This window comes from Aeromicrobium sp. Root236 (assembly GCF_001428805.1).
In the GTDB taxonomy this organism is placed as follows: Bacteria; Actinomycetota; Actinomycetes; order Propionibacteriales; family Nocardioidaceae; genus Aeromicrobium.
Genome location: NZ_LMIS01000001.1, coordinates 3,514,034 through 3,569,248, shown reverse-complemented (window position 1 = coordinate 3,569,248; position 55,215 = coordinate 3,514,034). Strand labels below are relative to the sequence as shown.

Annotated in this window: 55 protein-coding genes (2 of these 55 only partly in view); 23 read left to right on the top strand and 32 right to left on the bottom strand. The window is 69.9% G+C overall.

Annotated features, from left to right (window positions below; all coding sequences use genetic code 11):
• The 4 genes from ASE12_RS17930 to ASE12_RS17915 form a co-directional block, all read left to right on the top strand.
• On the top strand, positions 1-1,230 hold the 3' portion of the coding sequence (locus ASE12_RS17930) for a glycosyltransferase family 39 protein (RefSeq protein ID WP_056403808.1). 792 nt of this gene lie to the left of the window's left edge; only the last 1,230 of its 2,022 coding nucleotides appear in the window; its start codon lies beyond the left edge, outside the window; the stop codon is at positions 1,228-1,230.
• 26 nt (positions 1,231-1,256) lie between these two features.
• Complete coding sequence (locus ASE12_RS17925) at positions 1,257-2,450, top strand: glycosyltransferase (RefSeq protein ID WP_056404950.1); 1,194 nt, start codon at positions 1,257-1,259, stop codon at positions 2,448-2,450.
• A gap of 121 nt (positions 2,451-2,571) precedes the next feature.
• Positions 2,572-3,312, top strand: a complete 741-nt coding sequence (locus tag ASE12_RS17920; protein ID WP_056404948.1) for a PspA/IM30 family protein — start codon at positions 2,572-2,574, stop codon at positions 3,310-3,312.
• Positions 3,309-3,794 (top strand): DUF2505 domain-containing protein, encoded by a 486-nt coding sequence (locus ASE12_RS17915; protein ID WP_056403805.1) that lies wholly within the window; start codon positions 3,309-3,311, stop codon positions 3,792-3,794. Before ASE12_RS17920 ends, ASE12_RS17915 begins: the two co-directional genes overlap by 4 nt.
• Before the next feature lie 9 nt (positions 3,795-3,803).
• Here ASE12_RS17915 and ASE12_RS17910 read toward each other — a convergent pair whose 3' ends face one another.
• The 4 genes from ASE12_RS17910 to ASE12_RS17895 are packed head-to-tail and all read right to left on the bottom strand — an operon-like array spanning position 3,804 to position 7,364.
• Positions 3,804-4,112, bottom strand: coding sequence for a hypothetical protein (locus ASE12_RS17910; RefSeq protein ID WP_157413048.1), 309 nt, complete (start codon positions 4,110-4,112; stop codon positions 3,804-3,806).
• Complete coding sequence (locus tag ASE12_RS17905) at positions 4,109-5,512, bottom strand: wax ester/triacylglycerol synthase family O-acyltransferase (protein ID WP_082582375.1); 1,404 nt, start codon at positions 5,510-5,512, stop codon at positions 4,109-4,111. The genes ASE12_RS17910 and ASE12_RS17905 overlap by 4 nt, the downstream gene beginning before the upstream one ends.
• A 41-nt stretch (positions 5,513-5,553) precedes the next feature.
• On the bottom strand, positions 5,554-6,702 hold the full coding sequence (locus ASE12_RS17900; RefSeq protein ID WP_056403797.1) for a hypothetical protein: 1,149 nt from the start codon (positions 6,700-6,702) through the stop codon (positions 5,554-5,556).
• A complete protein-coding gene (locus ASE12_RS17895) occupies positions 6,702-7,364 on the bottom strand; it encodes a hypothetical protein (RefSeq protein ID WP_157413047.1) in 663 nt (220 codons plus the stop codon). The genes ASE12_RS17900 and ASE12_RS17895 overlap by 1 nt, the downstream gene beginning before the upstream one ends.
• A gap of 109 nt (positions 7,365-7,473) precedes the next feature.
• On the opposite strand from ASE12_RS17895, the gene ASE12_RS17890 reads away from it, so the two are divergent.
• On the top strand, positions 7,474-7,716 hold the full coding sequence (locus tag ASE12_RS17890) for a helix-turn-helix domain-containing protein (RefSeq protein ID WP_056403791.1): 243 nt from the start codon (positions 7,474-7,476) through the stop codon (positions 7,714-7,716).
• On the opposite strand, the gene ASE12_RS17885 is transcribed toward ASE12_RS17890, so the two are convergent.
• Positions 7,700-8,203 (bottom strand): hypothetical protein, encoded by a 504-nt coding sequence (locus tag ASE12_RS17885; RefSeq protein WP_056403788.1) that lies wholly within the window; start codon positions 8,201-8,203, stop codon positions 7,700-7,702. The genes ASE12_RS17890 and ASE12_RS17885 overlap by 17 nt on opposite strands.
• Before the next feature lie 136 nt (positions 8,204-8,339).
• Here ASE12_RS17885 and ASE12_RS20420 point away from each other — a divergent pair, with 136 nt between their 5' ends.
• The gene (locus tag ASE12_RS20420; protein WP_056403785.1) at positions 8,340-8,933 is read left to right on the top strand and encodes a LysM peptidoglycan-binding domain-containing protein; all 594 of its coding nucleotides are present in this window, start codon (positions 8,340-8,342) and stop codon (positions 8,931-8,933) included.
• Positions 8,930-9,412: an Rv3235 family protein gene (locus ASE12_RS17875; RefSeq protein ID WP_056403782.1), complete on the top strand. Its 483-nt coding sequence runs from the start codon at positions 8,930-8,932 to the stop codon at positions 9,410-9,412. Before ASE12_RS20420 ends, ASE12_RS17875 begins: the two co-directional genes overlap by 4 nt.
• Positions 9,413-9,454: 42 nt before the next feature.
• Here ASE12_RS17875 and secA read toward each other — a convergent pair whose 3' ends face one another.
• The 9 genes from secA to ahcY all read right to left on the bottom strand — a co-directional run bounded on the left by secA (position 9,455) and on the right by ahcY (position 21,199).
• On the bottom strand, positions 9,455-12,163 hold the full coding sequence (gene secA, locus ASE12_RS17870; RefSeq protein ID WP_200955133.1) for a preprotein translocase subunit SecA: 2,709 nt from the start codon (positions 12,161-12,163) through the stop codon (positions 9,455-9,457).
• 79 nt (positions 12,164-12,242) lie between these two features.
• On the bottom strand, positions 12,243-13,454 hold the full coding sequence (locus ASE12_RS17865; protein ID WP_056403776.1) for a winged helix-turn-helix domain-containing protein: 1,212 nt from the start codon (positions 13,452-13,454) through the stop codon (positions 12,243-12,245).
• Positions 13,455-13,484: 30 nt separating this feature from the next.
• Positions 13,485-14,147 (bottom strand): response regulator transcription factor, encoded by a 663-nt coding sequence (locus tag ASE12_RS17860; RefSeq protein ID WP_056403773.1) that lies wholly within the window; start codon positions 14,145-14,147, stop codon positions 13,485-13,487.
• Positions 14,148-14,187: 40 nt separating this feature from the next.
• A complete protein-coding gene (gene hpf / locus ASE12_RS17855) occupies positions 14,188-14,817 on the bottom strand; it encodes a ribosome hibernation-promoting factor, HPF/YfiA family (RefSeq protein WP_056403772.1) in 630 nt (209 codons plus the stop codon).
• A gap of 107 nt (positions 14,818-14,924) precedes the next feature.
• A complete protein-coding gene (locus ASE12_RS17850) occupies positions 14,925-15,632 on the bottom strand; it encodes a ComF family protein (RefSeq protein ID WP_082582374.1) in 708 nt (235 codons plus the stop codon).
• A 60-nt stretch (positions 15,633-15,692) separates the two neighbouring features.
• Entirely contained in the window at positions 15,693-17,444 is a 1,752-nt protein-coding gene (locus tag ASE12_RS17845) for an LpqB family beta-propeller domain-containing protein (RefSeq protein WP_082582373.1), read from the bottom strand.
• Complete coding sequence (gene mtrB, locus ASE12_RS17840; protein WP_056403762.1) at positions 17,441-18,970, bottom strand: MtrAB system histidine kinase MtrB; 1,530 nt, start codon at positions 18,968-18,970, stop codon at positions 17,441-17,443. The genes ASE12_RS17845 and mtrB overlap by 4 nt, the downstream gene beginning before the upstream one ends.
• Positions 18,971-18,998: 28 nt before the next feature.
• Positions 18,999-19,697 carry an MtrAB system response regulator MtrA gene (gene mtrA / locus ASE12_RS17835; protein ID WP_056403760.1) on the bottom strand — a complete coding sequence of 233 codons (699 nt, stop codon included), beginning with the start codon at positions 19,695-19,697 and terminating at the stop codon, positions 18,999-19,001.
• A 74-nt stretch (positions 19,698-19,771) separates the two neighbouring features.
• Entirely contained in the window at positions 19,772-21,199 is a 1,428-nt protein-coding gene (ahcY, locus tag ASE12_RS17830) for an adenosylhomocysteinase (protein ID WP_056403757.1), read from the bottom strand.
• Positions 21,200-21,365: 166 nt separating this feature from the next.
• On the opposite strand from ahcY, the gene ASE12_RS17825 reads away from it, so the two are divergent.
• Together ASE12_RS17825 and mctP are read left to right on the top strand one after the other, a co-directional pair.
• On the top strand, positions 21,366-21,626 hold the full coding sequence (locus tag ASE12_RS17825) for a DUF3311 domain-containing protein (RefSeq protein WP_056403754.1): 261 nt from the start codon (positions 21,366-21,368) through the stop codon (positions 21,624-21,626).
• A complete protein-coding gene (gene mctP, locus ASE12_RS17820; RefSeq protein ID WP_056403750.1) occupies positions 21,623-23,290 on the top strand; it encodes a monocarboxylate uptake permease MctP in 1,668 nt (555 codons plus the stop codon). The genes ASE12_RS17825 and mctP overlap by 4 nt, the downstream gene beginning before the upstream one ends.
• Positions 23,291-23,363: 73 nt before the next feature.
• Here the strand turns inward: mctP and ASE12_RS17815 are convergent, their stop codons facing one another.
• The 4 genes from ASE12_RS17815 to ASE12_RS17805 are packed head-to-tail and all read right to left on the bottom strand — an operon-like array spanning position 23,364 to position 26,200.
• Positions 23,364-24,344, bottom strand: a complete 981-nt coding sequence (locus tag ASE12_RS17815; RefSeq protein ID WP_056403747.1) for a cation diffusion facilitator family transporter — start codon at positions 24,342-24,344, stop codon at positions 23,364-23,366.
• Positions 24,345-24,347: 3 nt separating this feature from the next.
• Positions 24,348-24,515: a Trm112 family protein gene (locus tag ASE12_RS19885; RefSeq protein WP_082582372.1), complete on the bottom strand. Its 168-nt coding sequence runs from the start codon at positions 24,513-24,515 to the stop codon at positions 24,348-24,350.
• A gap of 9 nt (positions 24,516-24,524) precedes the next feature.
• On the bottom strand, positions 24,525-25,883 hold the full coding sequence (locus ASE12_RS17810; protein ID WP_056403744.1) for a phosphomannomutase/phosphoglucomutase: 1,359 nt from the start codon (positions 25,881-25,883) through the stop codon (positions 24,525-24,527).
• Positions 25,880-26,200 (bottom strand): DUF3499 domain-containing protein, encoded by a 321-nt coding sequence (locus ASE12_RS17805; protein ID WP_369797254.1) that lies wholly within the window; start codon positions 26,198-26,200, stop codon positions 25,880-25,882. Before ASE12_RS17805 ends, ASE12_RS17810 begins: the two co-directional genes overlap by 4 nt.
• Positions 26,201-26,257: 57 nt before the next feature.
• Between ASE12_RS17805 and ASE12_RS17800 the strand changes: the two genes are divergently transcribed.
• Entirely contained in the window at positions 26,258-26,704 is a 447-nt protein-coding gene (locus ASE12_RS17800) for a metallopeptidase family protein (protein ID WP_056403738.1), read from the top strand.
• Here the strand turns inward: ASE12_RS17800 and ASE12_RS17795 are convergent.
• The 3 genes from ASE12_RS17795 to ASE12_RS19880 all read right to left on the bottom strand — a co-directional run bounded on the left by ASE12_RS17795 (position 26,701) and on the right by ASE12_RS19880 (position 31,408).
• A complete protein-coding gene (locus ASE12_RS17795) occupies positions 26,701-28,041 on the bottom strand; it encodes a DUF5719 family protein (RefSeq protein ID WP_056403736.1) in 1,341 nt (446 codons plus the stop codon). The two genes, ASE12_RS17800 and ASE12_RS17795, sit on opposite strands and share 4 nt — an antisense overlap.
• Positions 28,042-28,117: 76 nt before the next feature.
• Positions 28,118-30,916 (bottom strand): glycosyltransferase family 2 protein, encoded by a 2,799-nt coding sequence (locus ASE12_RS17790; protein ID WP_162255521.1) that lies wholly within the window; start codon positions 30,914-30,916, stop codon positions 28,118-28,120.
• A 237-nt stretch (positions 30,917-31,153) separates the two neighbouring features.
• Positions 31,154-31,408, bottom strand: a complete 255-nt coding sequence (locus tag ASE12_RS19880; protein WP_056212467.1) for a WhiB family transcriptional regulator — start codon at positions 31,406-31,408, stop codon at positions 31,154-31,156.
• A 93-nt stretch (positions 31,409-31,501) separates the two neighbouring features.
• Here ASE12_RS19880 and ASE12_RS17780 point away from each other — a divergent pair, with 93 nt between their 5' ends.
• The 4 genes from ASE12_RS17780 (at position 31,502) to ASE12_RS17765 (ending at position 34,723) form a co-directional block, all read left to right on the top strand.
• Positions 31,502-32,296: a 2-phospho-L-lactate transferase CofD family protein gene (locus ASE12_RS17780; protein ID WP_162255520.1), complete on the top strand. Its 795-nt coding sequence runs from the start codon at positions 31,502-31,504 to the stop codon at positions 32,294-32,296.
• The gene (locus ASE12_RS17775) at positions 32,293-32,958 is read left to right on the top strand and encodes a TIGR03089 family protein (RefSeq protein ID WP_056403725.1); all 666 of its coding nucleotides are present in this window, start codon (positions 32,293-32,295) and stop codon (positions 32,956-32,958) included. The genes ASE12_RS17780 and ASE12_RS17775 overlap by 4 nt, the downstream gene beginning before the upstream one ends.
• Before the next feature lie 81 nt (positions 32,959-33,039).
• Positions 33,040-33,939: an ABC transporter permease gene (locus tag ASE12_RS17770; RefSeq protein WP_056403722.1), complete on the top strand. Its 900-nt coding sequence runs from the start codon at positions 33,040-33,042 to the stop codon at positions 33,937-33,939.
• Positions 33,929-34,723 carry an ABC transporter ATP-binding protein gene (locus ASE12_RS17765; RefSeq protein WP_082582370.1) on the top strand — a complete coding sequence of 265 codons (795 nt, stop codon included), beginning with the start codon at positions 33,929-33,931 and terminating at the stop codon, positions 34,721-34,723. Before ASE12_RS17770 ends, ASE12_RS17765 begins: the two co-directional genes overlap by 11 nt.
• Positions 34,724-34,759: 36 nt before the next feature.
• Here the strand turns inward: ASE12_RS17765 and ASE12_RS17760 are convergent, their stop codons facing one another.
• Positions 34,760-36,163 carry an LCP family protein gene (locus ASE12_RS17760; RefSeq protein WP_056403716.1) on the bottom strand — a complete coding sequence of 468 codons (1,404 nt, stop codon included), beginning with the start codon at positions 36,161-36,163 and terminating at the stop codon, positions 34,760-34,762.
• A 109-nt stretch (positions 36,164-36,272) separates the two neighbouring features.
• Positions 36,273-37,682, bottom strand: a complete 1,410-nt coding sequence (locus ASE12_RS17755) for an LCP family protein (protein ID WP_235508940.1) — start codon at positions 37,680-37,682, stop codon at positions 36,273-36,275.
• Between the two features lie 180 nt (positions 37,683-37,862).
• Between ASE12_RS17755 and ASE12_RS17750 the strand changes: the two genes are divergently transcribed.
• Genes ASE12_RS17750 through ASE12_RS17740 form a run of 3 tightly spaced genes read left to right on the top strand, consistent with a single transcriptional unit; the run spans position 37,863 to position 40,778 of the window.
• Positions 37,863-38,981: an LCP family protein gene (locus tag ASE12_RS17750; protein ID WP_056404947.1), complete on the top strand. Its 1,119-nt coding sequence runs from the start codon at positions 37,863-37,865 to the stop codon at positions 38,979-38,981.
• Between the two features lie 24 nt (positions 38,982-39,005).
• Positions 39,006-39,950 (top strand): 2,3,4,5-tetrahydropyridine-2,6-dicarboxylate N-succinyltransferase, encoded by a 945-nt coding sequence (dapD, locus tag ASE12_RS17745; protein ID WP_056403710.1) that lies wholly within the window; start codon positions 39,006-39,008, stop codon positions 39,948-39,950.
• A gap of 21 nt (positions 39,951-39,971) precedes the next feature.
• Positions 39,972-40,778, top strand: a complete 807-nt coding sequence (locus ASE12_RS17740) for a hypothetical protein (protein WP_082582369.1) — start codon at positions 39,972-39,974, stop codon at positions 40,776-40,778.
• Positions 40,779-40,859: 81 nt separating this feature from the next.
• Here ASE12_RS17740 and dapC read toward each other — a convergent pair whose 3' ends face one another.
• Both dapC and fdxA read right to left on the bottom strand, forming a co-directional pair.
• Complete coding sequence (gene dapC, locus ASE12_RS17735) at positions 40,860-41,966, bottom strand: succinyldiaminopimelate transaminase (protein WP_056403703.1); 1,107 nt, start codon at positions 41,964-41,966, stop codon at positions 40,860-40,862.
• Entirely contained in the window at positions 41,963-42,286 is a 324-nt protein-coding gene (gene fdxA, locus ASE12_RS17730) for a ferredoxin (protein ID WP_056404945.1), read from the bottom strand. Before fdxA ends, dapC begins: the two co-directional genes overlap by 4 nt.
• Positions 42,287-42,380: 94 nt before the next feature.
• Between fdxA and ASE12_RS17725 the strand changes: the two genes are divergently transcribed.
• Together ASE12_RS17725 and ASE12_RS17720 are read left to right on the top strand one after the other, a co-directional pair.
• Entirely contained in the window at positions 42,381-43,349 is a 969-nt protein-coding gene (locus tag ASE12_RS17725; protein ID WP_162255519.1) for an N-acetyltransferase, read from the top strand.
• A gap of 42 nt (positions 43,350-43,391) precedes the next feature.
• Positions 43,392-44,225 (top strand): hypothetical protein, encoded by an 834-nt coding sequence (locus ASE12_RS17720; protein ID WP_056403697.1) that lies wholly within the window; start codon positions 43,392-43,394, stop codon positions 44,223-44,225.
• A gap of 3 nt (positions 44,226-44,228) precedes the next feature.
• Here the strand turns inward: ASE12_RS17720 and ASE12_RS17715 are convergent, their stop codons facing one another.
• The 4 genes from ASE12_RS17715 to mshB are packed head-to-tail and all read right to left on the bottom strand — an operon-like array spanning position 44,229 to position 48,101.
• Positions 44,229-46,331: a VanW family protein gene (locus ASE12_RS17715; RefSeq protein ID WP_056403695.1), complete on the bottom strand. Its 2,103-nt coding sequence runs from the start codon at positions 46,329-46,331 to the stop codon at positions 44,229-44,231.
• Positions 46,328-46,861, bottom strand: a complete 534-nt coding sequence (locus ASE12_RS17710; protein WP_056403692.1) for a flavin reductase family protein — start codon at positions 46,859-46,861, stop codon at positions 46,328-46,330. Before ASE12_RS17710 ends, ASE12_RS17715 begins: the two co-directional genes overlap by 4 nt.
• Complete coding sequence (locus ASE12_RS17705; protein WP_056403689.1) at positions 46,858-47,193, bottom strand: hypothetical protein; 336 nt, start codon at positions 47,191-47,193, stop codon at positions 46,858-46,860. The genes ASE12_RS17710 and ASE12_RS17705 overlap by 4 nt, the downstream gene beginning before the upstream one ends.
• A gap of 2 nt (positions 47,194-47,195) precedes the next feature.
• Positions 47,196-48,101: an N-acetyl-1-D-myo-inositol-2-amino-2-deoxy-alpha-D-glucopyranoside deacetylase gene (gene mshB, locus ASE12_RS17700; RefSeq protein ID WP_056403688.1), complete on the bottom strand. Its 906-nt coding sequence runs from the start codon at positions 48,099-48,101 to the stop codon at positions 47,196-47,198.
• 70 nt (positions 48,102-48,171) lie between these two features.
• Between mshB and ASE12_RS17695 the strand changes: the two genes are divergently transcribed.
• Positions 48,172-50,253 (top strand): S9 family peptidase, encoded by a 2,082-nt coding sequence (locus ASE12_RS17695; protein ID WP_056403684.1) that lies wholly within the window; start codon positions 48,172-48,174, stop codon positions 50,251-50,253.
• Between the two features lie 6 nt (positions 50,254-50,259).
• Here the strand turns inward: ASE12_RS17695 and ASE12_RS17690 are convergent, their stop codons facing one another.
• Complete coding sequence (locus tag ASE12_RS17690; protein ID WP_056403682.1) at positions 50,260-50,526, bottom strand: hypothetical protein; 267 nt, start codon at positions 50,524-50,526, stop codon at positions 50,260-50,262.
• 128 nt (positions 50,527-50,654) lie between these two features.
• Between ASE12_RS17690 and ASE12_RS17685 the strand changes: the two genes are divergently transcribed.
• From ASE12_RS17685 to ASE12_RS17675, 3 genes are all read left to right on the top strand, one after another.
• Positions 50,655-52,226 (top strand): ABC-F family ATP-binding cassette domain-containing protein, encoded by a 1,572-nt coding sequence (locus ASE12_RS17685; protein ID WP_056403678.1) that lies wholly within the window; start codon positions 50,655-50,657, stop codon positions 52,224-52,226.
• Positions 52,227-52,247: 21 nt separating this feature from the next.
• Positions 52,248-53,489: an FAD-binding protein gene (locus ASE12_RS17680; RefSeq protein ID WP_056403675.1), complete on the top strand. Its 1,242-nt coding sequence runs from the start codon at positions 52,248-52,250 to the stop codon at positions 53,487-53,489.
• 65 nt (positions 53,490-53,554) lie between these two features.
• Positions 53,555-54,337 (top strand): YqjF family protein, encoded by a 783-nt coding sequence (locus tag ASE12_RS17675; protein WP_056403671.1) that lies wholly within the window; start codon positions 53,555-53,557, stop codon positions 54,335-54,337.
• A 26-nt stretch (positions 54,338-54,363) separates the two neighbouring features.
• Here the strand turns inward: ASE12_RS17675 and ASE12_RS17670 are convergent, their stop codons facing one another.
• Positions 54,364-54,783, bottom strand: coding sequence for a cupin domain-containing protein (locus ASE12_RS17670; RefSeq protein WP_056403668.1), 420 nt, complete (start codon positions 54,781-54,783; stop codon positions 54,364-54,366).
• A protein-coding gene (locus tag ASE12_RS17665) for a phosphotransferase (RefSeq protein ID WP_235508939.1) crosses the window boundary here: on the bottom strand, positions 54,780-55,215 show its 3' portion. Its footprint extends 323 nt past the window's final position; only the last 436 of its 759 coding nucleotides appear in the window; its start codon lies off the right edge, out of view; the stop codon is at positions 54,780-54,782. Before ASE12_RS17665 ends, ASE12_RS17670 begins: the two co-directional genes overlap by 4 nt.

Genomic DNA, 55,215 nt, shown 5'->3' with positions numbered 1-55,215 from the left:
ATCGTCGAGCTGTGGCCCGCGTCGAGCCGGCCCTACATCGGTGGCTCGCAGAACAACTCGATCCTCGAGCTCACGCTCGGCTACAACGGCTTCGGCCGGCTCAACGGCAACGAGGTCGGCTCGGTCGGCGGCGGCGGTGGCAACGGCGGCGGCAACTGGGGCGCGACGGGGTTGTTCCGGCTGTTCAGCTCCGAGATCGGCGGGCAGATCGCCTGGCTGCTCCCGGCGGCCCTCGCGAGCCTGGCGCTCGGCGTGTGGTTCCGCCGCAAGGCCGGCCGGACCGATCGACAGCTCAGCGGACTCATCGTGTGGGGCGGCTGGCTGCTCGTGACCGGGCTGACCTTCAGCTTCATGGCCGGCATCTTCCACGCCTACTACACCGTCGCGCTGGCGCCGGCGATCGCTGCGCTCATCGGCATCGGCGCCGGCATCCTCTGGGAGCACCGCGACTCCGTCATCGCTCCCCTCGGCGCCGCGTTCGTCCTCGCGCTGACCGCGTCGATGAGCTATGCGCTGCTCGACCGAGCCGACGGCTTCGTCCCGTGGCTCAAGTACGCCGTGGTGGTCGCCGGCGTCGGCTCGGCCCTGCTGATCGTGCTGCACCGGCTGCTCTCGCGCCGCGTCATGCTCGCCGTCGGCGCGGCCGCGGTCATCACGATGCTCGCCGGCCCCACCGCGTACGCCGTGGACACCGCGTCGACGCCGCACACCGGCTCGATCCCCAGCGCCGGACCCAGCACGGGTGGCGGCATGGGTGGCGGACCCGGCGGCGGGGGCCGTCGGATGGGCCAGCCGCCGACGCAGAACGGCACGCGGCAGGGACCCGGCGGGACCACCGGCACCACCGGCCGGGCAGGCGGCGCCGGCGGCCTGCTCAACGGCTCGACGTCGACCAGCGCGATCAACGCGCTGCTGAGGACCGACGCGGGCTCCTACACCTGGGTCGCCGCGGCGATCGGCTCCAACACGGCGTCGGGCTACCAGCTCGCGACCGAGCTGCCGGTCATGGCCATCGGCGGGTTCAACGGCTCGGACCCGAGCCCGACGCTCGCCGAGTTCAAGCAGTACGTCGCCGACGGCGAGATCCACTACTTCATCGGTGGCGGGGGCGGCGAGATGAACGCCGGCGGCAGCACCAGCAGCGAGATCACCAGCTGGGTGTCGGAGAACTTCACCGCCACGACCGTCGACGGCGTCACGCTCTACGACCTCTCGGCAGGCATCCAGTGACCGCCGCCACCACGTACGCCGAGCCCATGCCAGTCGCCACTGTCGTCCTGGACATCGTGATCCCGGTCTACAACGAGGAGCGCACCCTGGTGCGATCGGTCGAGACCGTCCGCGAGCACCTGCGCACGCTGCCGTACGAGTCGCGGGTGACGATCGCCGACAACGCGAGCACCGACGCGACGGGGTTGCTGGCCCACCAGCTGGCGCACCGCTACGAGGACGTGTCGGTCGTGTCGCTGGCGCGGAAAGGACGCGGCCGGGCGCTCAAGGAGGCCTGGTCACGGTCGGACGCCGAGGTGCTCGTCTACATGGACGTCGACCTGTCGACCGACCTCAATGCGCTGCTGCCGCTGGTCGCTCCCCTGCTGTCAGGGCACTCCGACCTCGCGATCGGCTCCCGCTTGGCGCGCACCGCGCGGACGACTCGCGGGCCGAAGCGCGAGCTGATCTCCCGGACGTACAACGTGATGCTCCGCGGGGCGCTGCGGGCGCGCTTCTCCGACGCCCAGTGCGGCTTCAAGGCGATCCGGCGCGACGTGGCCGAGCAGCTGCTGCCGCTGATCGAGGACGACGAGTGGTTCTTCGACACCGAGCTGCTGATCGTCGCCGAGCGGGCCGGGCTGCGCATCCACGAGGTCCCGGTCGACTGGGTCGACGACCCCGACAGCCGCGTCGACATCGTCCGCACCGCGGCGGCCGACCTGCGCGGCATGGGCCGGCTCGGCTGGGCGCTGCTGCGTGGACGCGTGCCGTTGGCGGAGGTCGCCGGCACCCTCGGGCGTACGACCGCCCGCAGCGCCGGCGGCCGGCTCAGCGCCCAGATGGTCGTGTTCGCGCTGGTCGGGATCCTGTCGACCCTCGCGTACGGCGTCCTGTACGTCGGGCTGCGGGGACGGCTCGGCGCCCAGGAGGCGAACGCCCTCGCGCTCGCCGCGACCGCGATCGCCAACACGGCCGCGAACCGGCGGTTCACGTTCGGCTTCCGCGGGCCGGAGGGCGCGCTGCGGCACCAGCTCCAGGGCCTGCTCGTGTTCGCGTGCGGCCTCGGGGTCACGAGCGGCGCGCTGTGGACCTTGCGCGCCGTACGAGGCGAGGGCCATCCGCTCGTCGAGGTCGTGCTGCTCACCGCGGCCAACCTGTTCGTGACCGCCATGCGCTTCGTCCTGATGCGGCAGTGGATCTTCCGCGGCGGCAGGCAAGGGCCCGAAACCGCAGGCTGAGCGGTGCCCGGCGCCGGATCCGGTTGTCTCGGTCACCGCGATGCAGCAAGATCGACGTGTGCGGCAACCCTGTGCCCGATCGTCGCACCCCACAGGCAGCATCTGACAGAGAGTGATGACCATGGCTCAGAAACAGACCATCCTGGGGCGCATCGGCCAGCTGACGCGCGCCAACATCAACGCCCTCCTCGACAAGGCCGAGGACCCGGAGAAGATGCTCGACCAGCTCGTGCGGGACTACACCAACTCGATCGCCGAGGCCGAGGACGCCGTGGCCCAGACCATCGGCAACCTGCGCCTCGCCGAGGCGGACCACGCCGAGGACGTCGCCGCGGCCAAGGAGTGGGGCCAGAAGGCGCTCGCCGCGTCGCAGAAGGCGGACTCGCTGCGCGCGTCCGGCCAGGCGGCCGAGGCCGACAAGTTCGACCAGCTCGCCAAGATCGCGCTCTCCAAGCAGATCGGCTTCGAGACCGAGGCCACGCAGGCCGAGCCCATGATCGCCTCGCAGAACGAGACCGTCGAGAAGCTCAAGACCGGGCTGATCGGCATGAAGGCCAAGCTCGGCGAGCTGCAGACCAAGCGCGACCAGCTCGTCGCCCGCGCCAAGACCGCCGAGGCACAGGCCAAGGTGCAGGACGCCGTCAAGTCGATCGACGTGCTCGACCCCACCAGCGAGCTGGGCCGGTTCGAGGACAAGGTCCGTCGCTCCGAGGCGCAGGTCGCCGGCCAGGCCGAGCTCAACGCCGCGACGGCCGACCCATGGGACGAGCTCGAGGCGTCGTCCACCGACGCCGAGGTCGAGGCTCGCCTGGCCGAGCTCAAGGGCGTCGGCACCGCCGCACCCCAGGCGGTGACCGAATGAAGCTCACCGAGTCCTTCAGCTACGAGGGCGCCGACGTCGCGACGGTCTACGGGCTGATCACCGACCAGGCGTTCCGCACCGAGTCGTGCGCCAACCAGGGCGCCCACGAGTACGAGGTCACGGTCGAGGAGTCCGGCGACGGCGCGACCGTCACGGTCATCCGTACGCAGGACGCCGATCTGCCCGACTTCGTCAAGAAGCTGACCGGCAGCACCGTCAAGGTCAAGCAGACCGAGGTGTGGAGCGGCCCCGACGCGAGCGGCAACCGTACGGCCGACGTCAAGGTCAGCATCATCGGCCAGCCCGCCGAGATGACCGGCAAGGCCAAGCTCGTCGCCGACGGCGCCGCCACCTCGTTCAGCCTCGACGGCGACGTCAAGGTGTCGATCCCGTTCATCGGCAAGAAGATCGAGCCCGAGGTCGCCAAGGCCATCCGGTCCTCGCTGCGCGAAGAGGTCGAGTACGGCCAGACCAAGCTCTAGACGAGGTCGCTACGACGCCGTGTCCGGCCCCGCAAGGGTGCTGAGCACGGCGTCGATCTCTTGTGTGGCGTACCACGCGAGGTCGCCCGTGCCGTCGACGTCGAGGTGGAACGACACCACGTCGTCGAGGGTGACCGGGCCATCGGGGTCGTCCAGCTCGGCGGCGGCCACCGCGGCGCCGTTCTCGGACGCCTCCTCGAGCGCGGCGAGCTCGTCCTCCTCGTCCTCCGACGCGGCGACGAACGCCGGTGCGGTGATCGAGGCGCCACCGGCCAGGGCCGTCAGGTCGTCCGGGCCCACCGCCAGGTAGACCCTCATGACTTGGCCGGCCGCTGGCGTCCGCGGGGAGCGCGGGACCGGCGCCCCTCGACGGACTCGACGAGCTCGAGCAGCGCGTCCTCGATGCATTGCGCCAGGACGTCGACGTCCGGCACTGCCTCGCGATCGGCGACGATGCCGAAGAACACCTTGCTGTTGTAGGACGTCACGCCGATCGACACCGCGCGACGGCCGCTCAGGGGGATGCACGGGTAGACCTCGCTCACCGCCTCCCCCGCCATGTAGACGGGGTCCTGGGGACCCGGCACGTTGGTGATGACGATCTGGTGGCCACGGCCCGCCTCGGCGTCAGCGACCCGCGCGCCGACGGCGTGGAACGTCGAGGTCGCGAAGCCCGGCAGGTTGGCCAGCTTGTTGGCCGCGACCGCGGATCCGGTCTCGCGGTGGTCCTTGAGCGCGTACGACACCTGGTGTAGCCGCACGACGGGGTTGGACTCGCCGACCGGCAACGACAGCAGGTGGCCGCGCACCTTGGACCCCAACGACGTGGGCAGGCCGTCCTCGGCGACGACCGACATCGGCACCATGGCGCGGAAGCTGGTCTTGGCGGTCACCGGCTCGGCACGGGTCAGCATCCAGCCCCGGATGCCGCCGGCGATCACCGCGAGGATGACGTCGTTGACCGTGCCGCCGTGCTCCTCGCGTACGCGCCGGAAGTCGTCGAGCTTGGCGGCCAGGGAGGCGAACCGGCGATGCCGCGACAGGTCGGTCGACAGGACGCTGTGCGGCGGCTGGCCGTCGACGCCGACGACCGGCAGCCGGCGCGCGATCCGGCCGAGGTTGAGCTCGGCGACACGCAGTGCCTCGCCGGGGTGGCGCAGGTTGCGGTTGAGCGTGCCGACCACGAGCTCGGCGGCGTTGGGCTCGGGGCGCGGGTTCCACTCCTCGTAGGGGATGTCGCGGTCGTGCGCCGTCTCCTCGAGCAGGACCTGCGCCAGGTCGACGGTCTCGGATCCGTCGACGAGCGCCTGGTGCGCCTTGAACAGCAGCGCGACGCGCCCCTCGGACAGCCCCTCGATGAGGTAGAGCTCCCACAGCGGCCGGTCGAGGTCGAGCCGACGGGCGATCAGCCGACCGACGAGCTCGTGCAGCGCCGCGGCGGTGCCGGGCCGCGGAAGCGCCGAACGGCGTACGTGCAGGGAGATGTCGAAGTTCTCGTCGTCGAGCCAGACGGGTGTGCCCAGCGAGGCCGGGACCGTGCGCGGCACCTGGCGGTAGCGGGGCACGATGTCGATGCGCTCGTTGATGACGTGGATCAGGCGGTCGTAGTCGAGGGGGTGCTCACCGGGCTCGAGGATCGCCAACGAGGCGATCTGACGCGGCACGGTCGGGCTGTCCTGCTGCAGGAACATCGCATCCAGCGGGCTCAACCGTTGCATGACTCTCCTCAGGGACGTCCTGCAGAGAAGTTACCACCGGGTCATGGGGTGGCAGACGAGAGTAGGGCCGGTGTTCCGACCTGTGACACGAGCGTGCGCGCCAGCACCTCGATCCGGGTCACGAAGGGCGACGACGGCGCCACCTCGCGCGGCGCGCGCCCGCTCACGGCGGCGAGGTCGAGGCCCGACTGGTCGAACGGGAGATGGGCCGCCGGCACGACCCCGGTGAGCCGCCGCAGCGTCGCGTCGATCTCGCGCTCACGCCAGCCCAGCGACGTACGCGTCATGTTGACCACCAGCGTCGGGACCCGGCCCGGCACCGCTTCGGCGAGGTCGTGGAGACCCCGCACGAGTCGGGCCAGCCCCACGGGATCGGGGCGTCCCACGGCCACGATCGCGTCGGCCTGGTCGAGGACCTGGAGGGTTGTCTGGTTGCGGTTGGCCGAGTGACCTGTGCCCGTCTCGAGAGAGAACCCGCAGTCGACGACCACCAGCTCGGTGATCGACTGCAAGCGGGACAGGACGAGCTCGAACGCGCCGGTGCGTACCTGGGGCCACATGTCCGCGCGCGGCAGGCCGGTGAGCAGGCGGAGGTGGTCGTCGATCCCCAGCAGGTGGTCGGCCACCTCGACGGCCCGGCCGGCGTTGGCCGCGCGACATGCGGCGACGAGGCCACTCACGTCGTCGAGCACCGACAGCATCTGGCCGAGGGAGCCGCCGTAGGTGTCGGCGTCGACCAGCGCGGTGTCGGTGCCGTGGGCGGCCGTCGCCGAGGCCAGCCCCAGCGCCACGGTGCTGCGACCCGGCGCGCCGGCCGGGCCCCACACGGCGATCAGCGGGGCCCGCTCCTCCTGCGGTGCGTGGCGCGGTGCGGGTGCGTCGCGAGCCACGACGTCGAGGGCGCCCAGCCGCAGCATCCGCTCGATGCCCAACGACCGGCAGCGACCCTCGTCCGAGTCGACGGCTGCGACGCGTACGCCGGCGTGCTCCAGGCGATAGACCGTGTCGGCGTCGAGCCCCGGCAGGTCGGCGGTGACCAGCGCGGCGGCCGCCAGATCGGTGTCGGCGATCGCCAGCAGGTCGGCGACATCGACGCACCGCCGCACGAGGCGAAGCGTGCCCGACGCCTCGATCTCGCGGATCGCCGCGGCCTCCCACGGCGCCTCGCCCGCGGCCAGGACGACGTCCATCACGAGACCCTGACGAGGGTCACGTGGCCGGCGGCCACGGTGCTGACGACCGAACCGCGCAGCTGTGACTTGTCGACGTCCACGAGGACCGTCTGCGCCAGGGAGCCGCTCCGAGCGGCTGCGTCGTCGCCGGACTCGATGACGCGCACGGACTCGAGCACCAGCGCGGCCTTGCCCGCCGGCTCGTCGCCGGGTCCTGGCCCGACCCACACGTCGACGAGGTCACCACGGTCGAGGTCGGCCGGCGCCGCCCCGTCCGCCACGCTGAGCGGCAGCTGGCTGCGGGTCGTGGCCGACCGGCGTACGAGCGAGCCCTTGTCGACGAGTGAGCCGGCCGAGACCCCATGGGCCCACACCAGGTCGTCGAGCGGAGCGGCGAACTCCTCGTCCGTACGCAGGTAGTTGCCCTTGGTCGCCGACGACAGCCGCACGCGGGTCACCTCGAGCGAGTCACGGCTGACCGGGTCGCCCGGAGCGACGGTGGCCTTGACCGACCAGTACTCCACGGTGTCGTCGCTGGCCGCCGCGAGCCGTGCGCCCAGGATGGTCGCCCCCAGCACGAGCAGCAGCCCGAGAAGGAGCCGTGGGTCGCGCCACGGTCGGATGCGCAGTCGCTGCGCCGTTGTCCTGCCTGATCCCCCAGGCCCCCGCCAGTTCGTCATGCAACGGTTGTACAGACTCAGCCTCCGTTCGTCCATACCGAGGTCAGGTTGTCCACAGATGTCGCGAACCCGGGGAGACTCTGACACCGCGTCGTGGGAAACTGAGGGCATGCCACCCACCAGCCCGCGGTTCCTCACGCTGGCCGACGTCGCGGAGGTCCTCAACGTCACGGTGCGCCAGGTCTACGCGCTCGTCCGTTCCGGCGACCTGCGAGGCATCCAGATCGGTGGACGTGGCCAGTGGCGCATCGAGAACGACCAGCTCGAGGACTACATCGCCCGGCAGTACGCCCGCGCCGAGGTGCCCGACGACACCCACGTCCCGGCCGACGACGTCACGTCCGACCGCTGACCACCGCGATCGCGTCCAGCGGCAGCACCTGATCACGGCCTGACCCGGCCCTCAGGCGTACGAAGTCACGGCCCGCCACCACGACCGAGCCGTCGCGCACGGAGCCGTCGACCAGGCGCACGCGGATCTCCTCGCCGGTCTCCCGGAGGGCCCTGAAGACCTGGCCCCAGCCCAGGGCCTCCCCCACTGCTGTCGTCGCGTCAGCCCGACGCTCGGCCTCGTGCACGGCCATCACCGCCGCGACGCTCACGACGTGGTCCATGGCATCGCCGCGCAGGTGCACCAGCCGCTCGTTGACGAGTGTCACCTCGCCCTCGACGCGATCGGCCCCGCGTACGGCCAGGACGACCCGGCCGCCGAGCAGGTCCCGCCAGGAGGTCTGCGCCCAGTCGCCGTCGCGCAGCTCGTCGACGAGGGCGTCGCGCTCGTCGAGCTCGAGATCGCCCGCCTGCGCCTCGAGATCCTCGAACAACCGCTCCCACCGCATGCCGAAACGCTATCCCAGCGACACCCAGCCCGGACAGTGTGCACACCTCTGTACACAGATGTTGACAGACGCTCTCAAACGGTCTTGTGTGTAATCAAACATCATCAAATGACATGAATGCCGATCGGGGGGTCGCATGCTGCTGTCTCGTGCCGGGTGGGCGCTCACCGCGCTCGCCGCCGTCAGCGTCACGTTGCTGGCGCCGGGCGCCGGCCGTGCCGTGGCCGACCTGCGAGGCGACAGCTTCCCGGATGCCCTGCTCGCCCTCGGCTGCCTCGTGCAGCTCGCGTTGTCGTCCTGGGTGCTCCTCGCTGCCGGTCTTGTGCTCCTACGCGTCCCGGCTCCGCTCCTCCGCGCGATCACCCCGCGCCTGCTCCGCCGCGCGCTGCTCGCGGGCACGGTGGGTGCCCTCGCAGTGGCTCCCGTGCAGGCCGACCGCGCCGTCGCGCCGGCCCGTCCGCAGCACGACCTGACCGGTCTGCAGCTTCCTGACCGGCCCGTCGGGTCCGTACCCGCAACCGCTGGGGCAGCGCCCGCCGTCGTCGTACGGCCGGGCGACACGCTCTGGGCGATCGCCGCCCGGTCCCTGCCTGCCGGCGCCACCGATGCCGAGATCGCGCGCGCCTGCGCACGGTGGCACGCGGCCAACCGGGACGTCATCGGCGACGACCCCGACCTGATCTTCCCCAAGCAACGCCTCGTTCCGCCGCTCGGGAAGGACCCCACATGAAGACCGCCACCGCCCTGCTCGTACCGTCACTGCGCCCGTCGTTCGACGGACCGGTCGAACCGGCACCCGGCCAGATCCCGCTGCCGTTCCCGGGGCTGAGCCCCGTGCTGCCGGTGCCGGTCGAGCGCGGCGACGCGGCGCCGATGCGCCAACGCGCTGCCCGGTTCATGCAGGCCCTGGTCGAGGTCCTGTCGGGCGAGCGAGCGGTGCGGCAGATGGCCGCGTGGATGGCGCCCGACGTCTACGACCAGCTGACGAGCCGCCTGACCGCCCACGCCCGCGTACCTCTGAGGGCACGCTCCGGACACGGCGCCCGCATCGTCTCGGTGCACGTGGCAATGGTCCACGACGGCGCCGCCGAGATCGCCGGCCGCATGGTGCACCGCGGTCGCTCGAGGGCCCTCGCCGTACGCCTCGAGCTGCAGACCACCCATCGCGGCGACCAGGTCTGGAAGTGCACCGCCCTCACCTGGGCGTAGCTTCGCTCGGCCTCGGTCACCCGAGGCCGAGCTCCGCGGGTCCTAGCGGTTGTTCTTGCGCGACTTCCGCTGCTGCTTGGCCTTCTGGCGGGCCTTGTTCTTGGCGTTGGCCTGGCGGCGCGCCTCGGACTCCGGCGTGTCCTCGTCGGCAGTCTCGCCGCGAACCTCTGCGACGCCGTCCTCGCTGGGCGCGGAGTAGGACAGGGCCTGCGGCTTCTTGTCCGCGGCCAGACCCTTGGCGGTCAGCTGCGGCTCAGCCTCGGCGGCCTGCTCGACCTGGACGTCGAGGTTGAAGAGGAATCCGACGGACTCCTCCGCGATGCCCTCCATCATGGCGTTGAACAGGTCGAAGCCCTCGCGCTGGTACTCCACGAGCGGGTCGCGCTGGGAGTACGCCCGCAGGCCGATGCCCTCGCGCAGGTAGTCCATCTCGTAGAGGTGCTCACGCCACTTGCGGTCGAGGACGCTCAGGACGACGCGACGCTCGAGCTCGCGCATGACCTCGGAGCCGAGGTCCTCCTCGCGCTTGGCGTAGGCCGCCAACGCGTCCTCGGCGATGACCTCCTGCAGGTACTCGCGGGACAGGCCCTCACGGCCGCCGACCTCGGCCTCGACACCTTCGACGGTCACGCCGATCGGGAAGAGCGTGCCGAGCGCGGTCCACAGCTGGTCGAGCTCCCACTCCTCGGGGAATCCCTCGGTGGCGCCGTGGACGTAGGCGCCGGTGACCTCGCCGATCATCGAGGTGACCCACTCGTGCATGTCCTCGCCCTCGAGCACGCGACGGCGCTCGGCGTAGATGACCTCACGCTGGCGGCTCATGACGTCGTCGTACTTGAGGATGTTCTTGCGGGTGTCGAAGTTCTGCGCCTCGACCTGGGCCTGCGCCGAGGCGATGGCACCCGTGACGCGCTTGTTCTCGATCGGCACGTCGTCGGGGATCTTCATGGTCTGCAGGACCCAGTTGACCCAGTCGGCCTTGAACAGGCGCATGAGGTCGTCCTCGAGCGAGAGGTAGAACCGGGTCTCGCCGGGGTCGCCCTGACGGCCGGAACGACCGCGCAGCTGGTTGTCGATGCGGCGCGACTCGTGGCGCTCCGTGCCGATGACGGCAAGGCCACCGACGGCGGCGACCTCGTCGTGCTCGGCCGCGACCTGCTCCTCCATCTGCTTGAGCGTCTGGGGCCACGCGGCCTCGTACGCCTCGGAGTCCTCGAGCGGGTCGAGGCCCTTCTTGCGCAGTGCCTGGTCGGCGAGGAACTCGACGCTGCCGCCGAGCATGATGTCGGTGCCGCGGCCCGCCATGTTGGTGGCGACCGTGACGGCGCCCTTGTGGCCGGCCATCGCGACGATCGCGGCCTCGCGGTCGTGCTGCTTGGCGTTGAGCACCTCGTGCGGGACGCCACGCTTCTTGAGCTGCTTGGAGAGCCGCTCGCTCTTCTCGACGCTGGTCGTGCCGACCAGGATCGGCTGGCCGTTGGAGTGGCGCTCGACGATGTCCTCCACGACGGCGTCGAACTTCGCCTGCTCGGTGCGGTAGACGAGGTCGGGCTGGTCGGCGCGGGCGACCGGCTTGTTGGTCGGGATCGGGACGACGCCGAGCTTGTAGATCTTGTCGAACTCCGACGCCTCGGTCAGGGCCGTACCGGTCATGCCGCTGAGCTTGTCGTAGAGGCGGAAGTAGTTCTGCAGCGTGATCGTGGCGAGGGTCTGGTACTCCTCGCGGATGCGGACGCCCTCCTTGGCCTCGATCGCCTGGTGCAGGCCCTCGTTGTAGCGGCGTCCGTCAAGGATGCGGCCGGTGTGCTCGTCGACGATCAGGACCTCGCCCTCCATGACGACGTAGTCCTTGTCGTTCTTGAACAGCTCCTTGGCCTTGATCGCGTTGTTGAGGAAGCTGATCAGCGGCGTGTTGACCGCGTCGTAGAGGTTGTCGATGCCGAGCTGGTCCTCGACCCGGTCGATGCCCTCCTCGGTCACGGCGATCGTGCGCTTCTTCTCGTCGACCTCGTAGTGCTCGTCGATCGTCATGGCGCCGACGATCTTGGCGAACTCGGCGTACCACTTGACCTCTTCCTCGGTGGGGCCCGAGATGATCAGCGGTGTGCGGGCCTCGTCGATGAGGATCGAGTCGACCTCGTCGACGACGGCGAAGTTGTGCCCGCGCTGGACGCAGTCGGCGATGTCGTCGGCCATGTTGTCGCGCAGGTAGTCGAAGCCGAACTCGTTGTTGGTGCCGTACGTGATGTCGGCGGCGTAGGCCTCGCGGCGCTCGTTGGGGGTCATCGACGGCAGGATCATGCCGACACTGAGGCCGAGGAAGTGGTGCACGCGACCCATCCACTCGGCGTGGTACTTGGCGAGGTAGTCGTTGACCGTGACGACGTGGACGCCCTTGCCGCTCAACGCGTTGAGGTAGGCCGGCAGCGTCGAGACCAGGGTCTTGCCCTCACCGGTCTTCATCTCGGCGATGTTGCCGAGATGCAGTGCTGCGCCACCCATGATCTGGACGTCGAAGTGCCGCTGGCCCAGCACGCGCAGGGCGGCCTCGCGCACGGTCGCGAACGCCTCGGGCATGAGGTCGTCGAGTGTCGAGCCCTCCGCGAGGCGGGTGCGGAACTCCTCGGTCATGCCGCGGAGCTCGTCATCGCTCATGGCGTGGAACTCGTCCTCGAGGGCGTTGACCTGCTTGGCGACCGCCTGGAGCTGCTTGAGGATCTTGCCTTCGCCCATGCGAAGGATCTTGTCGATGACCTTGGGCACTTAGATGCACTTCCTGATACGCCAGAGTCCGCGATGGCTGGAACTCCAGAAAAGTTTGAGAGCCTGTTCAGTCTAGGTGACGAGCAAGCGACTTCGTGAGTTCCCCAGCCAGATCGCCCTTGGCGGGAGGCGTCACGGTCTCGAGGCCGAGCCAGCCGGCCATGAGGCGCAGCTCGGCGGCCAGCTCGTCGGCCGTCTCCGCGGGCGCGTGTGACTCCGCCCAGGCGCCGTGCACCACCAGGGCGGCGGCCTGGCGATCGGCCTTGAGGTCGACCCGCGCGACCAGCCGGTCGCCGAGCAGGAACGGCAGCACGTAGTAGCCGTGGACCCGCTTCTCGGCGGGGACGTAGATCTCGATGCGATAGCGGAAGTCGAACAGCTGCTCGGTGCGCGTGCGCTCGAACACCAGCGGGTCGAACGGGCTCAACAGCGCCCGCGCCGCGACCTTGCGTGGGCGCGCGGCGTCGCGGTGCAGGTAGGCCGGGCGCTTCCAACCGGTGATCGTGGTGGGGACGAGCTCGCCGGTCGCGACCAGGTCGTCTATCGCGGCCTTGGTCGGCTCGGGCGCCATGCGGAAGTAGTCACGCAGGCACTGCGCCGTGCCGACACCCAGGGCCTGCGCGGCGTGGCTCACCAGCACCCGGTGCGCCTGCCGGCTGTCGAGGGGGTCGGCGTCGAGCTGCGCCTGCGGGATGACGCGCTCCGGCAGGTCGTAGACCCGCTCGAACGCGGAGTTGCGCCGCGCGGCCGTGACCTGCCCCTTGTAGAAGAGGTATTCGAGCGCCATCTTGACCTCGGACCAGTTCCAGCCCCAGTTGTCCTTGTCGCGCGGTGCGTCGTGCTCGATCTCGCGGGCGGTCAACGAGCCCTTGGCACGCACCTCCTCGAGCACCCACGCCACGAACTCCGGCTTCTCCTGGCTGATCCGCGCCATGTTGCCCCACATGCGTGCGCCGGACTCCATGCGGAACTGGAACGCCTGCCAGAGGTTGACGTCGACGAGCGCGGCCTCGTGCGCCCAGTACTCGAACAGCCGCCGCGGGCGACGGGACGCGGCCCGGTGCAGGAGCTCACGGTCGTAGGGCCCCAGCCGCGAGAACAGCGGCATGTAGTGGGCCCGGACCAGCACGTTGACCGAGTCGATCTGGAAGAACCCGAGCCGCTCGATGACCCGGTTGAGGTGCCGGGAGGCGATCTGGCCGTCGAGCCCGGGCCGGGGACGCGTGAAGCCCTGGGCGCCCAGCGCGATCCGCCGAGCCTGCGTCGTCGTCAGGTTCATGAAGCCCGATGCTGGTCTAAACGTCTGACATTAAGGGATGTCGTCGACGAGCTTGCTGCGCACGGCGTACATCGCAGCTTCCATGCGCGACTTCATCTGCAGTTTCTCCAGGATGTTGCGGATGTGGTTCTTGACCGTGTTCTCGCTGATGAACAGCTCTTCGGCGATCTCACGGTTGCTGCGGCCACGGGCGACGTGGCGCAGGACGCCGAGCTCGCGGGGCGTGAGGTTGGTCGTCGGCGCGGGGCTCTTGGACATGTGGACGAACTCGTCGAGCAGCTTGGTCGCCATGCTGGGGCTGATCAGCGACTGGCCCGAGGCGACGAGGCGTACGGCCTCGGCAACCTGCTCGTAGGTCGAGCCGTCCTTGAGCAGGTAGCCGGAGGCTCCGCTGCGGATCGACTCGTAGAGGTCGGACTCGTCGTCGCTCGCCGTGAGCATGATGATGCCCGTGGTCGGGGAGATCTCCTTGATCGCCGCGCACACCTCGACGCCGCTGCGCCCGGGCATGCGTACGTCGAGCAGCACGATGTCGTAGGGGTTCTCGGCCACCATCTCGAGGGCCTTGTCACCGTCGTCGACTTCTTCGAGCTCGAGGGCGTCGTCAGCGCCGAGCACCATCTTGACTCCGCGCCGGAAGAGCTCCTGGTCATCGACCAGGAGCACTCGAATGCTGTCGCCCCGAGAACTCACACGTCGATCATGCCACGGGTTGGGCCAAGCGGCCCACCTATCACTGCTCTGTGACGTCTAGATGAATGACCCCGTAGTCATATCCCTTGCGCAGGTAGACCACGCTCGGGCGCATCGAGTCCTTCTCAAGGAACAGGTAGAAGTCATGGCCGACGAGCTCCATCTCGTACATCGCCTGGTCGAGAGTCATCGGCGGCGCCTGGTGCGTCTTCTCGCGCACCACGATCGGGCAGTCGCCCTCGGCGGCGATGGGCGCGGACTGTCCGGTGGGCAGGTCGTCGTCGGGCTCGGCGCTCTGCAGACCGTCGAGCGGCAGCTCTGCGGCGGCCGACGACAACGACGTCGGGGCGTGCCGTCCGTGGTGGATGCGGCTGCGGTCGACCGAGCGGCGCAGACGCGACTCGAGCTTGTCGATCGCGGCGTCGAGGGCCGAGTGCTGGTCGGTGGAGGCGGCCTCGGCGCGGACCGCCGGGCCCCGGGAGCGCAGTGTCATCTCGACCTTGGCGGCGGTGTCCTGCTGGCGGGGGTTCTTCTCGTGCGTGACCTCGACCTCGACGCGACTGATCTTCTGGCGGGAGTCGTACTTCTCGAGCCGGGAGAGCTTTTCCTCCACGTGCTCACGGAAACGCTCGGAGATCTCGCTGTTGCGACCGTTGACGACAATTTCCATGGGGACTCCCTTGTCTCGGTGTCGCGCCCTAACCATCAGCGCAGTCTTCATGCCATACCTGTGACGTTAGACCGCCCTCCAAGGAATCACCAGAGCAGCCGACAAGTTCATCCCCGATGCTCAGGAACGCCCACTGGAATGCGAGGGGTCGCGGCGACGACCGCGATGCCGAAGGGCCGATGTCCGGCTGTTGTCAGCACCCGTACGGCCTCGGAGACCGTGGCCCCGGTCGTCAGGATGTCGTCGACGACGATCACGTCGCGGCCCGGCAGTGCCCGGTCGGTGCGCAGCCGGAACGCCCCGCGCAGGTTGCGCGCCCGAGCCGCGGCGTCGAGTCCGACCTGGTCGGCGGTCGCCCGCGCCGGTGCCAGCGCCTGGGACACCCTGGCCTCGACCCCGACCTGCCGCAGCAGGCGTGCGGCCGACCGGGCGAGCTCGTCGACGAGGTCGCATCCGCGCTCCCGCTTGCTGCGCCGCGACGTCGGCACGGGCACCAGCACGACCGGACGGCCACGCGCGTGCTCCACGACAGAAGCCGCGAGGAGGTGGTCGAGCACCGCGGTCAGCCGGGTGTTGCCCGTCTCCTTCCAGGCGACCAGCACGCGCCGCAGCACGTCGGCGTTGGCGCCCGCGGCGACGGGAGTCACCCGGGTGGGTAGGCGGAGCCCGCGCGGGCAGGGTCTCGGCCACGTGACCTCAGGCACCGGTCGAATCGCCCCACCGCACGCGCGGCACAGCGTCAGGGCCGGGCGGCCGCATCCGGCGCACTGCGCACCGAGCAACAGGTCGGCAGCCGGGACCAGGAGCTCGCGCATCCCTCGAGCATCACGCGTCGGGGTGGCGGTACGCGCCTGGCTCAGCGCGAGCTGTGGACGTCAGCGCCCGTACGTCAGGCCTGTGACCTTGAGGTTGGGCAGCAGCTGCCACGACCCGCCGGGTGCGACGAACCACAAGCGGCCGCGGGCGTCCGTCGCGTAGCGGTTGGCGGTGGTGCCGCCGCCGACGGCCAGGGCATTCGCGCCGACGTCGGGCAGCAGGACGCCGCCGCGGGACAGGCCACCGGACGTCGCGGATCCGTCGATCGCCGTGGAGTAGACCTGCCGGCCGGACTGGCTCTCGGCGAGATAGCTGAGCTCGGTGGCGGACGACCAGGACGCCGATCGCGGCGACGCTGCCGGTGTGTAGACGGTCGACGGGGAGCCGAGGCCCAGGATGCGGTCCTTGGCGTCGCGCCGGACCGAGCCGACCCTGACCGAGCTGCCGACGACGTCACGCACCGTGACGGCGTAGCGCGAGCCGTCGGGCGACAGCGCGAACGTCGTGACGTCGAGGCCGGCGAGCCGGCCCGTGACGAGCGTGCGGATCCCGTCCCCGTCGACGATGCGCACGCGCGTGGTGTCGCCGGGTCGGTCGACCAGCCACACGTTGCCGTCGCTGTCCCACTGCGGCGTGATGAGCCGGGAGCCGGCGAACGTACGCGCATCGGTGCCCTTGCGGTCCGTGACGCGCACGAGGTTGCGGCCCGCCAGCACCCCGGCGACGCCGTCGTCGGACACGCCGATCGCGACGGCACCGCGGGCGTCGCGGCCCCACGCCCCGCTGAGCCGCTTGACGGCGTCGTCGTCGATCTGCACCACGTGGTCGTCGCTGAGCGCGTACGCCCGGCCGCGGGCGATGCTCGGGCCGTAGCCACCCCACGAGCCGATGTCCTGGGTCGTGCCGCCGTTGCTCGAGAGCACCGTCGCGGCGCCCGCGAGGCGTACGGCGGTGATGTCGCGGACCTGCCGCAGGGTCCACACGATCTGCGCCGACAGATGGTCCTGTACCGACTCGCTCAGCACCGAGAAGTCGGCGCTGAACTGCACGTCGGCGACACCGTCGTCGGACACCGGCACGGACGGCCGCAGCGAGTCCAGCGGTGGGACGTACGTGCGCGAGACGCCTGCGATCGAGGCCGCCGGCCCGCGAGCGAGGCTCGTGACCAGCGCGGTGGCGAGCTGGTCGCCCACCACCAGGTGGACCGGGTCGGGCACGAGCCGGCGACCGGGGCGGTCGAAGTTGTAGAGGTTGAACGGCCGGAAGTAGTCGTCGAAGAACTTCCTGCTGAGGAGCAACCCGGCCTGCGGGTTGGCGATCCGCCACTCGCTGTCGACCCGCTCGAGACGGAAGGACAGCACCGAGGGACGCGCGCTGCGGGCGTAGTGACCCTGCTGGTCGAGCCGCGCGTCCTCGAACAGCCGCGTGCCGACCTCGACCGGGTTGCGGGTCTTGTCCGTCGTCTCCCCGTCCTCGCCCGCGGCCAGCTTGGGCTCGGAGACCGTGACGGAGGAGTAGACCCGCACGCCTGCTGACGGGCTCCACTGCCTGGCCGCCGCGGGAGTGAGGAACGCCGTCGCGATGCCGGAGGACGCGGGGTAGGCCAGCATCGCGTCGAGGTAGCCCCGCACGATCTGCTCGGGCGAGGCGCCTTCGGCCGGCCGGGCCGGTGAGTAGCGCACGGTGCTCTCGCCGAGGCCCCCGTCGTCGGCGACCTTGGTGACGGGGCCAGACGAGGGGATGCCGGCGCACGCGGACACGGCGAGCAGGGCACCCACCGCGATGGCAGCCCTCAGGCGGGTCGGCATCATGCGAACACCGACTGGATGGCGGGGAACTTGGCGGTGCCCTCGGGCTTGGGGATCGTCAGGACGAACTCGCTGCCCTCGCCCGGCCGGCCCCAGGCCTGCAGCGTCCCGCCGTGCAGCGCGGCGTCCTCGCGGGAGATCGCGAGCCCCAGCCCGGTGCCACCTTGCGTACGAGCGGGGTCGGCGCGCCAGAAGCGGTCGAACACCCGGAGGTTCTCGTCACCCGACAGCCCGACGCCGAAGTCGCGCACCGCGAGCGACACGCAGCTCTCATTCTGCGACACCTCGATCTCGATGCGCGGGGAGCCGCTGTACTTCGCGGCGTTGGTCAAGAGGTTGCGGACGATCCGGTCGATGCGCCGGATGTCGGCCTCCACGATGGCCGGTTGGTCGACGCCGATCAGCGTCACCTCGATGCCCTTGCGGGCGAGCGTCGGGTCATCCGCGGAGCTCCGAGCGACCTGGCTGAGGTCGATCGTGTCGAGCTCGAGCTTGGCCGCGCCGGCGTCGAACCGGCTCAGGTCCAGCAGGTCGGACAGCAGGGACTCGAACCGGTCGAGCTCACCCTTGAGCAGCTCGGCCGAGCGCGCGGTCTGCGGGTCGAACCGTTCGCGCGCGTCGTAGAGCACCTCGCTGGCCATCTGGACCGTCGTGAGCGGGGTGCGCAGCTCGTGCGACACGTCGGACACGAAGCGCTGCTGCAGGCGCGACAGGTTCTCGAGCCGCCGGATCTGGCTCTGGAGGCTCGCCGCCATCTGGTTGAACGACGAGCTCAGGCGGGCGATGTCGTCCTCGCCGCTGACGTGCATGCGCTGCTCGAGGTTGCCGCTGGCGTAGCGCTCCGCGATCCGGCGGGCGAGGCGCACGGGATCGAGCACCTGCCGCGACACCAGCCAGGCGACACCGCCGACCATCAGGACCATCGCCAGTCCGCCCAGCAGGAGCGCGCGCCGCACGAGGTCGAGGGTCTCCTGCTGGTCCTCCATCGAGAACAGGTAGAACAACGCGTACGTGTCGCCGGTCCCGGGCGCGCGCAGCTGGCTGCCGACGACCACGGACGGGCTCGTGTCGGACGAGCCCAGGAGCGCCAGGTCGCTGTAGCGCCAGTAGGTCCCCGGCTTGGACCGCACGGCCTTGTCGAGGTCGGCCGGCAGCGAGCCTTCCTCGATGGCGGCCGACGAACGTACGGGCACCTCTCCCGTGCCGGTCAGCAGAGGACCTTCGAGCACCAGCTCGTACGTACGCTTGGCGCCCCGCGAGCTCGTGAGCGAGTCGACCATCTGGGTGAGGGCCTGCGACTGGGTCGCCGGTTCGGTCTCGACCGAGGCGTCGAGCTGCGTCTGGGCGTAGTCGAAGCCCGAGCGGGCCTCGGAGATCGCGGCGACCCGTCGGCTGTCGGCAAGCCCGCCGGCGACGTCCCGCAGCAGGGCCCAGCCGGTCAGCGAGATCACCAGCGCGCTGAGCACGATCGTGCTCGTCACGACCCGGGCCTGGATCGACCGGCGCCAGATGCGGGCCAGACGCCGCATCAGGCGCCGCCGGACAGGCGTTGCCGCGTCATGCGGGCGGCGTGATCGCCTGGTAGCCGACGCCGCGCACGGTGCGGATGATCTGCGGGTTCTCGGCGTCGTCCTCGATCTTGGACCGGAGGCGCGTCATGTGGACGTTGACGAGCTTGGTGTCGCCCGGGTGGTGATAGCCCCAGACCTTCTGCAGCAGGGTCTCGCGCGTGAAGACCTGCGCCGGATCGCTCAGCAGGCAGGCCAGCAGGTCGAACTCGAGCGGCGTGAGCTCGAGCGGCTCGCCCTTGCGGGTCACGGTGTGGCCGGCCGGGTCGAGCACGATGTCGCCGAACACGAGCGGCTCGGCCAGCTGGTCGGAGCGGCGGAGGCGCGCCCGGATGCGCGCGACGAGCTCGGTGTTCTTGAACGGCTTGGTGATGTAGTCGTCGGCGCCGGCCTCGAGCCCGGCGACGACGTCGGGCGTGTCGGACTTGGCGGTCAGCATGATGATCGGCACGGCCGACTTCTCGCGGATCTGGCGGCACACGCTCATGCCGTCGAGGCCCGGGAGCATCAGGTCGAGCAGCACGACGTCGGGCTTGAACTGCCCGAACGCGGCCATCACCCGGTCACCCGAGCGGCACACCGCGGCCGTCAGGCCCTCACCCTCGAGAACGATCGTGAGCATCTCGGCGAGCGAGGCATCGTCATCGACGACGAGCACGCGATCACGCTTCGTGCGTCGATAGCTCATAACAACCCATGATACGGAGGCTGGAACAGCAGCGGGCGCCAGATGCGAACACCTGGCGCCCGGAGCTGTGTGACTCAGTAGCGGTAGTGGTCCGACTTGTAGGGACCGGCGACGTCGACGCCGAGGTAGGCGGCCTGCTCCTTCGTGAGCTCGGTCAGCTCGACACCGAGTGCGTCGAGGTGCAGGCGGGCGACCTCCTCGTCGAGGTGCTTGGGCAGGACGTGGACGCCCAGCTCGTACTGGCTGGCCTTGGAGTAGAGCTCGATCTGCGCCAGGACCTGGTTGGTGAACGAGTTCGACATGACGAACGACGGGTGACCCGTGGCGTTGCCGAGGTTGAGCAGGCGGCCCTCGGACAGCACGATGAGCTTCTTGCCGTCGGGGAAGATCCACTGGTGGACCTGGGGCTTGATCTCGTCCTTGACGATGCCGGGGATCTTGGCCAGGCCGGCCATGTTGATCTCGTTGTCGAAGTGGCCGATGTTGCCGACGATGGCCTGGTGCTTCATCTTCTCGAAGTGCTCGACCCGGATGATGTCGAAGTTGCCCGTCGTGGTGATGAAGATGTCAGCGGTCTCGACGACCGACTCGAGGCGCTTGACCTCGTAGCCGTCCATCGCGGCCTGCAGCGCGCAGATCGGGTCGATCTCGGTGACGATGACGCGGGCGCCCTGACCGCGCAGCGACTCAGCGGAGCCCTTGCCGACGTCGCCGTAGCCACAGACGACGGCGACCTTGCCGCCGATCATGACGTCGGTGGCGCGGTTGAGGCCGTCGATCAGCGAGTGGCGGCAGCCGTACTTGTTGTCGAACTTGCTCTTGGTGACCGAGTCGTTGACGTTGATCGCCGGGAAGAGCAGCGTGCCCTCACGGAAGCGGTCGTAGAGGCGCAGGACACCGGTGGTGGTCTCCTCGGAGACGCCCTTGATGTCCTTGGCGATGTTGGTCCAGTGCTGCGGCTTGGCGGCCACCGAACGGGCCAGCACACGCAGCACCTCCTTGAACTCCTCGTTGTCGGTGCTGTCCTGCGACGGCACGGAGCCAGCCTTCTCGTACTCGACGCCGAGGTGCAGCAGCATCGTGATGTCGCCACCGTCGTCGAGCAGGACGTTGGGGCCGCCTTCGGCGAAGTCGAAGACCTTCTCGGCCTCGTCCCAGTACTCGGCCAGCGTCTCGCCCTTCCAGGCGAAGACCGGGGTGCCCTTGGGGTCCTCGGGCGTGCCGTCACGACCGACGACGACCGCAGCGGCCGCGTGGTCCTGGGTCGAGAAGATGTTGCACGTCGCCCAGCGGACGTCGGCGCCGAGATCCACGAGGGTCTCGATCAGCACCGCCGTCTGGATCGTCATGTGCAGGGAGCCGGCGATGCGGGCTCCGGCGAGCGGCTTGTCCTTGCCATAGCGCTCGCGCATGGCCATGAGTCCCGGCATCTCGTGCTCGGCGAGGTCGATTTCCTTGCGACCGTACTCCGCGAGGGACAGGTCAGCGACGTTGTAATCCATGGTCGACAGCGTACCGGCGGGTAGTCGTCCGCACCGAATCGGCGGGTACATGTGAGGGACCCGACACGTCGGCCGACCCCCACTTCCGCCCGCGCGCACCCGGGCGTACGGTGTCTCCGGGACTGTGACGGGGGTCACTGGTCCGACCGATCGTGGGGGTCAAGACATGCCACAACACACACCGCCGGGCAAGGGTCCACTGATCGGGGCGGGGGTGGCGCTGGCGATCGCCATCGTCGTCCCGCTGCTCGTCTGGACGTACGCCAAGGCCGACCCCGAGCTGTGGGGCATCCCGTTCTTCTTCTGGTACCAGTTCGTGCTGGTCATCGGGTCCGTCGTGCTGACGTCGATCGCCTACCGGCTGGTCATCGGGCATGAGCGGCAGCGCCGTCTCGCCGAAGGACGCACGAACGGGGACGCGCGATGAACGACGTCGACCCGGTCGCACTGTCCGTCTTCCTGTTCTTCTTCCTCCTCGTCACGGTCCTGGGCTTCCTCGCCGCCCGCTGGCGCAAGGCCGAGACGCTCGACAACCTCGACGAGTGGGGCCTCGGTGGTCGCAGCTTCGGCACGTTCGTCGCGTGGTTCCTGATCGGCGGCGACATCTACACCGCCTACACGTTCATCGCGGTGCCCGCGCTGCTGTACGCCGGCAACGCCACGGGCTTCTTCGCGGTGCCCTACACGATCGTGCTCTACCCGATCATCTTCATCTTCCTGCCCCGTCTGTGGTCGGTCTCGCACCGCCGGTCGTACGTGACGCCGGCCGACTTCGTGCAGGGCCGGTTCGACTCGCGGGCACTGTCGCTGGCGATCGCGTTCACCGGGATCCTCGCGACGCTGCCCTACATCGCCCTGCAGCTGGTGGGCATCCAGGCGGTGCTCGACGTCATCGGTTTCGGCGGCGAGGGCGACAACTGGTTCAAGAAGGACCTGCCGCTGTTCATCGCGTTCGCCCTGCTGGCCGCCTACACGTACTCGTCAGGTCTGCGGGCGCCGGCGCTGATCGCGTTCGTCAAGGACACGCTGATCTACCTCGTCATCATCGTCGCGGTGATCTACCTGCCGACGCAGCTCGGCGGCTGGAGCGGGATCTTCGACTCGGCGAGCAAGGCGTTCGGGTCGTTCAACAAGGACAGCGCCGACACGATCGCCAGCGGCGGGGCGGCACCCAAGGGACTGATCCCCGGCATCGGCGCCTCCCAGTGGGCGTACGCATCGCTGTCGCTCGGCTCCGCCCTGGCGCTGTTCATGTATCCGCACTCGGTGACCGCCGTGCTGTCGACCAAGAACCGCAACATCATCCGGCGCAACGCCGCGCTCCTCCCGGCGTACTCGTTCCTGCTGGGCCTGCTGGCACTGCTGGGCATCGCCGCGGTGGCCGCCGGCATCAAGGTCGACAACGCGCAGCTCGCGATCCCGCAGCTGTTCGAGCAGGAGTTCTCGCCGTGGTTCGCCGGTCTCGCGTTCGCCGCGATCGTGATCGGTGCGTTCGTGCCGGCCGCGATCATGTCGATCGCCGCGGCCAACCTGTGGACCCGCAACATCTACAAGGCGTTCATCAATCCGGGAGCGACGGACGCGCAGGAGGCCAAGCAGAGCAAGCTGGCGAGCCTGCTGGTGAAGTTCGGCGCGCTGCTGTTCGTCCTGGCGCTGCCCAAGGACTTCGCGATCAACCTGCAGCTGCTCGGCGGCATCTGGATCCTGCAGACGCTGCCGGCGATCGTCATCGGCCTCTACACGAGGTGGTTCCACCGCTACGCGCTGCTCGCGGGCTGGGCGATCGGCATGGCGTGGGGCACGATCGCGGCCTACAACAAGCCCTCCGTCGGCAAGCCCGACTCGCACTTCGGCGGGTCTGTCGGGCCGCTCGAGGTGTTCGGCATCGACATCAGCGACAACCTCATCTACTTCGGGCTGACGGCGCTCGTCCTCAACCTGCTCGTCGCGGTGATCGGCACGTTCGTCTGCCGGGCGCTCGACGTGGATGCGGGCACGGACGACACGCACCCGACGGACTACCTGGCCGACGCCGGGGACCCCGAGGTCGTCGACCGCCTCGACCCGCTGTCCACCCCGCCGGTGGACTAGCGTCTCCGAGATGTGGATTCGGCTGCACCACGCGCCGCGTGATCGTGGTGCAGCAGGATCCACATCTCGGGGACTAGTGGCTCGGGGCTGCGGGTGCTTCGGGGCGGGCGTCGGGAACGTGGTCGGCTCGGTAGACATCGGGCTCGACGTAGACCTGCTGCGCCATCGGCTCCGCGGCGCGTACGTTGCGCTCCGCGGCGTCGATGACCTCCGCGATGCCCGCACCGGTCGCATCCGCCTCAATGCCGATCTTGACCGCGACGAGCAGCTCCTCGGGCGCGATGTGCAGCGTCTTCATGTGGATGATCTGCGTGACGCCGGGCGTCGACTCGATCGCGCTGCGCATCCTGCCGATCGCGTCCTTGCCGGCCGACTCACCGATCAACAGGCTCTTGACCTCGATCGCCAGGATCACCGCGACGACGATCAGCAGCACGCCGATGAAGCCGGTGCCGACGACGTCGAAGCAGGCGTTGTCAGTGATCAGCGACAGGCTCACGGCCAGGAACGCGGCGACGAGGCCGACGAGGGCGGCGAAGTCCTCGAGGAGGATGACCGGGAGCTCCGGCGACTTGGCGCGGCGGATGAACGACCACCAGCTCTGGTCGCCGCGCACCTTGTTGCCCTCGACGATCGCGGTGCGGAACGACAGCGACTCGAGCACGATCGCGATGCCCAGCACGACGAGCGGGACGAGGCGCCACTTGCTGTCGAGGCCGGCGTCGTGACCCTCGTGGATCTCGTGCCACTTGTGGTACGCCTCGTAGAGCGCGAACAGGCCGCCGACGCTGAACAGCACGATCGACACGACGAACGCGTAGATGTAGCGCTCGCGGCCGAAGCCGAACGGGTGCTCCTCGGTGGCCTCACGCTGTGACCGCTTGCCGCCGACCAGCAGCAGGACCTGGTTGCCCGAGTCGGCCAGCGAGTGGATCGACTCGGCCAGCATCGAGGAGAACCCCGTCAGCAGGAATGCGATGAACTTGGTGATCGCGATCCCGGTGTTGGCCAGGAGCGCAGCGATGACCGCCTTGTTGCCGCCTTCGGTCGACATCCCTCAGATGCTCCGCGCCTCGTCGACGAGCATCACGGGGATGTCGCGGCGGACGGGGTAGGCCAGGGCGCAGGCGCTGCAGACGAGCTCGCTGGCCTCGTCGTCGACCGCCAGGGTGGCCCGGCACTGCGGGCAGACCAGGATCTCGAGCAGGGCGGGTTCAAGATTCATGCGAGCAGCCTAGCGACGTATCACCGCGAGGACCTCATCGCGCACACGCGCCATGGTCTCCTCGTCGTCGCCCTCGACGTTGAGCCGCAGCAGGGGCTCGGTGTTGGACGCCCGCACGTTGAACCACCAACGGTCCCCCGTGATGGTCAGCCCGTCGAGGGTGTCCTGCGGGAGCTCCGCATACGTCGTGGAGAGCTCCTCGAGGATCGCCGGTCCGTCGTCGACGGTGCTGTTGATCTCGCCCGAGGCGACGTAGCGCTCGTACTGCGCCATGAGCGCCGACACCGTGCCGTCGGTCTCGGCGAGCGCGGCCATCACGTGCAGCGCCGCGATCATGCCGGAGTCGGCGAGGAAGAAGTCCTTGAAGTAGAAGTGCCCGGAGTGCTCGCCACCGAAGACCGCACCGGTGCGCGCCATCTCGGCCTTGATCAGGGAGTGGCCGACCGGCGTGCGTACGGCCGTGCCGCCGTTCTCGGCGATGATCTCCGGCACCGCCTTGGACGTGATGACGTTGTGCAGGATCGTCGCTCCGGGCGTGGTCAGCAGAGCACGCGAGGCGATCAACGCGGTGATCGCCGACGGGGAGACGACGTCGCCGCGCTCGTCGATGACGAAGCAACGGTCGGCGTCACCGTCGAACGCCAGGCCGATGTCGGCGCCGGTCTTGCGCACCGTCGCCTGCAGGTCGACCAGGGTGCTGTGGTCGAGCGGGTTGGCGTCGTGGTTGGGGAACGTGCCGTCGAGCTCGAAGTACATCGGCGTCAGCTCGACGTTGAGCGTCGCGAACACCGACGGCACGGTGTGCCCGGCCATGCCGTTGCCGGCGTCGGCGACGACCTTGAGGCGCCGCCTGTCGGGGATCGGGACGATCTCGTGGAGGTAAGCGGCGTAGCGGCTGAGCGCGTCGAGCTCCTCGTACGTCCCGATCGGCTCCGGCAGCTCGGTGCGGGCGAGGAGCTCGGTGGCCTGCTCGGCGATCGCGGAGAGCCCGGTGTCGTAGCCGATCGGCTTGGCGCCCGCGCGGCACAGCTTGATGCCGTTGTACTCCGCCGGGTTGTGGCTCGCCGTGATCATGGCGCCGGGCAGGTCGAGGTCGCCGGACGCGAAGTAGAGCAGGTCGGTCGACGCCAGGCCGATGCCGATGACGTTGCCACCCTGGGCGCGTACGCCGTCGGAGAACGCCGCCACGAGCAGCGGCGACGTGTCGCGCATGTCGTGGCCGATCACGGCGGTGCCACCTCCGGCGACGCCGGTCTCGAGCGCGAACGCCTCGCCGAGGGCGCGGGTCAGGGCAGGGTCGAGCTGTTCGGGCGAGCGGCCGCGTACGTCGTACGCCTTGACCACCTCCGCCAGACGGGGGTCGATCAAGAGTCGGGCCTCACGAGTCGAAGGGCTGGGGGTCCATCAGGTTGAGGTGTCGGCGGCCGGCCGGCCTCGCGCACGGCGTCGGCCAGGGCGAGCAGGTCGTCGCGCGTCGGCTCGGCCGCGGCCGGGTCGGGTGCGAGGCGCAGCACGTTCCAGCCCTGGGGCGCCGACATGCGCTGCGAGTGCTCGGCGCAGAGGTCGTACGTGTGCGGCTCGGCGTAGGTCGCCAGCGGACCCAGCACGGCCGTCTGGTCCGCATAGACATAGGTCAGCGTCGCCACTGCCGTCTGGGAGCACGCAGATCGCGTGCATCGTCTCACCGCACCCACGAGGTGAGGTTATCCCTGACTCCGAAGCGCGCGCGTTAGGCTCACCGCATGGATCACTTCGGCGGCGCCGTCAGCGGCCCCCGACCCGGCCGGATGCGCGACCGGCGCGGCCGCGGACCGCGCGGTCCCATGGCGCTGCCCGGCCCGCTCTCGCCGCGCAGCGTGCCGGTGCACCGACCCGCGAGAGCGTCGTTCGACCTGCTCGTCGGTGACATCCTCGCCGCCCTCGAGCCCCACTTCGCGGTCGAGCCGGACCACGTCGACGTCGTCGTCGAGGAGGCACCCTTGCTGCCTCCGGAGTGGACCGACGACGTGCCGCTCAGCATCGTCGCGCCCGGCCCCGAAGGCTCTCGCGTCGTGCTGTTCCGCATCCCGATCGCCCAGCGCTGCTCCGGCAACGAGGACCTCGAGGACCTCGTCTGGACGGTCGTCCTCGACCGGCTTGCCGAGGTCTGGCACATGTCGCCGGACGACCTCGACCCGCGACCGCGCTAGGAGACCGGGCGGACCTGCGGGCTCAGCACGGTGACCGGCGCGGGGGTCAGCGCCAGCGAGCTGATGCCGTCGCCCTTGACGTACGTCGCGGCGGCGACGACCTTGCCGTGCGGGGTCACCACGAAGTAGGCCGCGTCGGGCGCCTCGAGCTTGACCCAGGTCGTGGTGCCGGCCTTGATCGCCACGTCGCTGGAGGCGAGCGGCCGCATCGACGCGTCGTACGCCTGGACCTTCGCGGTGGCGGCTCGCCCCGGCGCGGTCAGCAGCAGGCGCGGCGCCGCGATCTTGGGACCGACCTCGACGGGCACGATCGCCGGTCCCGACAGTGCGGGGACCGCCTCGGCGTATGCGTAGTCCTTGGCGGTGGGCGCCATGCGCACGGTCGCCGAGATCGGCTCGTCCGACGTCAGCCGCAGCGCCTGGGCGCCGCCGCCGGTCGACTTGGGCATCGTGATCGACCGCGTGCTGCCGGGCCGCACCTTGATCTGCTCAAGGCCCGAGGGGGCGAACGTGTTCTTGGCCCCGATGACCTTGACCGTCACGCGTGCCGTCGCGTCACCGGGATTGAGCAGCATCAACGTCCGGCCGTTGGCGCCCTGCACGAGTCCCCCGATGACCTGGCTGCGGCGCGGCGACAGCGTCGCGGAGACCGGCTCGGTGCCGCTGAACACCGTCGTCGCGCTGTCGTTGACGACGGCCGAGAGCGAGCCGCGACGACGGTGCACGTGCATCGCGAGCTCCGGCTCCCCCGCCGCCAGGTCGTCCAGGCGGATCCGACGCACGGACGACGGCTTGACGACGATGCCCTCGGACCCGACGGCGTCGATCTTGCCCTTGGGTCCCCACAGGCTCAGGTCGACGGCGGCCGGGGTGTCCGCGAGGTTGGTCAGGATCAGCGTCGAGAAGTGTTTGCCGCCCGAGCCCAGGCCGAGCAGCCAGGCATCGTCGACGACGCCCGGGCAGGAGCCGACGACGAGTCCGCCGCCGCCCTTCTTGGGAGCGGTGCCGGCGAAGAAGCCCACCGGCCCGGAGGCGCGGCCGCGCTGCTGCACCATCACACCGGGGCCGTCGACCACGGACGTACGCCAGGTGGCTGCGTCCTCGAGGTCGGCGTCGCGGTCGCGGCTCGGGAACACGTTGGCCTTCGCGCCGCTGCCCGCACGGATCTGGCCGGACGCCACCGTGATGACCGACCCGGCCGGGCACGCGTAGGACGCCTCAGCGACGGTCACGCGGGAAGGCGCACGAGCCGAATCCGACGGCGACGGCGCGACGAGCGCGAGCACGACGAGGGCCACTGCCGCGAACGGCAGCACGAGGATGCGCAGATCCTTCATGCCGTCACCTCCGACAAGAACCCACGATATGGAGGCGCCGGCATGAGTTCTGTCTTGTTCGCTCGCTGGCGCTCGCTCATGCGGACACCTCCGCGTCTTCCTGGTCGTCGAGCGGCTCGGGGGCGGCGCGCCGGCGTACGGGGGCGGTCAGCACGATCGCCACCAACCAGGCGAGCGCCTGCAGGAGGCCGAGCCCACGGTGCCACCACGCCACGTGTGCGGCATCATTCTTGGGCTGCGGGGCGAGGGTCCACACCCGCGATCCGGGCTGGTCGCTGCCGGCGGGTGACAGCCGGGGGGCGGCATCGATCCTGCGACTCACCTCCGGGTCGGCGCTGGGCGCGTAGATCGAGTCGATGCCGAGCTCGCCGAGTGCGTCGACGTCGGCCGTCGTGCCCTGCGCGAGGATCCGCCTGACGACGGCGGTGAGCCGGCTCGCGTCGGACGACGACGCGGTGACGGCCTCCTGGCCGAGGAACGGCCCGTCGCCGGCGACGACGCGGTAGTCGACTCCGCCGTCGATGCTGCCGGTCAGGATCAACGTGTCGCCCGGACGCTCGGCCAGGAAGACCGGCACGACGTCGGCGCGGCCGTCGTCGATGGGGTCGGCGTCACCGCGGGCGACCCACCAGCCGAGCGTGCCCACGGGGAGCACCAGCGCGACCACGATCGCGGCCGTCAGGGCAGGTCGGGGCCACGACAGCGCGGCAGGCACGGCCAGCAGCACCGCGGTGAGCAGGCCACCGATCCAGACCACGGCCGGGATGCCGACCCAGGGCGTGATGTCGGCGGGTCCGGCATGGGTCGAGTACGTCAGCAGCGTCCCGGCGAGCGCGGCACCCAGGCCGAGCAGCGCGACGAGCCACGAGAGCAGGACTCCCGTGCGCGTACGACGGGGCACCAGCGCCACGAGTGCCAGCACGAGCACGCCGACCGTGAGCCACTCGGGGGCCGCACCGGGACCGCCGGCACGACCGAGGACGACCTCGCGGACGGTCGCCGAACCGGGCAGCGGGTAGCCGGCTTCCCACCACATCCGCCAGGGACGAAGCGCCCTCTGGGCGAGCCAGGGTCCGAGCAGCAGGAGCGGCACCACGGCCGCCACGACGAGCTGGCCGCGGACCCAGCGCCCTTCGGCGTACCAGAGGATCAGGAGGCCGCCGAGGCTCATCGGCAGGACGATCGGGGCGAACGCAGATGCGAACGCCACCCAGATGCCGAGCCGCAGCGCGAGCTGCCAGCCGGGCTTCTCCGCGAGCTGCCATGCGGTGTTGGCGATGATCGGCAGGACGACGAGGGCGACGACGGTGCCGAGCCGGCCCTGGCTCACCGCGCCGGTCGCCGCGACGCACAAGGCGTACGAGATCGCCCACACCATGCGGGGCACGCGGTGCGAGCTGATCTGGCGACCGAACCGGTGCGCCGTCAGAGCGGCCAGCGGGACCGCGAACACCATGGCGATCGTGACGACGAGACCCGGGTGGAACCAGAAGGGGGTCGAGAGCGCGGCCAGCAGCAGCGCGAAGATCGGGGGCAGCGTGTCGCTCGGCAGCCCGACGTCATGGCGGGAGCCGAAGACCAGGTCCCACCAGCCCGCCGACGAGCCGGGGGCGGGCAGCAGGGCGCCGCCGTGCAGGCCGCCACCGAACAGGCCGCGGCCCGCGATGACCGAGAGCACGATCAGCACGAGGACCGTGGCGAGCCACGGCCGGCGCTGGAGCATCGAGGGTCCGTCGTCGAGGTTCTCGGCCTCGTCGGGCGCCTGGTCGAGCGTCGTGGACCGGCGACCGACCGACTCGACCGCCTCCGGCTTGATGAGGGCGGTGGCGGTGTCGCGCACCATGTCGAAGCCGTGCTGGTACGGCAGCCAGAACGGCGCGAGCAGGTGCCGGATCGCGCGGTGCGGCCGCCTGGCGGTGGCGCGCCGGCGGCGGCGCGCCTTGATGAGCTTGAACGGATGCGTGTACGCCGAACGCAGAGCGAGCAGCTCGTCGCTGGCAGCCTCGGGGTCCTTGCCGATCAGCAGCCCGATGACCCGCAGCAGCGATCCGAAGAACAGCCGGAGGTACTGCCACAGGAAGCGCGGCATCGGGGTGTTGGCCAGCAAGGTGTAGATCGCCGCCCGGCGCTCCTCCCAGTGCGGCACGTCCCCTGCTGTGCGGGTACGCGTGCCGCGGCGGCTCGACTCGGCGTGGAACAGCACCGCGGTCGGCGCGGTCCGCGTGCGGTAGCCGGCGCGGGCGATCCGCCAGCCGAGGTCGACGTCGTCGTAGTAGAGAGGGAGGTTGGGGTCCAGGCCGTTCAGCTCGTCCCACACGTCACGGCGGATCAGCATGCCGGCGGTGTTGACCGCCAGCACGTCGCGCGGACGGTCGTGCTGGCCCGCGTCGGGCTCGCCGGTCTCCAAGCCGGTCTCGCGGGACCCGGTCGCGGTGATCGTCAGGCCGACCTCGAGCAGGCGGCGCAGCGACGGCCACTCCCGGATCTTGGGTCCGACGGCGGCGATGTCGGGTGCCGAGGTCGCGGTGTCGAGCAGGCCCGACAGCGTGCCCGGGAGCACGGAGGAGTCGTCGTGCAGCAGCCAGATCCAGTCCGTACGAGGCATGGACTCCAGCCCGAGGCGTACGGCCTCACCGAAGCCGGTGCCCGACGGGGCGTAGGTGATGCGCTCGGCGCCGAACGAGTCGCGCAGCAGGTCGGCGCTGCCGTCGGTCGAGCTGACGTCGACGACCCGCCACGTCGTGGGCGCGTAGAACATGTGCGCGAACGAGGCGAGGACCTTGGGGAGCCAGGTGGCGCCGTTGTGGGCCACGAGAATCGCGCCGACAGTGGGCGGATCATCGAGCCAATGGCGCGTCGTGCTGGTCTCGTCCACGTAGAGCGACTTTAGGGCATGCCACCCAGCCACGCCCCGGCTCCCATGTCCCCGCATCCCGCCCGGCGGCGTTCTCGTCCTTCGCAGCACAACCCCGGTGCGCCTCAGTCCGCCCCCTCACGCGCGAAGCGCGTTGGGGGTGCCCCCAGGCCTTGCCGACCGGGCGCGGATGCCATGGTCGCTCATCGAGGCGTGACTGAGCGGCACGCCCTAGTGGACGAGCCGAAAGCGAGGTGTCTAAGCCCGCTTCTTCAGCTTGCGACGTTCACGCTCGGACAGACCGCCCCAGATGCCGAACCGCTCATCATGTGCCAGGGCGTACTCGAGGCACTCTCCACGGACGTCGCACGTCAGGCACACTCGCTTGGCCTCACGTGTGGATCCGCCCTTCTCAGGGAAGAACGCCTCGGGGTCCGTCTGAGCGCAAAGGGCGCGCTCTTGCCACATGAGTTCTTCATCGAGCTCTTGCGGCAGACCCAGATCGAATGACATACATGGAATTACAGTCCTGTCACCTGTCACAAGTCAAGCCGAATGGCAAGATTCACGAAATCCCCGGCGTGTCGCCCCCGTGCAGGACGCCCGATGAGGCAAGACAGAATGGCCCGCATGCGCATCCTGCTCGTCGTCGGCGCTGACGGCGCACCCTTCGCCCGCGAGCTCGGCGGCCTCCTCGGCCCCGATGACGAGCTCACCGTCGTGGCTCCGACCGTACGTGGGCACGTCTCGGCGGGCCTGCAGGCGAGCCCCGACCTGGACGGCCTGCTCTCGCCGTCCGGCGTCGCCACGTACGCCGTCGCCGACGCGCTCGAGGCGGTCGGCTACACGCCACCGTGGCAGCGGGCCAGCGACCAGGCTGTGGCGGCGCGGCTGGTCCGCACCGAGCTCGTCCTGACCGGGACCGCCCTGACGGACGCGACGATCGCCGCCGGCATCCGTGCCGCGCTCCCCTACCGGTTGCTGCCGATGTGCGAGGAGCGGGCCGAGTTCCGGGTCGTGGTCGGTGCGGAGGAGCCGCGGGCGATCCCGGTCGACGAGTACCTCGCCGACCCCGCGGCCCATGACCCGACGCAGCTGCTCCTGGTCGCCGACCAGATCTCGGTGTCCACCGCCGTCTCGTCGGCCCTGCAGGACTGCGACGTCCTCGTGCTCGGGCCCTCGAGCCGCACGCTGGCCGTCGACCCGGTCCTGCGTACGCCCGGGTTCCGCGACCTCGTGCCCGGCGACCTGCCCGTCCTGGTCGTCGAGCACGACGACACGGCTCCACCTCAGCTCGTACGCGTTGCCGGTCTGCCGGAGGCCGATCCCGGCCGCCCGGAACCGGCACCCGCGGACGCCGCCGCCGTGCTCGAGCTGGCTCACAAGGTCGTGGCCGCATGAGGACGCTTGACCAGCTGCTCCGCGTCGCAGCCGATCCTGGTCAGCCGCTCGTCACCTACTACGACATGGCCACCGGTGAACGGGTCGAGCTCAGCACGACGACGACCGCGAACTGGGTCGCCAAGAGCAGCAACTTCCTGGTCGACGACCTCGACGCAGGGCCGGGCACCCGCATCCGCATCGGGTTGCCGAGCCACTGGCTGACGACGGTCTGGATCCTGTCGGCATGGAACGTGGGCGCGATGATCGCCGACCGGGCCGCCGACATCGGTCTGAGCGGTCCCGATCTCGTCGCCGACGAGCCCCACCGGGTCGCCGCCTCGCTCCGGCCCCTCGGCGGTCGGTTCCCGCAACCGCCCGAGGGCTTCCTCGACCTGGGTGCGGAGGTGCCGGGCCACGGCGACCACTTCGTGGCACTCGATCCCCCCGAGCCGTCGACGGTGGCGCTCGACCTCGAGGGAGCGACGAGCACGCACGCCGAGCTCCTCGCGTCGGTCATCCCCGATGCTGCCCGCCGGCTGGTCGAGCCGGGCGGCATCCGGCGCGACGCCGAGCTGATCACCGCCGCCTGCCTCGGCGGCGGCTCCCTCGTGATCGTGGCGTCTGCCACACCCGAACAGATCTCACGCGTGGCCGAGCAGGAGGGCGCCGAGAGCAGGTAGGTCGATCCACTACACTCGACGATGCCTCGACGGCAGACGTCAGGCACCCCCGAATGCCTGAACAGTAGGGACATCACACGGATGACAACCGCCGAGGACGCGGCGCGCCTGGGCCTCGACAGGGTCGGTGGCCGACCGCCGCTCCGCGACTACGTCGCTGAGGTCTGGAAGAGACGCTTCTTCATCTACTCGATGGCTCGCTACAAGATCGAGTCCGAGAACCAGCAGAACTCGCTCGGCATGTTGTGGGTCGTGCTCAAGCCGTTGCTCAACGCCTTGGTCTACGGGCTGATCTTCGGCCTGCTGCTGCCCAGCAGCACCCGGCCCGACCACTTCGTCGAGTTCCTGATCATCGGCGTGTTCATCTTCGAGTTCTTCGCGCAGTCGTGGAGCAACGGCGGCAAGTCGATCGTGACCAACGCGGCCCTGGTCCAGAGCCTCGCGTTCCCGCGACTGGTGCTCCCGCTGGCCGCCGTGACCCAGCGCTTCCTGCAGTTCATGCCGACCGTCGCGATCATGCTGACGTTCCTGGTGATCAGCGGCGGCTTCGGCGCGATCGACCTGCACTGGCTGTTCATCCTCCCGATCTTCGCGCTGTTCTTCATGTTCAACTGCGGGCTGGCCATGATCACCGCACGCCTGGCGGTCCACTGGCGCGACCTCAACAACTTCATCCCGTTCCTGACCCGCTTCTTCTTCTACACGACCGGGATCTTCTTCAGCGTCGAGAAGCGGTTCGGCCCCAAGCCCGCCACGTCGTCACACCCGGCCACCGACGGCCACCCGATCGTCATGCGGATCTCGGACTTCCAGCCGATCCACGAGTTCCTCAGCCTGGCCCGCTCGGCCCTGCTGCAGGGCCCCGGGTACGGCATGAACCTGCACTACTGGGCCTACGCCACCGCGTGGTCGTTCGGCATCTTCGCGTTCGGGGTCTGGTTCTTCTGGCGCGCTGAGGAAAGGTACGGCCGTGTCGACTGAACCCGTGACCCCCGACCCCACCGCCGCACCCGACCACGACCGCAAGCCCGTCGTGATCGTCGACGACGTGCACGTGGAGTACAAGGTCTTCGCGACCGGCAAGCGCCCCACCGCCGCCGACCGGCGCAAGCTCAACCTCGGGCGTACCAAGCAGATGCGCACGGTGCACGCGCTCAAGGGCGTCTCGTTCACGGCGTACGAGCAGGACAGCATCGGGGTCATCGGCACCAACGGCTCCGGCAAGTCGACGCTCATGCGCGCGATCGTCGGGCTCACCCCGGCGAGCCGCGGCGCGATCTACGCCTCGTCACGACCGAGCCTCCTGGGTGTCGGCGCGGCGCTGATGAAGGACCTGTCGGGCGAGCGCAACATCGTCCTCGGCGGTCTGGCCATGGGCTTCACGAAGGAAGAGATCCGCGCCAGCTACGACGAGATCGTGTCGTTCTCGGGCCTCGAGAAGTTCATCGACCTGCCGATGCGGGCCTACTCGTCCGGCATGACGGCGCGCCTCAAGTTCGCCCTGGCCAGCGTGCAGACCCACGAGATCCTCATCGTCGACGAGGCGCTGGCGGTCGGCGACCGCAAGTTCCGGGCCCGCAGCGAGGCGCGCATCCGCGAGATCCGTGACAACGCCGGCACGGTGTTCCTCGTCAGCCACTCGATGCAGTCGATCCGCGACACCTGCAGCCGAGTCATCTGGCTCGACCAGGGCACGTTGGTGATGGACGGCGACCCGGACGAGGTCATCGAGGCCTACAACGAGGCCCAAGACCGCGACATGTGAGGGTCTCCCGACCACAAGCCGGACGAGCCGCGCGCCCTAGCAGGAGGCCTTGAGGTCGTCGGACTGGTTGGCGGCGGCGCCCGACGTGTCCTTGGTCTTCTTGGGCGGCGCCACGGTCGACTCCGACTTGTCGATCGTCTTCTGGATCGCCGCCTGGATCGCCGGGAAGTCGGGCGTCACGGTGTTGAACCGCGGCGGGACGACCGAGACGGTGCGGATCTTCTGGCCACGCGCCTTGAGCGCGAGGTCGGCAAACTGACCGAGCTCCTTGGCCGGGATGTTGGTGCTGAGCAGCTCCTTGCCCGACTTGGCGATCTTGGTGGCGTTGAGCAGCACCGTCTGGGGGCTGAGCTGGCTGACCATCGCGGCCATCAGGCACTTCTGCCGGCCCATGCGCACGTAGTCGTCGGACTGCACGCGACTGCGGGCGTACCACAGGGCCTGCTGGCCGTTGAGCTTCTGCTTGCCCGGCTCGATGTAGGTGTTCTTCCAGGCGTCGTCGTGACCGAACATCGCGATGCGGCTCTTGACGTCCATCGTCACGCCGCCGACGGCGTTGACCAGACCCTTGAACCCGTTGAGGTTGATCATCACGTAGTAGTTGATCTTGAGGTTCGTGACGCCCTGGATCGCGTCGATCGTCGCGTCGAGCCCTGGATCCTTGCTGTGCGGATAGAGGTCCCTGCGGTTCTGCGCGTCGGTGTGCACGGCGTTGAGCAGGCACGTCGGCCCGCAGTTGTAGCCGTTGGGATAGACCTTGAGCATCGGCGAGCCCTTGGAGAACGGCACGTTCTGCAGGTTGCGGGGCAGCGAGACGAGCACGACCTTGCCGGTGTCGGCGTCGATGCTGGCGACCGTCATGGAGTCGGGCCGGATGCCGGTGCGGTCGGCGCGGGCGTCGGAGCCCAGCAGCAGGATGTTGTAGCGACCCTTGAGCGGCTCGGACGTCTTGGTGGCCTTGAACACGACCTTGACGGTGTCGCGCGAGACCTTGATGAGCTGCGAGGCGTACGCGGTCGAGCCGGCGACGCCGCCGATGATGGCGAGGTTGAGGACCGTGATGAGCGCGGCCCGCATGAAGTTGAGCCGGAACGGTGACGCCAGCCGCCACGCGTCGACGAACAGGATGACCCAGAGCACCGCCACGGCCACGATGCCGGCCCTCGCCAGCAGCAGGACATCGGTGTCGGTGAACCAGCTCAGCACCTGCGCGCGGTCGGTGCGGTACTTCCAGTAGAGATAGCCACCACCACCGAGGGCGGCCAGCCACATCGTGACGGCGAACCAGCCGACCACCCGCTTGCCCACCGCGATGTGCCCGGATCCGGGCACGACCACGGTCATGAAGCACAGCAGCAGCGCGCGACGGAACCGGACGCGCGGCGAGTCCAGGTGATTGTCCCGGTAGCCGCGGCCCAAGAGACTCGCGCGATGCGACATGAGATCCCTTACGGTGTGGCCGACGAAGCATCCATTATCACTGACGTCCAGCCCATCCGTGACATCGCGTCAGTGATCTCAGCGACAACTCAGGTCGGCCCGGCCTCGGTCAGCAGGCTGCGCCGAGGTCCGAGCTCTGGTTGGCCATGCGCGGGTCCTTCGCGTCGTCGCTCAGCTTGGGGACCGACAGCTTCGCCTTGGTGATGCCGCTGGGCACCGACGAACGCCCCTCGGCCTTGTCGATCGCCCGGTCGATGAGCCGGCGGACCTTCTTGAAGTCGGGGTTGCCCGTGTAGATCACCGGCGGCACGAGCGAGACGGTCGAGACCTTCTGGGTCTTGGCCTTCAGCGCGAGGTCGACGAACACGTCGAGGTCGGACTTGGGGATGTTGGTCGTCAGCAGCGCCTTGCTGGAGCTGGCGATCTTCTCGACGTTGAACAGCACCTTCTGCGGGCTGAGCTGGTGCAGCATCGCGTTCATGACGCACTTCTGCCGGCCCATGCGCGAGAAGTCGTCGTTCTGCACTCGGCTGCGGGAGTACCACAGGGCCTGGTCGCCGGTCAGCTTCTGCTCGCCGGCCTCGATCCAGCCGCGGATCGGCGAGCCGATGCCGCCGATCGCGGTGCGCTGCTGGACGTTCACGCGTACGCCGCCGACGGCGTTGACGAGCTTGGAGAACCCGTGCATGTTGACCATCGCGTAGTAGTTGAGCTTGAGGCCCGTGATCTCCTCGACGGCGCCCATCGTCGCCTTGAGGCCGGGGTTCTTCTCCTTGAACAGCGACGCGTGGTCGTTGGCCCAGGTGTTGATCGCGTTGAGGTACTGGCCCTCGCCGTTGAAGCCGTTCGGGAACGCCTTCGCCATGACGGAGCCCTTGGGGAACGGCACGTTCTGCAGGTTGCGCGGAAGGCCGACCAGCACGGTGCGGCCGGTCTCCTTGTCGATGCTCGCGACGGTCAGCGAGTCGGGCCGCAGGCCGCTGCGCTCGGGACCGGAGTCGCCGCCGAGGAGCAGCACGTTGTAGCGCCCGTCCTGCGGCTTGGAGACCTGGTGCGCGACGAAGACGCTGTCGACGAACGAGGTCTGCACCGCGACCAGGTGCGCCGCGAAGAACAGCGCCCCGGCCGTCGCGAAGCACAGGACGCTGTTGATGCCGGCCATCCAGAGCCGGTGCTTGCGACGCAGCTCGAGGGGACGGCCCAGGCGCCAGGCGTCGACGATCAGGGCAACCCAGGCGACCGCGCCGGCGATCAGGATCCAGCGGCCGACCGGCAGGAGCGGCGACTCGATCGCGAGGGAGAACAGCTGCTTGCGCGAGTTGAGCGCCAGGAACAGCAGCACCGCCCCGACGAGCAGGAAGCCGAGCCACACGCGCACGGCGATGCGGCCGATGCGCTTGTTGCCCATGACGAGCTGGGCGGACCCGGGCATGACGAGGGTCATCGCCGTGAGGGTCAGGGCGCGGCGGAACTGGATGCGAGCAGAGGTGTCGGCCGGGCGGGCATACGACCCACCCATCACACTCGAGCGAACGTCAGACATGGTGTCCTCACGTGGGGAAGAGGCTGAGGCGATTCTCAGTATCCACACAAACTCTCGAGTTGAGGTTGAGGGCGCGCCGGGGAGCACCGGGATTTTCGCCGGTGGCGCTCGAGCGGCTGCCGGGAGCGTGAGCCGAGGTCAGGTACGGTCGTGCTCATGTCAGATCAGCGCCCGGACGGCGAGTACGGGTGGTTGTACGGCGAGGACAAGCCGACCCGCCCCGTGCCTCGGGAGACCGCCTCCGACCTTCCTCCGCCCAACCTGCCACCCCCCGGGCGCCGCGTCACTGACGAGCCTCCGAGCGGACCCGGGAAGCCCAAGAAGCGCCGCAACGGCCGGCGGATCTTCGGCATCCTCGTGCTCGCGTGGATCGTCTTCCTCATCGCCGTCCCCTGGTGGGCCTGGGGCCAGATCGAGAAGGTCGACGCCTCCCCCGCCTCGGGCCGCCCGGCCGACCAGCCCGGCACGACCTACCTCCTCGTCGGCTCCGACAGCCGCCGCGGGCTGACCAAGGCCGAGCAGAAGGAGCTCGCGACCGGTGGCGACACGGGCGGCCGCGGCCGTACCGACACGATCATGCTGCTCCACACCGGCAGCGGGCCCAGCGTCCTGATGTCGCTCCCCCGCGACTCGCTCGTCGACATCCCCGGCTACGGCCGGACCAAGATCAACGCCGCGTACGCCTATGGCGGCCCCAAGCTGCTGGTACGCACGATCGAGAAGAACACCGGGATCCGCGTCGACGACTACATCGAGGTCGGCTTCGGCGGTCTCGTCAAGGTCGTGGACTCCCTCGGCGGGGTCGAGATCTGCCCCAAGCAGCGCCTCAAGGACAAGGACTCGGGTCTCGACGTCCAGAAGGGCTGCCAGACCGTCGACGGCAGGGTCGCGCTCGCCTACTCGCGCAACCGGCACTCGTACGCCACGCAGGACATCCAGCGGGTGCAGAGCCAGCGCGAGGTGCTCGGCTCGATCGCCGACAAGGCCAAGTCACCGTGGACCGTCATCAACCCGTTCCGCTACGTCAGCGTCGCCAAAGGCGCGTCGGGCTCCCTGCGCATCGGCGACGACGTCAGTCCTCTCGCGCTGTTCAAGTTCGCCCTCGCCCTGTCGGCCTCGATGGGCGGCGGCGGGCTCAACTGCACCGTGCCGTTGCGGGACTTCGCGGTCACCTGGGACCCCGAGAGGGCGCCCAAGATGTTCGACTACATCAAGAAGGACCGCACCGACCAGATCGGCAGCCTGTGCACCAAGGACGGCCTGCCCAAGTCCTAGTGGCCCCCAGATAGGTTTGAGGGCATGACTTCTGCGGATCATCCCGGCGCGTACGCCTACGGCGTCGCCACGCTGACCCTCGACGGCACGGTCCTCGACGTCTGGTATCCCGAGCCCCGGCTCGGCGCAGCACCTGACGGCGATCCCGAGCCCGCCGAGCTGACCGCGCTGGCCGGCCAGGACGCGATCCGTGAGGTGCACAAGGTCGTCGTGCACACCGTGATCGACGACCTGCAGGCGCCGCCCACCGACGTGTACGACGTCTATCTGCGCCTGCACCTGCTGTCGCACCGGCTCGTCGCGCCCCACGGGCAGAGCCTCGACGGCATCTTCGGCCTGCTGACCAACGTGGTGTGGACGTCGCTCGGGCCCTGCCCCGTCGACGGCTTCGAGACCATCCGCACCCGGGCCCGCGGCGCCGGCCTGCACGTCCAGGTGACGAGCATCGACAAGTTCCCGCGCATGACCGACTACGTCGTCCCGTCCGGCGTCCGCATCGGCGACGCTGATCGCGTACGCCTCGGCGCCCACCTGGCCGAGGGCACGACCGTGATGCACGAGGGCTTCGTCAACTACAACGCCGGGACGCTCGGCACCGCGATGGTCGAGGGCCGCATCTCAGCCGGCGTCACCGTCGGCAACGGCTCGGACGTCGGTGGCGGCGCGTCGATCATGGGCACGCTGTCCGGTGGCGGCAAGGCGGTCATCACCGTTGGCGAGAACAGCCTGATCGGCGCCAACGCCGGCATCGGCATCTCGCTCGGCAACGACTGCGTCGTCGCCGCCGGCACCTACGTGACGGCCGGATCGAAGGTGACGATGCCCGACGGTTCCGTCGTCAAGGCGTCGGAGCTCTCCGGCCACGACGGCGTCCTGTTCCTGACCAACAGCCAGACCGGGGCCATCGAGGCCCGGCCGCGCGGTGAACGTACGGGCATCGAGCTCAACGCCGACCTGCACGCCAACTGACTGGTGCGGTTTCGTTGGTTCGTGGTCCTCGGGCTCGTCGTCGCGACGGTCCTGGTGGCGACGGTGCTGCGCGACCGCAAGCCGCTGCGGAGCGAGTTCTGCGTCGCCCAGGTCGGCACGGTCCGGGCTGAGATCGACCTCGAGCAGGCGAGGTGGGCATCGCTGATGGCGGCGATCTCGCAGCGCCGGGGCCTGCCGCCGCGGGCCACGTCGATCGCGATCGCGACTGCGTTCCAGGAGTCCAAGATCCACAACATCGACTACGGCGACCGCGACTCGGTCGGGCTGTTCCAGCAGCGCACCTCGCAGGGCTGGGGCACGGTCAAGCAGATCAGCGACCCGCACTACTCGATCGGCCGGTTCTACGACGCGCTCGTCAAGATCAAGGGCTATCAGTCGATGAAGATCACCGAGGCCGCGCAGAAGGTCCAGCGCTCTGCGTTCCCCGGTGCGTACGCGCAGCACGAGGACTACTCACGGGCCCTGGCCTCCGCGCTGCGCGGCTACAGCCCGGCGAAGTTCACCTGCCAGATCAATCCCAAGGGCAGCGGGACGATCGCGCGGGTCACGCAGGACGTCAAGGCGGCGTTCGGCGGCATCCCGTTCGCCACGGACGGAGACGACGCGTCGTACCCGCTGACGGGCAAGGCCTCCGACGTCAGGGCTCGCGGCTGGGCGCTCGCGCACTACCTCGTCGGCAACGCCTCGCACCTGCGGATCACCGACATCTCGTTCGGCAACCGGCAGTGGAGCGCCGAGGACTCCGACAAGGGCTGGACCGCCAGGTCCGGCACCGACTCCGACACCGTGCGCGTCTCCACGAACTGACCCGAACCCCGCGATTTGTGATGTTGGAGGCGCTACCCAGGCGTAATGACGCCTCCAACTCCACAGATCGCGGAGATGTCATCAGGACGTGAGGCGGGTGACGGCTTCGGCGACGCGCTCGTCGGTGGCGGTGAAGGCGGCCCGTACGTGCTGGGCGCCGGCGGCGCCGTAGAAGTCGCCCGGCGCGGCGAGGATGCCGCGCTCGGCGAGCCAGTCGATCGTGTCGCGGCACGGCTCGCCGCGCGTCATCCAGAGGTAGAGCGCGCCCTCGGAGTGCTCGACCGTGAAGCCTGCGGACTCGAACGCGCGCCGCAGGTCGAGGCGCCGGGCGGCGTACGTCTTGCGCTGCGCGTCGACGTGATCGTCGTCGGCGAGAGCGGCGGTCATCGCCGCCTGCACCGGCGTCGGGACCATGAAGCCGAGGTGCTTGCGGACCTCGAGCAGCTCGGAGACCACAGCCTGGTCGCCGGTGACGAACGCGTCGCGGTAGCCCGCGAGGTTGGACCGCTTGGAGAGCGAGTGGACCGCCAGGATGCCGTCGAACGAGCCACCGCAGATGTCCGGGTGGAGCACCGAGGTCGGCGTGCCCTCCCACGCGAACTCGAGGTAGCACTCGTCGGAGACCACCAGCGTGCCGCGCTCGCGCGCCCAGTCGACGACCTTGCGGAGGTGGTCGGGCGGCAGGATGCGGCCTGTCGGGTTGCCGGGTGAGTTGAGGTAGATGATCGCCGGGACCCGCGGCCCGAGCGAGAGCGTCGAGTCGGTCGCGACGACCTCGCAGCCGGCATAGCGGGCGCCGACCTCGTACGTCGGATAGGCCAGCTCGGGCAGGACGACGAGGTCGTCGGCTCCGAGGCCCAGCTGCGTGGGCAGGTTGGCGATGAGCTCCTTGGAGCCGATCGTGGGCAGCACCTGCGAGGCGCTCAGGCCGGTCACACCGAAGCGGCGCTCGATCCAGTCGACAGCGGCCTGGCGCAACGAATCGGGCCCGAACACGGTCGGATAGCCCGGCGCGTCGGCCGCGGCGACGAGCGCCTCACGGGCGACGTCAGGCGTGGGATCGACCGGCGTTCCGATCGAGAGATCGACCAGTCCGCGGGGGTGTGCGGAGGCACGGGCCTTGGCAGCGGCGAGCGTGTCCCAGGGGAAGTCAGGGAACTTCGCCGAGACGTTGCCCCTGGAGGTCATTCCTGGGGCTGAGGGGGCAGCGCTGCGATGAGCGGGTGATCCTTGTCGATGACGCCGAGCTTGGCCGCGCCACCGGGCGAGCCGATGTCGTCGAAGAAATCGACGTTGGCGGTGTAGTAGTCCTTCCACTCCGGCGGCGTGTCGTCCTCGTAGAAGATCGCCTCGACAGGGCAGACCGGCTCGCACGCACCGCAGTCGACGCATTCGTCGGGGTGGATGTAGAGCATCCGCTTGCCTTCGTAGATGCAGTCCACGGGACATTCGTCCACACAAGCGCGGTCCTTGAGGTCCACACACGGCTGGGCGATCACGTACGTCACGAGCATTTCTCCTTCAAAGGGCTGGCACTAGTATCACGCCTCCGCTCCACCTCCCGCACATGAGGTCCACCTCATGACATGGAAGGCTGGGGACATGCCATTGGACGCCGCCTCGATCGGGCAACGCATCGTGGTCCGCTACGTCGTCGGCGGCACGGGGCCGTCAGGTGGGCCGGCCATGAGCGACGCCATCGGGCGGGTGCGCGCGGTCGACGAGACGAGCGTGACGCTGGAGCGCCGGGACGGGCGTACTCAGGTCGTCGCGTTCTCGGACTTCGTCACCTGGAAGGCCGTACCGGACCGCCCCCTGAGACGGCGTCGCGCCGTCGATGTCAGCGCCGACGAGCTGACCCGCATCACGTCGTTGGGCTGGCCCGCGATCGAGTCGGTCCACCTCGGCGACTGGGAGCTGCGAACGTCGCGCCGGTTCACCGGCCGGGCCAACTCCGTCGCGGTGCACGGCGATCCCGGCCTGCCGCTCGACGAAGCGCTCGGCCGCGTGCGCGAGTTCTACGCGTCGCGCGACGTCCCGGCGCTCGCCCAGGTCGTCGTCGGCTCGACGGCCGAACGCGGAATCAGGGCCGTCGGGTGGGTGCCGATGGTGGGCTATCACGGCGGCGCTGTCGTGCAGGTCGCCGATCTCGAGCCGGCGTACGCCGCCGACCCGACCGCCCGCATCGCCCCGACCGCGGACGACGACTGGCTCGTCAACTACGGCCGCGTCAACGACCCGGCTGCGGCGCGCGCTGTCCTCGAGGGCCCGGCCACCGTCGGCTTCGTCTCGATCGGCTCCCCCGCCGTGGCGATCGGCCGGGTCGTGGTCACCGGCGAGTGGGCCGGCATCGCGTGCGTCGAGGTCGCCCCGGATCACCGCCGCCAGGGCCTGGCCCGCCGCATCGTCGAGACGTCGCTCGCCTGGGCCGTCGAGCACGGTGCCGACAAGGCGTACCTGCAGACGATGCGCACCAACCACGCGGCGCTCGCGCTCTACGAGCCGTACGGGTTCGTCGACCACCACGACTACCTGTACCTCGAGCCCGGGACCACAGCCTCCGCACAGTGAAGGCATAACAGTGGTCCAGGCAGCGTCCGTACGGTTAAAGGCATGACGCACGATCACGACGGACCCCACGAGCACGACCTCGGGCTGTCCCACGACCTGCCGACGCTCCTGAACCGGCGCCGCGCCCTGGGCCTGCTGACCGGTGCGGGACTCGCGGCCGCCCTCGCGGCGTGCAGCGGCAGCGACTCGTCGGGCTCCCCGGTCGCCACCACCTCGAGCCCGTCGGGCTCGTCCACCACCGGGGCCGTCAAGGGCGAGGTTCCCGAGGAGACCGGCGGGCCGTTCCCCGGAGACGGCTCCAACGGCGTCAACGTGCTGACCGAGAGCGGCGTCGTGCGCAGCGGCATCCGGTCGAGCTTCGGCGGCACCAGCACGACGGCCGAGGGCGTCACGGCGAAGCTCGACCTGACGATCTACGACCTGAACGGCAGCGCAGTCACGCCGTACGAGGGTGCCGCGGTCTACGTCTGGCACTGCGACCGTGACGGCCGCTACTCGATGTACGACTCGGAGATCGCCGACGAGAACTACCTGCGCGGCGTGCAGGCCGCCGACGCCGACGGCAAGCTGTCGTTCACGACGACCTTCCCCGGGGCCTACAGCGGACGGTGGCCGCACATCCACTTCGAGGTCTACAAGACCGCTGCTGACGCCCAGAAGGCGACCGGCAGGCTCCGCACCTCCCAGATCGCGCTGCCGGAGGACGCCTGCAAGCTCGTCTACGCGACGTCCGGCTACGAGCAGAGCATCACGAACCTGGCGCAGACGTCGCTCGACAGCGACATGGTCTTCAGCGACGGCTACTCACTGCAGATGGCGACCGTGACCGGCAACGTCGACGACGGCATGACGATCCGGCTCAACGTCGCGGTGTAGCGCTCAGTCGCTCTTGGGCTTCTTGCCGCAGATGACGTGGTCGGCGGCCTGGTAGGTGGCCGTGTCGGTCTCGGTCTTGACCTTCTTGCCGCCCTTGTAGAAGTAGCGGTAGATGTCGATGTCGAAGCCCGGGATCGGGTCCTGCGGCACGCACCGGTCGGTGTCGTCGTACTGCTTGCCCGGCGTGCGGCCGTTGCGACGGGCCGACTCGCCGGCCTTGATGTCCCACACCTTGGTGCTCCACAGCTCGACGTGCATCGTGCCGGGCGACGAGGGCGTGCTCTTGATGACGTAGGCGTGGACCAGGACGCCGTACTTCGTCGGGTTCTTGAACCGCAGGTCGAGACTGCCGAAGTAGACCGTCGCCTCACGGCCGACCGGGTAGCGGTTGATGTAGAACGCGTGCGGGTGGTGCTCGACGTCGTCCATGCCGCCGAAGAACCCGGCGTTGTAAGTCGTCGTCGCGACCTGGGAGACGCCACCGCCCAGCTCCTCGCGGAACACCCCGCCGTTGATGACGGTGCCGGTGACGAAGCCGTTGGCGGCCGTGCGCTCACCCACGATGTTGTTGAAGCTGAACGTCTCGCCCGGCTTGAGGATCGTGCCGTCGATCAGCTCGGCAGCGCGGCTCTGGTTGGTGTTGCGGTACTCGGCGTAGGGGAAGTGCGTCTCGAACTTGCTGATCTTCTGCTTGATCTTGAGCGCCTTGGCGTCGGCCGTCGTGAACAGCGGCTCGACGACCTTGGCCTCAACCTCGACGGCACGCTTCGAGCCGGACTCGGTCAGCGCCGGGAGCAGCTTGACGGCCATCTCCTTGGGCTGCAGGCCCACACCTTCCTTGCCCGGCATCACGACGGGCTTGCCGTTCTTGATCGTGACGGTCGCGTCGACGGCCTTCTTGCCGATGCCGGTCGTGGAGTCGGTCAGCGGGCCGGCGAGCTTCTTGGCGTCGAGGTAGGGCTGCAGCTTGTTGTCCTTGACCCGCACGACGAGAGCCGGGGCGTACGCCGTGACCGGCAGGGAGACCTTCTTGTCGCCGACCCGGATCGTGATCGGTGCGCTCACGGCAGGCTTCGCGATGGTCTTCATCGCGTCGGCGAGGCCGTCGGAGTCGACCGCCGGCTCGACGACCGCCGTCGGGACCTTCACGGGCTCGTCACTGACGAGGTAGGCCTCGCGGATCGCGTTTGCCGCATCCGCGCGGGCGATGACGCGGCCGGCCTTGGGCTCGCGGGCCTTGGGCTTGCCGTCGGGGAACGTGATCTGGGCCTCGACGACCTCGCGGTTGACGGCCTCGCCGATCGTGCCGATCGAGCTCTGGAGCTTGGCGTCGTCGACGTCGAGGGCCGGGTCGGTCTTGTGGTCGCCGAAGAACAGGCCCACCATGTCGGCCGGCTTCCAGCTGCGCTCGCCGCCGGCCTCACTGATCGTGCGGTCGAGGTCGAGGGCGAGTCCGGCGGCCTTGGGCTTGATCCGGAACTCGGTCTTGCCGTGGGTCAGCACGATCTCGCGGTCGACGTTGGGGGTCAGGGCCTTGTCGACGGCGGTGCGCGCGTCTGCGGGCGACATGCCGCTGACGTCGACTCCACCGATCGTGGCGTTGGCGGGCATCCGGCTGCCGGTCAGGAAGTAGCCACCGACGTAGAGGACGCCCACCACCAGGACCGCGCCGAGCAGGATGCGCCGGCCCCAGTGGGCCGATCCCCCGTCGTCGTCCGCAGTCGCCGGCTGGAGGTCGGTGCTGTCGTCGCCGGCGTCGTCGGCCGCCGGCTCGTCGTCGAGCGGTGCCGCCACGATGTCGTCGGCGTCACCCGTGTCGTGGTCCGGCTCGTCGGTGTCGTCGTACGTCGTGGCCGCCTCGGCCAGCACGGTGTCCTCGCCCGGCTGCAGCTCGTAGGCGGGCTCGACGTCGGGTACGTCCTCGAGCTCGATCTCCTCGTCGTGCTCGACCACGATCCCGGGCTCGACCACACCGTCGCCCTCGTCGGACAGGCTCGCCTCGGGCTCCCCGGCGTCCGGCGCCTCGTCGAGCTCGGGGGCGTCGTCGACCGTCGCGTCGTCGACGGACGGCTCGTCCGGCGTGAGGTCGTCAGGCTTGTCGGTCATGTGTTGCTCCCGTAGACGGTCTTCTCCGAGTCAGGCAGGCGCACGATCGTGCCGTAGTGCGAGCGGTAGTAGAGCAGCGGATCGTCGATGTCGTCCCGAACCGCAGCGGCAGTCACCGCACCGACCAAGATCGTATGGTCACCACCGTCCGTGACGGAAACCGTGGTGCACTCCAGCCAGGCCAGCGACTCGTCGAGCAGTGCCGCACCGGACGCGCCGCGGTGGAACGAGATGCCCTGCAGCTGGTCGTCCAGCGGCCGGCCGCGATGGGCGAACCAGGCGGACGCCGCGATGCCCTCCTCGGCCAGGATCGACACGCCCCAGAACCCCGTGTCGAGCACGGCCTCGTGGAAGCGGCTGGTCTTGTGGGAGCAGACGAGCACGAGCGGCGGGTCGAGCGAGACCGACGTGAACGCGCTCGCGGTCATGGCGTGGTCGACGCCGTCCTGCACCGTCGAGACGACCGTGACCCCGCTGGCGAACCGGCTCAAGGCGCCGCGAAAGGCCTGCTGGTCCACCATCGCGGTCATTGACCCAGCCTAGGAGTGCGGATGACCCCGACGACGATGGCCCCCACGCTGCCGAGCGTGAAGGACCAGCCGAGCCAGTCGGACGCGACGAGATAGCTGCCGCCGGGCGAGAACTGCTGTGCCAGCAGCACGATTCCCCAGCCCAGGCCCAGCCAGGCCCCGCCGACCGGGGCGATCCGGTCGGCTGCGAGCACCACGACGTACGTCACGAGCACCGCCAGCACGAGCCCCCACGGCCAGTCGACCCCGTGGAGACGCCACACGTGCCGGTGGACGAACGCGCCCAGCAGGCCGAGGTAGGCGCCGAGGACGACGAGGGCCGCGCGCTTCACCCTCAGAGACCGGCGAACAGGTCTTCCTCGAGACCGTCGGGTCCGACGGGCCCGCGCTGCCCCTTGGCGAGGCGGTAGTACTCGGTGCCCCACACCTGGGAGCCGGCGTTGTTGGACAGCGCGAAGAACGGGCCGTCGAGGGCGATCTGCGAGGCGTGCGCCTTCATGGCGTCCATCTTGGCCTCGGCGAACTTGTCGGCCACGACCTTGGCGTCGAGCTCGTCGTCGGTCGCGCCCCACGGCAGGTTGTCGGGATCCCAGCCCTCGAAGCTCGTCTCGTCGCCCGCCTCACGGAGCTTGCGGATGCCCTCGGCCATCTGCGACTTGGACATCGCGCTCCAGTAGAGCTTGGGGATGTCCCACGCCTCGCCGAGCTCGGGCCGGTAGGAGCGCACGGCCGCCAGCGCCGTCGCATAGGTCGCGACGCGATGGGCCTGGACGTGGTCGGGATGCCCGTAGCCGCCGAACTGGTCGTAGGTCACCAGGACCTGCGGCCGGACCTCACGGATGATCTCGACGAGGAGGTCTGCTGCGACGGTGAGGTCGGCGTGCCAGAACGTGTCGGGGCGGGTCTCGTCGGCCGCCGTGGCGCTGCCGTCCTCGGCCCACTTCATGCCGGAGTCGCGGAAGTGTCCGGGCCCGCCGAGGAACCGGTGGTCGGTGACGCCGAGCGCCTTCATCGCCGCCGCGAGCTCCTCGATGCGGTGCGGGCCGAGACCGTCCTCGCGGTCCGCGGCGAGGTGCGCGATCTCGGGCGTGAGGATCTCGCCCTCCTCGCCTGCCGTGCACGTGACGAGCGTGACCTGCACGCCCTCGGCGGCGTACTTGGCCATCGTCGCGCCGTTGCCGATCGACTCGTCGTCGGGGTGGGCATGGACGAGGAGAATCCGGCGGTCGCTCGAGGTCATGCCCCAAGGCTACTGACCGGGACTGACAGGGCATCGCCTCGCTCGCGATGCCCGTGATTGGATCGAGGGCATGACCGTCTCCTATCCGCGTCTGGCCGCCCGTACGCTCCGCTTCACCCTCGGCATCCCGCGCAATCTCACGGTGTCGCCCGATGGCCGCACGGTGCGCTTCATCCGTACGCCCGACGGTGTCACCCGCACCGGCCAGCTCTGGGAGCACGACGTCGAGACGGGAGCCGAGTCGGTCCTCGTGGATCCGGTCGCCCTGCTCGGCGAGGAGGGCGAGCAGCTGTCCGCCGAGGAGCGCTCACGCCGCGAGCGCAGCCGCGAGTCGGCCGCCGGACTCGTCGGCTACGACGTCGACGAGACGGGGCGCTGGGCGTGCTTCACCCTCTCGGGCCAGCTCTGGGCCGTGCACCTCGGCGCCAAGGCGGTCCACTCCCTGCCGAGCGTCGGGGCCGTCATCGACCCGCACCTCGACCCGACCGGACGACTCATCGCGTACGCCTCCGGTGGCGCGCTCCGGGTCATCGGCGTCAACGGCCAGGACGAGCGCGCGCTCGTCGAGCCCGAGTCGGCGACCGAGGTCTGGGGCCAGGCCGAGTTCATCGCCGCCGAGGAGATGGACCGGTTCCACGGGTTCTGGTGGGCACCCGACGGACAGTCACTGCTCGTCGAGCGCTACGACGAGGCGCCGGTCCACACCTGGCACATCGCCGACCCCGAGCACCCCGACCGTGAACCCGTCGCCCAGCGCTACCCCGCTGCCGGCACGCCCAACGCCGAGGTCACGCTCTGGCACGTCGACCTCGACGGCAACCGCACCGAGATCCAGTGGGACCGCACGACGTACGAGTACCTCGGCCGGGTGTCGTGGAACCCGCACAGCGATGCGGTGATCCAGGTGCTGAGCCGCGACCAGAAGGCGTCGCAGATCCTCACGGTCGACGTCACCACCGGACACACGAACGTACGCCGTGAGCTCGCCGACGCGGCGTGGGTCGAGCTCGCATCGGCGCCGAGGTTCGCGCCGGACGGTTCGCTCGTCACGGTCGAGGACGCCGACGGCTGGCGCCGCGTGCTGCGGGACGGTGCGACGGTCTCCCCCGACGGCTGGCAGGTACGCGGCCTCGTCGACGTGTTCGAGGACTGCGTCATCGCCACGGCGTCGCAGGAGCCCACCGAGGTGCACGTCGTGCGCTTCGGCTTCGACGGCGTCGTCACCGAGATCACCAAGGGCGCCGCGGTCCACGGTGCCGTGATCGGCGGGCCCACGACGGTCATCGTCCGCGCCGGCCTCGAAGCCGTTGGCACGACTGTCATGGTGCACCGGGAGAATGCCGAGCCGGCGCCGATCGCGGTCCTCGCCGAACCCGCCCCGCACGAACCGGTCGTCACGGTCGTCGCCGCCGGCGAGCACCAGCTGCGTACCGCGATCCTCTTCCCCTCCGGCCACGAGCCGGGGTCGCGGCGTCTGCCGGTCCTGATGGACCCGTACGGCGGCCCGCACGGCCAGCGCGTGATCGCGTCGGCACGGGCGTTCCTCGAGCCACAATGGCTCGCCGACCAGGGGTTCTGCGTCATCGTCTCCGACGGCCGCGGCACCCCGGGGCGCGGGCATGCGTGGGAACGCTCGGTGCTGCACGAGTTCGCCACCGTCACGCTCGACGACCAGGTGGCGGCGCTCGAGGCGGTCGCCAAGGCGTACCCCGACGACGTCGACACGACCCGCGTCGGCATCACCGGCTGGTCGTACGGCGGATACCTCGCAGCTCTCGCGGTGCTCAAGCGACCCGACGTGTTCCACGCGGCCGTCGCCGGAGCGCCGGTGACCGAGTGGCGCCTCTACGACACGTGCTACACCGAGCGCTACCTGGGCGATCCCACGACGCAGCCCGAGGTCTACGACCGCAACTCGCTGCTGCCGCTGGCGCCGGGGCTCGAGCGGCCGCTCATGATCATCCACGGCCTCGCCGACGACAACGTCGTCGCCGCGCACACCCTGCAGCTCTCGTCGGCGCTCCTGGCTGCCGGCCGGCCGCACACAGTCCTCCCGCTGTCGGGCGTCACCCACATGACGCCGCAGGAGGTCGTGGCCGAGAACCTCAAGCTGCTGCAGGTCCAGTTCCTCAAGGACCACTTGGACGCCTGACGGCGGTCAGTCCTTGAGGCGCTTGGGTGCGCCCGGGAGCTCGGGCGGGTCTTCCGGCAGGCGGTCGTCACCGGGCAGCCAGCCGCCGTAGACGTCGACCATCTCCACCACGCGGTCGTCGAACGGCTCGACCACGAGGACCCAGGCGCGGTCCTCCCAGTCCTCCTCGCCGGCGAACGCCTCACGCGTCAGCGTCGTCGAGTAGCCCTCGCTCTCGAGGGCCTTGACGAGCTCGACCGCATCCTCGTCGGAGTCGAAATAGATTCCAGTCACGGCAAGATCGTATGATGGTCGGCGTACGCATCCCCGAGGACAGGTAGCCGGAACGTTGAAGCTCTGAGGTCAGATCCCGCGCAGCAGCCCACAGCGGCCTGCGCACCCATCGACCTCATGGAGCGCACATGCGTGCATCACTTTCTGTCAACGACCTCTCTTTCACCTGGCCTGACGGCTCGCCCGTCTTCTCCGGTCTCGACCTGGGCCTCGGTCCCGGGCGCCACGGACTCGTCGGCCTCAATGGCTCCGGCAAGTCCACGCTGCTCCGGCTGATCGCCGGAATGCTGACGCCTCAAGGCGGCACGATCAGCGTCGACGGCGCCGTGGCGTACCTCCCGCAGGACCCCGGCGCCGAGCCGACCCAGACCGTGGCGGAGGTGCTCGGCATCGCCGAGACCATCGCCGCCCTCGCACGCGTCGAGGCGGGGTCGACGTCCGTCGCGGACTTCGACGCGATCGGCGACCGCTGGGACATCGCCGAGCGCACGGAGGCCGAGCTCGCCCGGCTCGGCCTCGGTCACCTCGGCCTCGACCGCACGGTCGCCTCGGTGTCCGGCGGCGAGCTCGTGCTGCTGTCCCTCGTCGCCCGACTGCTCGCCCGCCCGTCGGTGCTGCTGCTCGACGAGCCGACCAACAACCTCGACGCGGCTGCACGGGACCGCCTGATCGACATCGTCGTGTCGTGGAAGGGCACGTTGCTCGTGGTGAGCCACGACCGCCAGCTGCTCAACGCGATGGACGACATCGGGTCGCTGCGGGGCGGAGCCGTGCGCTGGTACGGCGGCGGCTACGACGACTACGAGGCTGCCGTGGCGGTCGAGCAGGAAGCGGCCGAGCGTGCCGTACGCGCTGCCGAGGCCGACCTTCGGGCCCAGCGACGCGACCGGATCGAGGCCGAGTCGGTCCTCGCGACCCGGCGCAAGCAGGGCGACAAGGCCTGGGCCGAGAAGCGGATGCCCAAGATCGCGATGGGCAACTACAAGCGGCGGGCCCAGGTGTCCGCCGGCAAGCTGCGCGGGGTCCATGACGACCGGATCGAGGACGCCAGCGCCCGTCTCGCCGAGGCAGAGGAGCTGGTGCACGACGACCGCGAGATCCGCGTCGACCTGCCGGACACGGTGGTCCCGTCGGGACGCGACGTGCTCACGCTCGAGGGCGTCCGGCCGGCGTACGGCGACCTGACGATCGACGTGGACGCACGCGGCCCGGAGCGCATCGGGCTGACCGGCGCCAACGGCACCGGCAAGACGTCCCTGCTGCGGACGATCACCGGTGAGTTCGAGCCCGCGGCCGGCGCCGTGCGCGCGTACGTGCCGCTGCGCTACCTGCCCCAGCGGATGGATCTGCTCGACGGGACGCTCACGATCGCCGAGAACGTGGCCCGCATCGCGCCCGGCACGACGGAGAACGAGCGGCGGGCCCAGCTCGCCCGGTTCCTGTTCCGTGGACGCGCCGCCGACCAGCAGGCCTCGACGCTCTCGGGCGGCGAACGGCTGCGGGCCACGCTGGCCTGTCTCCTGCTCGCCGAGCCCGCGCCTCAGCTCCTGCTGCTGGACGAGCCGACCAACAACCTCGACCTGCCGAGCATCCGGCACCTGGTCGAGGCGCTGGAATCGTACCGGGGCGCGTTCATCGTCGTGAGCCACGACGAGCGGTTCCTCGACGACCTCGGGCTCACCCGGAGGATCGACGTGTGACCCGCCCAGCACACTGGTGACATGACCGCGACCAACTGGGCAGGCAACCTGACGTACGGCGCCTCGGCGCTCCTCGAGCCGGCCACGGTCGACGAGCTGTGCGAGGTCGTGGCCGCGCCGCCACGCGTACGCGCTCTCGGCACCCGTCACTCGTTCAACCGCATCGCAGACACCGACGGCGTGCAGGTGTCGGTTGCGGCCCTGCCGAAGCGTGTCGAGGTCGATGCCGAGGCGCGGACGGTGACGGTCTCGGCCGGGCTGCGCTACGGCGAGCTCGTCGAGGAGCTCGACCGCGCGGGCTGGGCACTGCACAACCTCGCATCGCTCCCCCACATCTCGGTCGGCGGCGCCATCGCCACCGGGACCCACGGTTCGGGCGACCACAACGGCAGCCTGGCCAGCTCGGTGGCCGGGCTCGAGCTCGTCACGGCCGACGGCCGGGTGCTGACGGTGCGGCGCGGTGACGCGGACTTCGCCGGGATGGTCGTGTCGCTGGGCTGCCTGGGCATCGTCACCGCCGTGACGCTCGACATCGTGCCCACGTTCCAGGTCCGCCAGGACGTCTACGAGGGCGTGTCGTGGGAGGCCATCGCGGCCAACCTCGACGCGATCACCTCCAGCGCGTACAGCGTCAGCATGTTCACCGACTGGGGCGCGGCGGGCGCAGGCCAGGCCTGGCTCAAGTCACGCGCGGACGTCACGCCGCCGGCCGAATTCTTCGGCGCCGCGCCGGCGACGCGCGAGCTGCACCCGCTGCCCGACGAGTCGGCCGAGTTCACGACCCGTCAGCTCGGCGCGGCCGGTGCGTGGTGGGACCGGTTGCCGCACTTCCGCCTCGGGTTCACCCCCAGCAACGGCGAGGAGCTGCAGACGGAGTACCTGGTGCCGCGGTTCCACGCCCTCGCGGCGATCGATGCCGTACGCGCGCTCGCGCCGGCGATCCGGCCGCACCTGTTCGTCAGCGAGCTCCGGACGATCGCCGCCGACGATCTCTGGCTCAGCCCCAGCCACGACGTCGACTGCCTCGCGGTCCACTTCACCTGGCGGATGCACGTGCCCGAGGTGACGTCACTGCTGCCGGCCCTCGACGACGCGTTGGCGCCGTTCGCCGCGCGACCGCACTGGGGCAAGGTGTTCCAGAGCGACCGGGAGCGACTGGCCGCGGCCTACCCCGGGATCGCCGACTTCCGTTCCCTCGCCGACCGCATGGATCCCACCGGGACGTTCGCAAACGCCCAGACGTCGGAGTGGCTCGGCCGCTGACACGTGTGACGTAGTCGTTGCGGTTCCGGGCCCCAGCAGGTGGCCGGCGGTGGCACACTGAGAATATGAACACGTTCAATTCCCTGCCGGACGAGCTCGTCGGCCCTCGGCTGATGCGCCAGGATTGGACCCGTCTGGCGTTCATCCACTGGGCGGTCGATCCCGCGTTGGTGGCTCCCCTGCTGCCAGCCGGCACCCGCCCCGACGTGCTCGACGGCGTGACGTACGTCGGGCTGATCCCGTTCGAGATGCGCCGCGCCGGGTTCGGCCGTGGACCGGCGGTGCCGTTCTTCGGCGACTTCGCCGAGACCAACGTCCGGCTCTACTCCGTCGACGACGAGGGCCACCACGGCATCGTGTTCCGGTCGCTCGAGACGAGCCGGCTGCTCGTCGCCCTCGGCGCACGGGTCGCGTTCGGCACGCCGTACATGTGGGCTCGCATGCGGATCCGCCAGGAGGGCGACCGCATCGACTACGCGACCCGACGGCGCTGGCCTCGCCCTCGCGGAGCCGGCGCACGGATCTCGGTCCGCATCGGTGAACCGATCGCCGAGCCGTCCGAGGTCCAGCAGTTCGTGACGGCGCGCTTCGGGCTGCACACCCGCTACCTGGGTCGTACGCTCTGGATCCCCAACCACCACGCGCCGTGGCCGTTGCGGACCGCCACGATCGAGTCGCTCGACGACGAGCTGGTCGCGGCGGCCGGGCTGCCGGGCATCTCCGGACGTGCACCCGACTCGGTGATGTACGCCGACACGGTCCGCACCGAGTTCGGCGCACCGATCGTCATCCGCAGCGGGCAGGTTATGAAGCCTTCGGCAGGTTCCCACGCCGCCTTGGGTGCCTAAGGCTTCAAAAGTTGGCGCGCCGAGGCTCAGGCGAGCTCGAAGTCGTCGTAGTCGAACCCGGGTGACACGAGGCAGCTGACCAGCGCGTCGTCCTCGGACGGCCGGGTCCGCTGCCACACCCCCGCCGAGACCAGCACCTGCGGCAGCTCACCCGCCTCGAGGTCGCAGCCGACGACGTGGGCCTCGCACAGGCCCGGCTCGTCGCCGAAGCCGCCGAACTCGACCACGACAGCACCCTCGTGGGCGAGCCACACCTCGTCGGACGCGACCCGGTGCCACGCGGACGCCTCGCCCGCGGCGAGCAGGAAGTAGATCAGCGTCGCGGTCGGACGTACGCGGCCGTCGGCGAGCGTCACCGAGACCGGCGAGGCCCAGGTTTGCCGGAACCAGCCACCCTCGGGATGCGGCTCGAGGTCAAGAGCCTCGGCGAGCTCCGGCCGGGTCACAGCGCCGCCTCGATCGCCGGGATCCGCTCACGGAACGCGGCGACCCGGTCACGCGTACGTTGCGGCTCGCCGACCTTGCCGAGGTTGACGAAGCCCTGGTCGCCACGGGCCTGACCGGCCTCGATGCGATCGCCGGCCGCCGTCATGCGCTCGACCACCGCGTCGAGCACCGTCATCGGACCCCATTCGCCGTAGGCGTCGACCAGCAGGTCGAGCCGGCGGGCCACGTCGTCGACCGGGATCTCGCGGTAGAGCGGGATGCCGGTCCAGGCCAGGAACGCCAGGTCCTCGATCGGGCGACCGGGCCCGGCCATGTCCCAGTCGATCATCGCGACGAAGTGGCCGCTCTGGATGATCCAGTTGTAGGCGCCGGGATCGTGGTGGCAGATGATCTGCCCTTCGGCGAGCTCCGCCTCGCCGCCACGCCACTGG

What these genes read in the sequence shown, in the direction of transcription:
- ASE12_RS17925 (WP_056404950.1), top strand. Translation starts at nt 1,257, where the DNA reads ATGCCAGTCGCCACTGTCGTCCTGGACATCGTGATCCCGGTCTACAAC.
- ASE12_RS17920 (WP_056404948.1), top strand. Translation starts at nt 2,572, where the DNA reads ATGGCTCAGAAACAGACCATCCTGGGGCGCATCGGCCAGCTGACGCGC.
- ASE12_RS17915 (WP_056403805.1), top strand. Translation starts at nt 3,309, where the DNA reads ATGAAGCTCACCGAGTCCTTCAGCTACGAGGGCGCCGACGTCGCGACG.
- ASE12_RS17910 (WP_157413048.1), bottom strand. Translation starts at nt 4,112, where the DNA reads ATGAGGGTCTACCTGGCGGTGGGCCCGGACGACCTGACGGCCCTGGCC.
- ASE12_RS17905 (WP_082582375.1), bottom strand. Translation starts at nt 5,512, where the DNA reads ATGCAACGGTTGAGCCCGCTGGATGCGATGTTCCTGCAGCAGGACAGC.
- ASE12_RS17900 (WP_056403797.1), bottom strand. Translation starts at nt 6,702, where the DNA reads ATGGACGTCGTCCTGGCCGCGGGCGAGGCGCCGTGGGAGGCCGCGGCG.
- ASE12_RS17895 (WP_157413047.1), bottom strand. Translation starts at nt 7,364, where the DNA reads ATGACGAACTGGCGGGGGCCTGGGGGATCAGGCAGGACAACGGCGCAG.
- ASE12_RS17890 (WP_056403791.1), top strand. Translation starts at nt 7,474, where the DNA reads ATGCCACCCACCAGCCCGCGGTTCCTCACGCTGGCCGACGTCGCGGAG.
- ASE12_RS17885 (WP_056403788.1), bottom strand. Translation starts at nt 8,203, where the DNA reads ATGCGGTGGGAGCGGTTGTTCGAGGATCTCGAGGCGCAGGCGGGCGAT.
- ASE12_RS20420 (WP_056403785.1), top strand. Translation starts at nt 8,340, where the DNA reads ATGCTGCTGTCTCGTGCCGGGTGGGCGCTCACCGCGCTCGCCGCCGTC.
- ASE12_RS17875 (WP_056403782.1), top strand. Translation starts at nt 8,930, where the DNA reads ATGAAGACCGCCACCGCCCTGCTCGTACCGTCACTGCGCCCGTCGTTC.
- ASE12_RS17865 (WP_056403776.1), bottom strand. Translation starts at nt 13,454, where the DNA reads ATGAACCTGACGACGACGCAGGCTCGGCGGATCGCGCTGGGCGCCCAG.
- hpf (WP_056403772.1), bottom strand. Translation starts at nt 14,817, where the DNA reads ATGGAAATTGTCGTCAACGGTCGCAACAGCGAGATCTCCGAGCGTTTC.
- ASE12_RS17850 (WP_082582374.1), bottom strand. Translation starts at nt 15,632, where the DNA reads ATGCGCGAGCTCCTGGTCCCGGCTGCCGACCTGTTGCTCGGTGCGCAG.
- ASE12_RS17845 (WP_082582373.1), bottom strand. Translation starts at nt 17,444, where the DNA reads ATGATGCCGACCCGCCTGAGGGCTGCCATCGCGGTGGGTGCCCTGCTC.
- mtrB (WP_056403762.1), bottom strand. Translation starts at nt 18,970, where the DNA reads ATGCGGCGTCTGGCCCGCATCTGGCGCCGGTCGATCCAGGCCCGGGTC.
- mtrA (WP_056403760.1), bottom strand. Translation starts at nt 19,697, where the DNA reads ATGAGCTATCGACGCACGAAGCGTGATCGCGTGCTCGTCGTCGATGAC.
- ahcY (WP_056403757.1), bottom strand. Translation starts at nt 21,199, where the DNA reads ATGGATTACAACGTCGCTGACCTGTCCCTCGCGGAGTACGGTCGCAAG.
- ASE12_RS17825 (WP_056403754.1), top strand. Translation starts at nt 21,366, where the DNA reads ATGCCACAACACACACCGCCGGGCAAGGGTCCACTGATCGGGGCGGGG.
- mctP (WP_056403750.1), top strand. Translation starts at nt 21,623, where the DNA reads ATGAACGACGTCGACCCGGTCGCACTGTCCGTCTTCCTGTTCTTCTTC.
- ASE12_RS17815 (WP_056403747.1), bottom strand. Translation starts at nt 24,344, where the DNA reads ATGTCGACCGAAGGCGGCAACAAGGCGGTCATCGCTGCGCTCCTGGCC.
- ASE12_RS19885 (WP_082582372.1), bottom strand. Translation starts at nt 24,515, where the DNA reads ATGAATCTTGAACCCGCCCTGCTCGAGATCCTGGTCTGCCCGCAGTGC.
- ASE12_RS17800 (WP_056403738.1), top strand. Translation starts at nt 26,258, where the DNA reads ATGGATCACTTCGGCGGCGCCGTCAGCGGCCCCCGACCCGGCCGGATG.
- ASE12_RS17795 (WP_056403736.1), bottom strand. Translation starts at nt 28,041, where the DNA reads ATGAAGGATCTGCGCATCCTCGTGCTGCCGTTCGCGGCAGTGGCCCTC.
- ASE12_RS19880 (WP_056212467.1), bottom strand. Translation starts at nt 31,408, where the DNA reads ATGTCATTCGATCTGGGTCTGCCGCAAGAGCTCGATGAAGAACTCATG.
- ASE12_RS17780 (WP_162255520.1), top strand. Translation starts at nt 31,502, where the DNA reads ATGAGGCAAGACAGAATGGCCCGCATGCGCATCCTGCTCGTCGTCGGC.
- ASE12_RS17775 (WP_056403725.1), top strand. Translation starts at nt 32,293, where the DNA reads ATGAGGACGCTTGACCAGCTGCTCCGCGTCGCAGCCGATCCTGGTCAG.
- ASE12_RS17770 (WP_056403722.1), top strand. Translation starts at nt 33,040, where the DNA reads ATGACAACCGCCGAGGACGCGGCGCGCCTGGGCCTCGACAGGGTCGGT.
- ASE12_RS17760 (WP_056403716.1), bottom strand. Translation starts at nt 36,163, where the DNA reads ATGTCGCATCGCGCGAGTCTCTTGGGCCGCGGCTACCGGGACAATCAC.
- ASE12_RS17755 (WP_235508940.1), bottom strand. Translation starts at nt 37,682, where the DNA reads ATGGGTGGGTCGTATGCCCGCCCGGCCGACACCTCTGCTCGCATCCAG.
- ASE12_RS17750 (WP_056404947.1), top strand. Translation starts at nt 37,863, where the DNA reads ATGTCAGATCAGCGCCCGGACGGCGAGTACGGGTGGTTGTACGGCGAG.
- dapD (WP_056403710.1), top strand. Translation starts at nt 39,006, where the DNA reads ATGACTTCTGCGGATCATCCCGGCGCGTACGCCTACGGCGTCGCCACG.
- dapC (WP_056403703.1), bottom strand. Translation starts at nt 41,966, where the DNA reads ATGACCTCCAGGGGCAACGTCTCGGCGAAGTTCCCTGACTTCCCCTGG.
- ASE12_RS17725 (WP_162255519.1), top strand. Translation starts at nt 42,381, where the DNA reads ATGCCATTGGACGCCGCCTCGATCGGGCAACGCATCGTGGTCCGCTAC.
- ASE12_RS17720 (WP_056403697.1), top strand. Translation starts at nt 43,392, where the DNA reads ATGACGCACGATCACGACGGACCCCACGAGCACGACCTCGGGCTGTCC.
- ASE12_RS17715 (WP_056403695.1), bottom strand. Translation starts at nt 46,331, where the DNA reads ATGACCGACAAGCCTGACGACCTCACGCCGGACGAGCCGTCCGTCGAC.
- ASE12_RS17710 (WP_056403692.1), bottom strand. Translation starts at nt 46,861, where the DNA reads ATGACCGCGATGGTGGACCAGCAGGCCTTTCGCGGCGCCTTGAGCCGG.
- mshB (WP_056403688.1), bottom strand. Translation starts at nt 48,101, where the DNA reads ATGACCTCGAGCGACCGCCGGATTCTCCTCGTCCATGCCCACCCCGAC.
- ASE12_RS17695 (WP_056403684.1), top strand. Translation starts at nt 48,172, where the DNA reads ATGACCGTCTCCTATCCGCGTCTGGCCGCCCGTACGCTCCGCTTCACC.
- ASE12_RS17685 (WP_056403678.1), top strand. Translation starts at nt 50,655, where the DNA reads ATGCGTGCATCACTTTCTGTCAACGACCTCTCTTTCACCTGGCCTGAC.
- ASE12_RS17680 (WP_056403675.1), top strand. Translation starts at nt 52,248, where the DNA reads ATGACCGCGACCAACTGGGCAGGCAACCTGACGTACGGCGCCTCGGCG.
- ASE12_RS17675 (WP_056403671.1), top strand. Translation starts at nt 53,555, where the DNA reads ATGAACACGTTCAATTCCCTGCCGGACGAGCTCGTCGGCCCTCGGCTG.